A 54,750-nucleotide genomic window follows, 5' to 3' on the forward strand; every position below is an offset into this window, starting at 1 on the left:
TTGAGGCGATGTTTGAGGATCATAATCGTGCTGTCAATGCCCTCGTGGATATTGCAGGCAACCGGGCGATCGCTATCAGCACGCGAGAAGGTCCGCAGACTCACGCTAATGTCTTGAATCCGCTTCACACCTTCTCGCATCGACTCAACTAACCGAGGTAAGTCTTCCCGGATGTAGTCCAGCTCAATGGTTTCGATTTCCTCTTGAATCTCTGGCTCTAGTTGAGGATATTTTTGTTGCACTAGATCGATCAATCCAAACAAATCCTTAATGTAATCTAAGGCAGGGGTAATATTGCCAGTTAGGAAGCCGACGGGGTTATTAATTTCATGAGCAACGCCAGCAACTAAGTTTCCCAATGCTGACATTTTTTCGCTTTGAATCATTTGTAGTTGGGTTTGCTGCAAGTTTTGTAAGGCTTGCTCTAATTCTTGAGATTTTTGAATGATGGCGGCTTCGGCACGTTTGCGATCGCTAATATCTAACACCAATCCATCCCAAATCAAAGTTCCATCCGCCTGTTGTTCGATGCGAGTTTCGATGTGAATCCACTTGAGAATTCCCGATGGTGTCACAATTCGCCCTGACCAATCCAAAGCAGTTAGGGTTTGTATCGAGTCAGTAACGGACTGTTGGTAACTAGCAGCATCCTCTGGATGGACCGATTCTATAAGAAACTGCATATTAGCGATCGCTTGCTCTGGCGTAAATTCAAACAAGTCGTAACACTCGGCACTGACGTAGGTGATATATCTGACCCCATCGGCAGTCGAGCGGGCTTGATAAACAACGCCAGGAACGCGATCTACAAGTTTCTCAAAGCGAGAGTTGCTCGCACTCAAGTTTTCGAGCGAGTGCTCTAGCTGTTGGGAATAGGTTTGTGACTGTTTATAAAGTCGGGCATTTTCCAAAGAAATAGCCGCTTGAGCGCAGAGTAAATTGAGCAGTTCGACGCGATCGCTTGTGAAAGCGCCTTTTGCTAAATTATTTTCTAGATATAAAATGCCCATCAACTTGCCCTGATGCAAAATCGGGCTGCACAAGATACTATACGGCTGCTGACGAATGATATACGGGTCATTGGCTAAAGTCGGATCGGCCGTCGCATCCAGCAGCACAGCGGTTTGCCTGTTGTGCTTGACTTTGTAAATCAGCTTCAGGGGAATATCCTGACTCTCCTCAATGGCAAGGCGCTGCAACACGACTGGCTCCGCACCCTCGATAATTGACCCTTCGATCAACAGGCGATTGTCTCGCAAGAGCATGAAGACGCATTTATCAGCCCCCGCATTTTCGATAACAATATGCAGCAATGCCGAGAGTAGTTTTTCAAATTCGATTTCACCTGAGATAGTTTGGGAAGCTTTGAGAATGGCGGCTAAATCTAAAGCTACAGAGACGCTGCTACTGCTGGAACTGTGAGAACTGGTGGAGCTACTCCCCAATGAGAAGATAGTTTCGTGAGGGGAGAAGGGAGAACGGGTTTGCTGGAGGATGGGGGCGAGAAGTTGCCGATAGCATCGCTCCAAGTCGGCGACTTTGGCTTTAGCGCCCCAACGAGCATAGCCATAGTAGGCGTTCGTCATGTATTCCTGGGCAATGCGTACTTTACCCCAGTCGAGATAAAATTTGGCGGCTAGTTCATTGGCTAGTGCTTCTTCTTGGATGTATTCGTTGGCTTTGGCTCCTGAAATGGCGCGATCGTAATGTTCAATTGCTTCGGCTTTATTACCTAAAACCCGATACTTTTCTGCCTCAACTAAATACCATTTATGCTGATGATTCATGGGAGCATTCTGCGCCCATTGATGCAAAGTGGTTTGATGGGTTTCCACCAAGGCGAGAAATTCGGCTTGCTCAATTTCTGGCTGCGTGGGGAAGAGTGCCAAATGCGTCAGAGCTGTATAGAAATGGAAAAAGGGAATAAAAATCAAGCCTGATATTGCCATTAAATGCTGTTTGACTTGAGCGCTATGGTCTAGGGCAGCCGTGTAATTGCCAAAAAAGTAGGCCAGGAAAAATTTGTAGAAGTAAGCAAGAGCGATCGCTGTTAGATCGTTGTCCTGATGGTGCTTAGGAATCCTCACCCTTTCATCGTAGGCATCACCAATTAAGCAATCCGACAGAATATGAGTTTCCCTCAAGTTCTGTATCGCCTGCTGTTTCATATCCAAATAAGTCTTTGCAGAATATTGCTTTACCTCTGCCAGAACGCCCCTGTAAACTGCAATCTCAGGTTCCCAAGTGTCTAGTTCTACCCCACCAAAAAGTTTGGCATTTAAGTAAATGCCGATGTTATAGCCAGCGTTGAAAAAATCGCCAGTTTCTATACCAGTCGCATAGCCATCTTTACCCGTCAGCATCGTTGCCCTCACAGCTTCCTGACGATGTTGGATAAAAGACCCAAATAGAACTAGAACCTTGCTCTTGAATTCCCGCACATTCAATCGGTCAATCAAATTCAGTGCCAATCGCCCAAAGCGATAGCCTGTTTCCACTTCTCCCAAAAAACCGCACAGTACCAGACCATAAATCACATACCCCACTGTTGATGCAGGCGAATTCCCAAACTGGAGGGATAAACTCACCATCGTCGCGCTCAGTATAGGCAGTAATCCCGGCATTCCCTGGATAATAGGTGCAAATAACATTCCTAACATTTGCATGGCGGCCTGAGTCTGAGGATCGCTCACGATCGGGAGATCGATTAGTTCTTCAATCCGTCTATTGCTTAGTTGGCCTGCAAGGGTCTGTAGCACTTGGCTAATTTTGGCTTCATCAGGTGCAATCGGGAATTCAACTCCTAATTGCCCCAAGGCATCTCTGGCCACTGCAATAGCTTCTAACATCTGACTCTGGGCAGTCAGTGCCATGATTTGAATTTCGTAAATTTTAACTTTGTCTAAAATTGTTTGAGCTTCTTGTAACACCAGTGCTGCCATCTGTTCCATGCTGTCAAGATCGGCATTCAAATAAGCGGCTTCGGTAGCAGCAATATAGAGGTTCAGAGTCAATTCATATTGATCTTGCCAGCAGTTGGCTGTCAGTATGTCAATCCCTGTTTGCAAATAAACTCTTGCCGCATTATATGCTGTAGAATTTCTGGCTTTCTGTCCCGCTTTTAAGTTAAGTTGAGCTAAGACTTCTCGTTGTTGCGGTTGAGTAATTAACTCAATTCCTTGGTTTAAATGTCCAACAATATCAAACAGTTTTTCTTCTTGCTCTAACTTGGATAATTTTTGTTGAAGTAACCTGCCAATTTTGAGATGAGTTGCTGTTTTCTGTTCATCGGGAATCAGGGAATAAGCTGCTTGCTGTACTCGGTCATGTAAAAATCTATATTTGGCTATTTGTTTAGTAGTATTTTCATTTGACACTACCAATCTCTCATTTTCTTCTCCCTGATAAAACTTATAAACATCGCTCAGCGGCAAAATCAACCCTTCTTGTAATGCTTTCCATAAATCCGCCGACGTTTCAATTTCTGATTTTTCTGCAACAATTGCCAAAGTTGCTAAATCAAACTGATTGCCAATACAAGCTGCTAACTGCAATATCTGTTGAGTTGATAGCGGTAGTTTTCGCAATTGAAAACCCATAAATGCCACAACGTCATCTGTAACTGCTTGCTGATTCACTTGTGCAATGTCACATTGCCACCCCCCTGTAGCCCCCCCTTGGTAAGGGGGGGTTGGGGGCGTGAATTGAATCAGTCGATCTTGATGTAATGCTTTGAGAAACTGGGTAGCGAAAAACGGATTTCCTTGAGTTTTTTGAGAGATTAATTGAGAAAGAGGTAATGCCAAAGTTTCTGGACATTTCAGTGTGTCAGCCACTAATTGATTTACTTTGACTTGACTCAATGGCGCTAAAGTAATCGTGTTAATCGTTGCTTGGTTTTTTTGAATCTCACTCAAGGTCAAGATTAATGGATGTGCTGGATTAACTTCGTTATCGCGGTAGGCACCAATTAATAAAAGATAACTTGTATCAGCCATTAATAGCTCCATTAACTTCAGCGATGCTGAATCTGCCCATTGCAAATCATCTAAGAACATCACCAATGGATGTTCAGCACTGGTAAAGACTTGGGTGAATTTTTGAAACAATAAATTAAAGCGATTTTGGGCGGCTGTTCCTGATAATTCTGGTGCGGGTGATTGCTGACCGATAATTGTTTCTAGTTCGGGAATGACTTCAATAATGACTTGTCCATTTTCTCCAACTGCTGATAATATCTTATTTTTCCATTCTTGGATTTGAGCCTCGCTTTCGGTTAACAATTGCCCGATTAAATCTCGGAACGCTTGCACAAAAGCACTGAAGGGAATGTTGCGCTGAAATTGATCGTATTTGCCTTTAATGAAATAACCGCGCTGGCGCACAATTGGTTTATGCACTTCGTTGACAACTGCTGTTTTTCCAATTCCAGAAAACCCAGCTACTAACATCATTTCTGCTGCACCCAGACTGACTCGCTCAAAGGCTTGGAGTAGGGTTTTTACCTCGGTTTCTCGTCCATAGAGTTTGTCGGGGATGAGGAAGCGATCGCATACATCCCTCTGTGCAATCTCAAAGCTCTCAATCGAACCCGTAACTTGTAACTGAGTTAAACAATTTTCTAAATCAAACTTTATACCCAACGCACTCTGATATCTTTCTTCGGCATTTTTTGCCATCATTTTGGTGACTATTTCTGATAGTACAGAGGGAATTTTATCACTAATTTCATGTACTAAAGGCGAGGCTTTCGCAATATGGCAATGCACCAATTCCATTGGATTGTTTGATTGAAAAGGTAACTCTCTTGTGAGTAATTCGTAGAAAGTTACGCCTAGGGAATAGAAGTCTGTTCGATAGTCTATCCCCCGATTCATTCTGCCGGTTTGTTCTGGGGAAATATAAGCTAGTGTTCCTTCTAACACATTGGGATTGATTAGTGTTTGGGTTTCTCGCGGTAACAAGGAAGCAATGCTGAAGTCGATTAATTTGACTTGTTTGGTTTCTGGATTAATTAAGATATTGCTGGGTTTAATGTCTTTGTGAATGATGCGCTCGCGGTACAATATATCTAAGGTATTGCACAGTGCGATCGCGATTGACAAAAACTCTCTCAAAGATAGTGCGTTCTTCCCTTTAATCGCCCATTCGTGAAGCGAAATACCCCCAAAGTCTTCCATCACTAACGCATAGCCATTTCGATAGGGTTCGAGACTATAAGTTTTGATGATTTCAGGTTGACAAAGGTTTTTAGCAATGGTATATTGATTGCGAAACTGTACCAGTTCGCTAAAGGTAGGATAGTCGTTTTTCAGAATTTTGATGACGACAGGTAGTCGATCTTTGGTACGGATAGCCCGATATACCAAGGTGCGACTTCCTGAATAAACTGGTTCGATAATTTGATAGTTGGGAATTTGAACAGTTGGATGATTGTTGTTCTTTGTGTTAGAGCTATTCATGACTGTGGCTGTTTGATAATTGATGAGTCAGTGGTTGTTAAATGAGTCTGAATGCTGGCATAAAATTAACTTTTTTGTTCGGATTTAGTTGGCAAGGTGATGATAAATTCAGTTCCAGTTCCCATTATAGAGTTGACGTTCAGCGAACCGCCATGTTTTTCGACGATAATTTGACGTGCGATCGCCAATCCCAATCCCGTACCTTTACCGACAACTTTCGTAGTAAACAAATGGTCAAATATTTTTTGTTTGACAGATTCATTCATCCCCTGGCCATTATCAGCAATGACAATTTTGACCTGATGATTTTCTCTTGAAGTAGTAATTGTAATGCGGTTTGGATTTGCTTGAATTTCTGCCAAACTTCGCCCAATATTCGATTCATCTAAAGCATCAATCGCATTTGCCAGGATATTCATAAATACCTGATTTAATTGCCCAGGTAAACACTCTACTGAAGGTAAATTACCGTAGTTGGTAACAACTTCAATGGCGGGATATTGTTTGTTAGCTTTGAGGCGGTGTGTCAAAATTAAAATCGTACTATCAATACCGTCGTGAATATTAAATAGCACTTTGTAATCTTTATCAGCACGGGAGAAAGTGCGGAGTGAAGTGCTGATTTTGCAGAGGCGATCGCACGCCATTGTCATAGAATTAATTATCTTAGGCAAATCTTCTAAGCTATAATCCAATTCAATTTCTTCAGCGTGGTCTTTAATTTCATCACTCAGATTTTGCTGACTTGCTTGATATAGTTTTAAGTGGGCAATAACATCTGCTATAGTGGGTTTAACTTGTTGGAGACTAGCCGCAATAAAGCCCAAAGGATTATTCATTTCATGTCCTACCCCGGCAACTAAATTACCTAAAGCAGACATTTTCTCACTTTGAACTAACTGAAGTTGGGTTTGCTGGAGATGCTGAAGTGTTTGTTCAAGTTGGGTTGCCTGTTTTTGAGTTTTAGTTAATAGATCTATCTGCTTGAGTGCAACTCCCATTTGTGCAGCAATTTGCTGGGCAAATTGAATCTCAGACGGTTGCCAGTGACGAGGGCGATCGCATTGGTGAATGCAGAGCAATCCCCAAAGTTCATCATCTTGCATAATTGGCACAATTAACGAGGCTCTCACATGGAATTGCGCTAAAATTGCCCGATGACAATCTAACATTTCCTCTGTTTGTAAATCAGTTATTGTACAAATGCGTCCTTGTTTATAAAGGTTTGCATAGTTTTCACCAAAGCAACGATCTTGAATTTTGAATGCTATAGCAGAAGGAAATGCTGGTAGTACATCTTCGGCTATAAATTCACCATATTCGTAATTCATGTCTCGATCAAACTGATAAATTCCCACCCTATCGGCATTAATAATGCGACGAATATTTTGGGTGACTGTAGAGAAAATAGCATCCAAGTCTAAAGACTTTCGCATCTGGTTGACAACATTAAACAAGGTTTTCTGTTGTTTGAGTGATTGTTGTAGCTGTTGAGCGTTGTCTTGAGATTCTTGATAAAGCCGAGCATTTTCTAGAGATATTGCTGCTTGCGAAGAAAGGAGATTAATAACGCTAAGGCGATCTTTAGTAAAAACTCCTTGAGTCAGTTTATTTTCTAAGTAAATAATACCTATCAAATGTCCTTGATTAATAATCGGGGTACATAATACACTCCGGGGTTTTGTTCGGTACATATATTCCCCAATTACACCCGGAATATCTGTTTTTAAGTTATCTATTGCAACTGTTTGTTTGGTATTTTTGACATAATTGATAATGGTTGTGGGAAGATCTTGACAAGTATCTAGTGGTTGTGAATTAAGAATAGTTTGTATCTCAATATGAGAATTTGAGCCATGATTAATAAAGGTAATTGCCCTAACTTGCCAAATATCTCCTTGGGGAAGAATTAGTGCAGATTTTTTCGCGCCAGAGTTTTCTAGGATAATGCGAGTGAGACTGGTAATGAGTTGATCTATTTCCAGAGAACAGGAGATAGCTTGAGAGGCTTTAAGGATAGAGGTAAAATCTAGAACATCGTAAATATTGGTGCTATTAGTGCTATTCGTATGAGTAGATGAGATAGTCTCACGAAAGGCAATAGTTTCTAGGGGGTTGAGGTGAATTCTTTGCTGTTGCAGGATGGGTTGCAACAGTTTGGGATAGTATTTTGCTAAGCAATCGGTTTTGGCTTTCGCTCCCCAACGAGCGTAGCAGTAATATGCTTCTTGCATATATGCTTGGGCGACTTTTTGTTTACCCCAGTCGAGATAGAATTTGGCTGCGAGTTCGTTGCTCAGTCCTTCTTCTTGGATGTAGCTGTTTTCTTTAGCAAGAGAAATGGCTAGGTCATAATTATTCATTGCTTCTAAATATTCACCAAGAACTCGATGTCGTTCTGCCTCCACTAGATAAAATTTGTGTAGATGATTCGTTGGGTTATGACTTGTCCATTTCTGCAGATTTTTCTGATTGGCTGCTACTTGTTGCAAGATATTTTCTTGCTCAGCTTTAGGATGGTTAGGCAAAATACTTAACCCAGTGAGAGAAGCATAAAAATAGAACACAGGAATATTAAACATTCCTTTTCCGCCAGATAAATAATGTTTTGCGCGTTCGATATATTCAAGCGCTAGCTTAAATTCTTGAAACAAATAACACAGAATTAACTTATTCAAAAAGAAATGCCATAATCCTGTTTTGTCATCTTTCTGCTGATATCGTGCTAAAAGTTCCTGTTCTTTATCTGCTTCACCAATCAACACAAATGGACTTGCCGTTTGACCTAGTAAGTTCAAAATTGACTGTCGATAAAGTTCATTGTAGTTGAGCTGTGTTTGCTGATTAATCTGTGACAATGCCTTGCTATAGGCTGTCATTTCTTGTTCTAGCTCGGATAACTCACAACCCATGAAATAGGCATGGAAGCCGTAAGCATAAGCTGCGTAGCCCAAGGCCATTAAATTTCCACTTTCCCAACCACTGGAGTAAGCATTTTGCAGCAGCTTTAAGGTTTCTCTGACATGAACTTTCCAATGAAGTACAAAAGTAGAGGTAACAAATAACACTCGGGCTTCAATTGTTTTTTCTTTTAATTTAGATAATAAATTCAAACCCAATTGACCAAATTCATAGCCTTGCTCAATATCGCCAGCAACAGCACAAAGAAATAATCCGTAGGTAGAGTAGCTTAATGCAGAAATAGGTGCATTTCCATAAATCATTGATAGATTCATCTGCGTCATGATTATCAATGAATTGAGATTTGGTTTTGTCAAATAAGCAGGGACAGATATTTCATTGAGAATTTGCATCACTGCCAAAATTTGAGGGTTCGTCATCTCTGGCAGATTTAGCAGCTCTCCAGGTTTCTTGCTACCTAGAAGAGCTTGTGTTTCTTGACGCACCCGTGCAACATCTTCTAAATCCGCTGATTCAGGCAGATCGATCTCAAATTTATTTAATATTGTCAATCCAGTGTTGATGGCTGCGAGTAGCTGACCCTGTGAAGTGTACGCACTAATTCTTACAGCATAAACTTTGACTGTCTCTAATGCTGTTTTTGCCTGTTGCAGTACCACTTCTATAAGGGCTTCCATTTCATCTATATCGGTATTGAGATAGGCTGCCTCCGTTGCTTCTACATACAATGCTAGTGTCAGGTTATACTGAATTTGCCAGCGATCGCCTGCTAATAGATCGCGCCCAACTGCAAAGTATTTAACTGCCGCACTATAAGCAGTGGAATGTTTAGCTTTGCGCCCAGCGATTAAATTTAACTTTGCTAATTCCTCTCGTGCTGTTGGCTGTTCAATTAATTCGACAGCGACATTGAGCTGATTAACAATCTCAAAAATTCGTTCTTCTTGTTCACTCTCAGATGTGTTCTTTAGTAACTGTTGACCAATCCGATGAGGAGTTGTTTTCTTTTGCTCATCTGGAATCAGTGAATAAGCAGCTTGTTGGACGCGATCGTGTAAAAATTTGTATGTAACAGTCTGTTGATTTTCTTGAGCAACTGCTTGACTTTCTTGGCCAACATAAAATTTATAAACATTACCAATAGGTAAAATCAACCCTTCTTGTAATGCTTTCCACAAATCAGCAGCCGTCTCAACTTCAGATTTTTCTGAAACAATTGCCAAAGTTGCTAAATCAAACTGGTTGCCAATACAAGCAGCCAACTGCAATATATTTTGAGTTAATGGCGGTAGTTTTCGCAGTTGAAAACCCATAAAAGCTACAACGTCATCTGTAACCGCTTGCTGACTTACCTCTGCAATGTCACATTGCCAACATCCTAACTCCCAATCAAATTTAATGAATTTTTCTTGATGCAATGCTTTGAGAAACTGTGTAGCAAAAAACGGATTTCCTTGAGTTTTTTGATCGACTAATTGAGAAAGAGTCCCTGCCACACTTTCTGTACATTTCAGTGTATCAGCAACTAACTGATTCACTTGGTTTTGACTCAGTGGTGCTAAAGTAATCGTATTAATTGTGAAGAGTGTTTTTTGAATCTCACTCAAAGTCAACATTAATGGATGTGCGGGATTGACTTCGTTATCGCGGTAGGCACCAATTAATAAAAGATGACTTGTATCACCCATTAATAATTGCATTAACTTCAGCGATGCTGAATCTGCCCATTGCAAATCATCTAAGAACATCACCAATGGATGTTCAGCACTGGTAAAGACTTGGGTGAATTTTTGAAACAATAAATTAAAGCGATTTTGGGCGGCTGTTCCTGATAATTCTGGTGCGGATGGTTGTTGACCAATAATTGTTTCTAGTTCGGGGATGACTTCAATAATTACTTGACCATTTTCTCCAACTGCTGATAATATTTGGTTTTTCCATTGGTGGATTTGTGGATCGCTTTCGGTTAACAATTGTCCCATTAAATCTCGGAACGCTTGCACAAAAGCGCTGAAGGGAATATTCCGTTGAAATTGGTCAAATTTGCCTTTGATAAAATAACCGCGCTGGCGAACAATAGGTTTATGCACTTCGTTGACAACTGCTGTTTTTCCAATTCCAGAAAAACCAGCGACTAGCATCATTTCTGTGGCTCCTTGACTGACTCGCTCAAAGGCTTGGAGTAGAGTTGATACCTCGGCTTCTCGTCCATATAGTTTGTCGGGAATAATCAAGCGATCGCATACATCCCTCTGTGCAATTTCAAAGCTCTCAATTGAACCCGTAACTTGTAACTGAGTTAAACAATTTTCTAAATCAAACTTGATTCCCAACGCGCTCTGATATCTGGATTCGGCATTTTTTGCCATCAGTTTGGTGACTATTTGTGATAGTACAAAGGGAATTTGAGAATTAATTTCATGTACTAAAGGCGAGGCTTTGGCAATATGAGAATGTACTAACTCCATTGGGTCATTGGATTCAAAAGGCAATTTGACTGTCAGTAATTCGTAGAAAGTCACGCCTAAAGAATAAAAATCAGTCCGATAGTCAATCCCCCGATTCATCCGACCAGTTTGTTCTGGGGAAATATAAGCTAGAGTGCCTTCTAAGACATTGGGATTGATTAGTGTTTGGGTTTCTCGCGGTAGCAAAGATGCAATACTAAAATCGATTAATTTGACTTGTTTGGTTTCAGGATTAATTAAGATATTGCTGGGTTTAATGTCTTTGTGAATGATGCGCTCGCGGTACAATATATCTAAGGTATTGCACAGTGCGATCGCGATTTCTAAAAATTCCCTCAAAGATAGTGCGTTTTTCCCTTTAATCGCCCATTCCTGAAGAGAAATCCCGCCAAAGTCTTCCATTACCAGCGCATAGCCATTTTCATAGGGTTCCAGGCTGTAGGTTTGGACGATACTAGGTGAATTAAGGTTTTTGGTAATGGTGTATTGATTGCGAAACTGCACGAGTTCGCTAAAGGTGGGATAGTCATTTTTCAGGAGTTTGATGACCACAGGTAATTGGTCTGATGTACGGATAGCCCGATATACCAAGGTGCGACTTCCTGAATAAACTGTGGAGATAATTTGATAGTTGGGAATTTGAACATTTGTAGGAGTGTCGCTATTTTTGTCAAAGTTATTCATGGCTATTGTTGTTTGATAATTGATGAGTTAGTGGTTGTTAAATGAGTCTGAATGCTGGCATAAAATTAACTTGTTTGTTCGGATTTAGTTGGGAAGGTGATGATAAATTCTGTTCCTTTTCCCATTATAGAGTTGACGTTCAGGGAACCGCCATGTTTTTCGACGATAATTTGACGAGCTATCGCCAATCCTAATCCCGTTCCTTTCCCTACCGCTTTCGTCGTAAACAAATGATCGAAGATTTTCTCTTTGACTGATTCACTCATCCCCATACCATTATCAGTAATGGTAACTTTCACCTGGTTATCTTCTAGTGAAGTTGTAATTGTAATGCGGTTGGGATTTGCTTGAATTTCCGAAAAACTTCGACCAGTATTTGATTCATCCAACGCATCGATCGCATTGGCGAAAATGTTCATAAACACCTGGTTAAGCTGTCCGGGGAAGCATTCGATCGCCGGAATATTGCCGTAATTTTTCACTACTTCAATAGCAGGCCGCTCATCGTTGGCTTTCAATCGATATTTGAGAATTAAGGTCGTGCTATCGATGCCCTCGTGGATGTTAAAAGCAACTTTGTAGTCTTTGTCAGCTCTAGAAAACGTGCGGAGTGAAGTGCTGATACCTTTGATGCGATCGCAGCCCAATTGCATCGAATCAATCATTTTGGGCAAGTCTTCGATGATATAATCTAAATCGATATCTTCGGCATGGTCTGCAATCTTTGTTTCTGGTGCGCGCTCGCGATAGAGATTGAGATGCTCCACTAAGTCTTGAACTGTGGATTTGGCTTCACTCAAATTGCCAGTTAGGAAGCCAACGGGGTTATTGATTTCGTGAGCGACACCAGCAACTAAGTTACCCAATGCTGACATTTTTTCACTTTGAATCATTTGCAATTGGGTTTGCTGCAAGTCATATAAGGCTTGCTCTAATTCTTGAGATTTTTGAATGATGACCGCTTCGGCTAGTTGGCGATCGGTAATATCATCTGCCAAGGAAACAACTCCAATTAACTCGCCCTTGGCATTCACAAGCGGATTGTTATACCAAGCACAAATAATAGTTTTGCCATCCTTGATAACATTTTCATTGATACTGTAATTACCGCCCTGCTGCGATATGATATCGATGCTAACTAGCTCCATTTCTGCTTGAATGCTTTGAGGAATAATGAATGTAAATTTACGCCCCAAAGCTTCCTGCTTGGTGTAGCCAAAGATTCTTTCTGCTGCTAGGTTCCAGTCAGTAACCTGAAAATTGGTATCCCACTCTATCACTGCTAGTGGAGTTTGTTGAACCAATAGCTGGAGTCGTTGTTGAGATGCTCGGAGTTGTGCTTCTGCAAGTTTGCGATCGCTAATATTTTTCACAAACGTACAGTTGTACTCTTCGCCGTCGAGTTCAAGGTAGTTAACTGTTACTTCTACCGGATAGCAATGCCCTGATTTGTTGAAATTGTAAGTTTCAAAGACACAGGAACCCTGCTCTTTAACCTCCTGCCAATGCTTTTTCCAAGCTTCTGACGAAAGATCGGGGTTGAAGTCCCAAACGTGTTTTTGCAAAATCTCGATTCGGGAATAGCCGAGATCGCGGCAGGCGGCATCATTAACATAAGAAATCTGTCCACTCGGTTTAACCCACCAGACCGGCACGCTGGAACGATCGATGGCAAACTGAGTGAGTCTGAGAGATTTCTCTGCAAGCGTGCGATCGCTAATATCGATCATCATGCCATCCCAGATAATCGAACCGTCGGCTTGCCGTTCTGGTCGTGATGCCGCCTGCACCCATTTCACAGTGCCAGAGGTCGTAATAATACGCCATTGCTGCTCAAATGGCATGAGAGTCTGGGCAGAATGGACGAACGCCTGGGTCATGGCTGGGCGATCGTCGGGATACTCCAGCATCCGAATGTCTCTGATTCCTGTCAAGAACTCTTCAGGTGGTACTTCATATAGATCGGCGCAGCCTGGACTAACGTAGGGAATTGAAACAGAACCATCGAGATCCAGACGGATCTGGAAAATCATCCCAGGCACATTATCCGCCAGCTTCTGAAAGCGGGCTTTGCTGGCACTCAGTTCTGCCAGCATTTGTTGGGCTTCCTGATAGAGACGAGCATTTTCCAGGGAAATTGCGGCTTGAGTGCATAACAGATTGAGGAGTTCGACGCGATCGCTTGTGAACGCGCCTTTTGCTAAATTGTTTTCTAGGTACAACACCCCCAGCAACTTCCCTTGATGTAAAATCGGGCTGCACAAGATACTTTTGGGCTGCTGACGAATGATATACGGATCGTTAGCGAAAGTCGGATCGGCACTAGCATCAATCAGCACAGCAGTTCGCCGCTCGTGCTTGACTTTGTAAATTAGTCTGTGGGGAATGTCTTGGCACTCTTCAATCGGAAGGTGTTGCAACACAACTGGTTCCAACCCCGCAATAATTGACCCTTCGATCAGCAAGCGTTGGTCTCGCAACAGCATTAACACGCATTTATTGGCTCCCGCATTTTCGATGAGGATCGAAAGTAACGATGAAAGCAGTTTTTCAAATTCGATTTCACCTGAAATAGTTTGAGAAGCTTTGAGAATTGCAGTTAAATCTAAAGCGACAGAGACACTGCTACTGCTACAAGTTGCTCCAATTGTGGAAGTGAGACTCCCCAAGGCGAAGATGGTTTCATTAGTGGAGAGGGGAGAACGGGTTTGCTGTAATATGGGAGCCAGCAGTTGCCGATAGCGCCTTTCCAAGTCGGCAACTTTAGCTTTAGCACCCCAGCGAGCATAGCCGTAGTAGGCTTGGGTGATGTATTCTTGGGCAATGCGCTCTTTGCCCCAGTCGAGGTAGAACTTTGCCGCCAGTTCGTTAGCAAGTGCTTCTTCTTGGATATAACCGTTTTCTTTGGCTCCTGAAATGGCGCGATCGTACAAGTCCATCGCTGAGGCTTTTTCACCTAACACTCGACATTTTTCTGCCTCCACTAAATGCCACTTGTGCAAGTAGTTCATCGGTGCATGGTGCGCTCGCTTGTGCAACTTTGTCTGATTTTCTGCTACCCGTTGCAAGCGATCGGTCAAATCAGAATCCCCACTACAATCTCCAGTTAAAGCAGCAAGAGAATCATAGAAGTAAAAGATTGGCACCGTAACAATACCTGCCCCTGCTGCTAAATACTGTCTGCCCTCAGTCGCAATCTCTGACAGGGATTGCGCCGTTTCACCAAACAGGTAGCCAAGAATCAGTTTATGCAGATAGAAGAAATGAAGCCCCATCAGATCGTTGGCTGCCAACAACTGGGGTAGGAACTGCGCCTCGTCGAACAGATCGCCCACCAAAAGCTGGGAATTGTGAGCATTGCCCAACAGTTTTAAAACCGCCTGTCTGAGTATTTGAAAGCAGTTAAACGTCTGAACCTGCTTGAGATTCTTCGGCATCTGACTGTAGACGTGGATATCTCGCTCCAGCGTTAAGAGTTCCTGACTGCTGAAGTAGGCAATTTTGCAGCTATGAAATGCGCCATAACCCGCAAATTCCAAATCTCCGGTATCTAATCCAATTTGGTAGCTTTCCCGTAGAACTGGCACTGACATTTGCAAATGAGTAGTTCCATGCAGAACAAATGCCCCCAATATGACGCGGATTCTACATTCAACCTCCTTGGCATTGAGTTTTTCGATTACCGCTAACGCTAGCTTGCCAGCCCGCTCTGCCGCTTCCATGTCTTCTAAAATGCCATTCAAGAGCAGGCCATAGCTGACATAAAAGAAGGCAGAGAACGGTGCGTTGCCATGTTGAATCGAGGCATTTACCTGCGAAAAAATCAGTAATGGATATAACAAAGGATTTGTATTATAAATGCCTGGTGCAGCGCTGGCGGCAATTCTCATCGCTGCCAGGGGTTCAGATGCCGTCATGGGGGGCAGGTTTAATAACTCCTCGATCGGTCTACCTGCCAACAGGTTCACCGTATACTGAAATCCCTGCTGGATATCTTCCTGAGTAGGACAATCGGGTAATTGAATACCCAATTGACTTAGCACTTGTTTCGCCAAGGCGAGCGCATCCAAGAATTGATGCTGGAATATATGGTTTTGAATCTCTATCTCGTAGATTTTCACCCGATCGAGTAGTGTTTTCGCTTCTTGCAACACTATCTCGGCCCAATGTTCCATTTGCTCGAGTTCTCCAGCAAGAAAGGCATTTTCAGCCGCCAATTCATGCAACATTAGAGCCAATTCATACTGACTTTGCCAACAATCGGGCTTTAGCAGCGTGATTCCCGTAGTTGCGTAGGTCATAGCAGACTGATATGCGGTTGCAGACCTGGCTCTTTTGGCGGCGAGTCCGTTTAACTGGGCAATTTTCTCTCGTTCTGCGGGCTCAAGGACCAATTTCAATCCCCTGTTCAGGTGATTGACGATATCAAATAGTTTGTTGGTCTGTTCTATATCTGATGTGCGAGCGAGCAGCAGTTGACCTATATTCAGATGGATTGAAGCTTTCTGGCGATCGGGAATTAGGGAATAGGCGGCTTGTTGGACGCGATCGTGTAAAAAGCTATATTTAGCTATTTGTTTAGAGCTATTCTCACTTTCCACTGCCGATTCTTGCTGCTCTTCCCCATGATAAAATTTATAAGAACTACTAATTGGTAAAATCAATCCTTCTTGCAGTGCTCTCCACAAATTAGAAGCCGTTTCTACCTCTGAGTGTTCCGAAACAATTGCCAAAGTTACTAAATCAAACTGATTCCCAATACAAGCTGCTAACTGCAATACCTGTTGAGTTGAGGGAGGCATTTTTCCTAATTGCAATGCCATAAAAGCCACAATATCATCCGTAACTGCTTGCTGCTTAACTTGTGCAATGTCACATTGCCACCCCCCCGTAGCCCCCCCTTGATAAGGGGGGGCTGGGGGGGTGAACTGAATCAGTTGCTCTTGATGTAATACCTTGAGAAACTGTGTAGCAAAAAAGGGATTTCCTTTGGTTTTCTGAAATACCAATTGAGAAAGAGGCAAAGCTAAATTTTTTCTGCATTTCAGGGTATCAGCAACTAATTGAGTCACTGTGACTTGACTCAGTGGTGCTAAAGTAATCGTATTAATTGTGAAGAGTGTTTTTTGAATCTCACTCAAAGTCAACATTAATGGATGTGCGGGATTGACTTCGTTATCGCGGTAGGCACCAATTAATAAAAGATGACTTGTATCACCCATTAATAATTGCATTAACTTCAGCGATGCTGAATCTGCCCATTGCAAATCATCTAAGAACATCACCAATGGATGTTCAGCACTGGTAAAGACTTGGGTGAATTTTTGAAACAATAAATTAAAGCGATTTTGGGCGGCTGTTCCTGATAATTCTGGTGCGGATGGTTGTTGACCAATAATTGTTTCTAGTTCGGGGATGACTTCAATAATTACTTGACCATTTTCTCCAACTGCTGATAATATTTGGTTTTTCCAGTGCTGGATTTGTGGATCGCTTTCGGTTAACAATTGTCCCATTAAATCTCGGAACGCTTGCACAAAAGCACTGAAGGGAATATTCCGTTGAAATTGGTCAAATTTTCCTTTGATAAAATAACCGCGTTGGCGAACAATTGGTTTATGCACTTCGTTGACAACTGCTGTTTTTCCAATCCCCGAAAAACCAGCGACTAGCATCATTTCAGTGGCTCCTTGACTGACTCGCTCAAAGGCTTGGAGTAGAGTTGATACCTCGGCTTCTCGTCCGTATAGTTTGTCGGGAATAATGAAGCGATCGCATACATCTCTCTGTGCAATCTCAAAGCTTTCAATCGAACCCGTAACTTGTAACTGAGTTAAACAATTTTCTAAATCAAACTTGATACCCAACGCACTCTGATATCTTGATTCTGCATTTTTTGCCATCAGTTTTGTGACTATTTCTGATAGTACAGAGGGAATTTCGGAATTAATTTCATGCACTAAGGGCGAGGCTTTGGCAATATGAGAATGTACTAACTCCATTGGATCGTTGGATTCAAAAGGCAATTTTTCTGTCAGTAATTCGTAGAAAGTGACACCTAAAGAATAAAAATCAGTCCGATAGTCAATCCCCCGATTCATTCGGCCTGTTTGTTCTGGGGAAATATAAGCTAGTGTTCCTTCTAAGACATTGGGATTGATTAGTGTTTGGGTTTCTCGCGGTAACAAGGATGCAATGCTGAAGTCGATTAATTTGACTTGTTTTGTTTCAGGATTAATTAAGATATTGCTGGGTTTAATGTCTTTGTGAATGATGCGCTCGCGATACAATATTTCTAAGGTATTGCAGAGGGCGATCGCGATTGACAAAAACTCTCTCAAAGATAGTGCGTTCTTCCCTTTAATCGCCCATTCCTGAAGAGAAATCCCGCCAAAGTCTTCCATTACCAGCGCATAGCCATTTTCATAGGGTTCCAGGCTGTAGGTTTGGACGATACTAGGTGAATTAAGGTTTTTGGTAATGGTGTATTGATTGCGAAACTGCACGAGTTCGCTAAAGGTGGGATAGTCGTTTTTCAGGAGTTTGATGACCACAGGTAATTGGTCACAAGTACGGATAGCCCGATATACCAAGGTGCGACTTCCTGAATAAACTGTGGAGATAATTTGATAGTTGGGAATTTGAACATTTGTAGGATTGTCGCTATTTTTGTCAAAGTTATTCATGGTTATTGTTGTTTGATAATTGATGAGCGAGTGGTTGTTAAATGAGTCTGAATGCTGGCAGAAAATTAACTTTTTTGTTAGGTGTGAGTGGGTAAGGTGACGATAAATTCAGTTTCTGTTCCCATTATAGAGTTGACGTGAAGGGAACCGCTATGTTTTTCGACGACGATTTGACGCGCGATCGCCAATCCCAAACCAGTCCCTTTCCCGACTGCTTTTGTCGTAAATAAATGGTCAAATATTTTGGCTTTAATTTCTTCATTCATCCCCCGACCATTATCAGCAATACTAATTTTTACGCCGTTATCTACTAAGGAGGTTTGAATGGTAATGCGGTTGGGATTAGCCTCGATCTCTGCAAAGCTGCGATTTGTATTTGATTCTTCCAGTGCATCGATCGCATTGGCAAAAATGTTCATAAACACCTGGTTAAGCTGTCCGGGGAAGCATTCGATATCGGGAATATTGCCGTAGTCTTTCACTACAACGATTGCGGGTCGCCGCTCGTTGGCTTTCAATCGATATTTGAGAATTAAGATTGTGCTGTCGAGTCCAGAGTGGATGTTGAAGGGCGCTTTGTAGTCTTTGTCAGCTCTAGAAAACGTGCGGAGTGAAGTGCTGATACCTTTGATGCGATCGCAGCCCAATTGCATCGAGTCAATCATTTTGGGCAAATCTTCGATGATATAGTCTAAATCAATCTCGACCGCATGGTAGGCAATGTTGGCAGGAGATGCTTGGGTGCGATACAAAGCTAGATGTTCTGTTAAGTCTTGAACTGTGCGTTTGGCTTCATTCAAATTGCCAGTTAGGAAGCCGACGGGGTTATTAATTTCATGAGCAACGCCAGCAACTAAGTTTCCCAATGCCGACATTTTTTCGCTTTGAATCATTTGCAATTGGGTTTGCTGCAAGTTTTGTAAGGCTTGTTCTAGCTGTTGGGCATAGGTTTGCGATCGCTCATAAAGTCGGGCATTTTCTATAGAAATTGCCGCTTGAGCGCAGAGTAAATTGAGCAGTTCGATGCGATCGCTCGTGAACGCCCCCGTTACTAAATTATTTTCTAGATATAAAATGCCCCGCAACTTCCCTTGATGCAAAATCGGGCTGCACAAAATACTCTTCGGCTGCTGACGCATGATATACGGGTCATTTATTAAGGTCGGCTCGGCTGTCGCATCCAGCAGCACAACAGTCTGCCTGTTGTGCTTGACTTTGTAAATTAGTCTGTGGGGAATTTCCTGACTCTCTTCAACCAGAAGGCGCTGCAACACGACTGGCTCTGACCCCAGGGTAATTGACCCTTTAATGAGCAGGCGATCGTCTCGCAAGAGCATTAACACGCATTTATCAGCCCCCGCATTTTCGATGACGATCTCAAGCAACGATGAAAGTAGTTTGGACAGTTCGATTTCACCTGAAATAGCATGAGAAGCTTTGAGGATGGCACAGAGGTCGAGGGAATTGGAGACAGTGGAGGAGGAAGTGGTAGAGGTGACGGTTCCTACAGCAAAGACGGTTTCGTTGACCGAGAGGGCAGAGTTAGCTTGCCCGAGGATAGCAGCCAGCAGTTGCCCGTAGCGACGTTCTAGGTCTGCAACTTTGGCTTTGGCTCCCCAGCGAGCATAGCAGTAGTAGGCTTCAATCATGTAGGCTTGAGCTACTTTTTCTTTGCCCCAGTCGAGATAAAATTTGGCGGCTAGTTCATTGGCTAAAGCCTCTTCTTGGATGTAGCCATTGGCTTTAGCTCCAACGATCGCGCGATCGTACATATCGATCGCTTCTGCTCTGTTACCTAAAATGCTGCACCGTAGTGCTTCTACCAGAAAATACTTGTGTTGATAATTGATTGGTGCAGCACTGACATAGATGCCTACTTTTGCTTGGTTAGTTTCAACTTGAGAGAGAAGTTTTACTTGCTGCGAAGCATCGACCGTTGGATAAAGTGTGAGACGAGCTAATGAATCATAGTAATAATAAACTGGTGCAGAAGGCATTCCCATACCAGCTTTAAGATATTTTTCGCCTTCATCTGCATCCTGAATTGCAACAGCAATATCTCTAAACAAGAAGCTCAACATCAACTTACATAGATAAAATAGATGGAGGGCTACTTCATCATTTTCTTTACATAGTCTTGATACGTACTCCGCTTCATCGCTAGCATCACTACCAAGACAGCTTGGAGTTTCGCTAAACTCAGTAAGGTTTTTGATAGAATAACGCAGGATATGTGCCCAACTTAAAAAATGTTGACTTGTTGCAAACTTTGCTTGATAAATAGCAAGTTCTTCTAGTAATGTTTCTAGCCCCTCTGCACCACTTAAATAGGTGTACATTAACCTAAACGAAGTGGAAACAAGTGAGTGAACTGAATCTCCTGTTTCTAATCCAACTTTATAGGACTCCTTCAATAAATTAATCGCTTTTTGAATGCTTTCTCGATTCGATTGATTAAAGGCAGCAACCTTAAACTGAGTCATGCTCTGAACCGATCTGTCAGAAAATTTCTCCATGATTTTAAGTGCTAGCTGTCCAAATTGATACCCTTCTTCTAGCTTATTCAACACACTGCTGACAATAATCCCAAAATCTGCGTATCCCGGTGCAGAAAAAGGTGAATTACCGTATTTAAGCGATAAATTGACCTCTTCACAGGCAATAATTGGAAAAAGGTGAGGAGCCACCTGATGAACGGACGGAACCAGGCTAGTCATAATTCGTAAAGCAGCTAAAGCATTCTCATCTTGCATGACTGGGAAGTTTACTAACTCTTCGATCGCACAACTCGGTAAAGATGCCAGTGTATTTTCGACGTACTGTTGAATTTCTAAAGGGGTGACGGACTCAGGAAAACTTACCCCCAATTTCTGAAGGATTTCTCGACCAACCGTAATCGCCTGAAGCTGTTGATTTTGTACCTTATATGCTTGGAGTTTGACCTCATATACTTTCACCTGTCCGAGTAAGGTAGTAGTTTGTTGTAACACAACCTGAATCAGAGATTCCATCTGCTCAAAATCACAATTGAGCAATGCGACTTCTGCCGCTTCCTCGTACAAGCTTTGCCTCAGATTAGGATTAACATCCCAATCACTTGCCCTTAATAGCTGTATTCCCTGAGCGAGGTAATTCTGTGCTGCGCTATAGGCAGTTGATTCTTTGGCTTTGCGACCTGCCCTCAGATTTAATTGAGCATACTGCTCACACTGAGCGAGTGAGGAAAGAAGTGAAATGCCATAATTTAACTGATTGACAATCTCAAAAATCCGTTCATTTTGTTGCGCTTTGTCAGTATTTTGTAAAAGCAGTTGTCCAATGGCAAGATGAGTCAGTTGTTTCTGTTCCTCTGGAATCAACAAATAGGCAGCTTCTTGAACCCGATCGTGTAAAAACCGATAAGTCGGATTGGCTGAGGCTGGCAAAAATTCTTCACTATCCGATTGTGTAAAAAATTTATAGATTGTGGTAGTGGGAATTAATAAGCCTTCTTGTAATGCTTCCCATAAAATCATAGCTGTTGTTCCTACAGATTTCTCACTAACAATTATTAAAGTATTCAAATCAAACTCTGCTCCAATACAAGCCGCTAGTTTGAGAATATTTTGAGTCTCTGTCTGCAATTTCTGTAATTGCAATGCCATAAACTCTACTACATCATCAGTAATTGCTAAGGCTTTGACTTTGGCAATATCGCACTGCCAATGGCAAATGTCCCAATCAAAACTAATTAACTTATCATCATGTAAGACTTTGAGAAACTGGGTGGCAAAGAAAGGATTTCCTTGGGTTTTTTGATAAACTAATTTAGTCAAAAGCTCGGTCAGGGATAATTGGCAATTCAGCGTATCTGCTACCAAGCAATTCATCTCTGATTCCCTTAACGGTTGCAAGGTCATTGTATTGACTGTTGCTCCAGTTTTTACAATCTCATCTACAGTTAAAATAAATGGATGTACTGGTGAGACTTCATTATCGCGATAAGCTCCTAATACTAATAAATATTTCGTATCTTGTAGGAGTAATTTTAATAAATTCAGGGAGGCAGAATCTGCCCATTGCAAGTCATCCAAAAACATTACTAAGGGATGTTCTTGATGAGTGAAAACTTGCACAAACTTTTGAAATAGGAGGTTAAACCGATTTTGGGCAGCACTGCCTGATAGTTCTGTAGCTGGTGGCTGTTTGCCAATGATGTTTTCTAACTCAGGAATTACGTCAATTAAGACTTGTCTATTTTCTCCCACTGCTAATATAATTTGATTTTTCCAGGTTTGCAATTTGGCATCTGATTCAGATAGTAATTGCCCCATTAAGTCGCGGAAAGCTTGCACAAAGGCACTAAAGGGAATGTTGCGTTTAAATTGGTCATATTTGCCTTTGATAAAATAACCCCGTTGCCGGACAATGGGTTTATGTACTTCGTTAACTACGGCAGTTTTTCCAATTCCAGAAAATCCCGCCACTAGCATGATTTCGGTGTTACCTGTGCTGACTCTTTCAAAGGCAGCTAATAGTTGATTTACTTCGTTTTCTCTGCCATAGAGTTTTTCGGGGATGGTAAAGCGATCGCTTACATCTTTTTGAGCAATTTCAAAGTATTCAATTTGACCAATTTCTTGAAGTTGAGTTGAACATCTTTCTAAATCAAACTTCACTCCTAATGCACTCTGATAGCGGTGTTCGACATTTTTTGCCATTAATTTACTAACTATTTCTGATAGTATAGGCGGGATTTTTTGGTTTATTTCATGTACTAAGGGGGCGATTTTAGCAATATGACAATGCACCAACTCCATCGGCTCTTTTGATTGAAAAGGTAACTCTCCTGTGAGTAATTCGTAAAAAGTAACTCCTAATGAATAAAAATCTGTGCGATAGTCAATTTCCCGATTCATTCTGCCTGTTTGTTCTGGGGATATATAACTAAGCGTCCCTTCTAATACATTAGGATTGATCGGTGTTTGGGTTTCTCTTGGCAGCAAGGAGGCGATACTAAAGTCAATTAATTTAACTTCTTTAGTTGAGGGGTTAATTAAAATATTGCTGGGTTTAATGTCTTTGTGAATGATGCGATGGCGGTACAATATATCTAAGGCATTGCAGAGGGATCTCGCGACTTCTAAAAATTCTCTCAATGAGAATGCGTTTTTCCCTTTGACTGCCCATTCCTGAAGAGAAATCCCGCCAAAGTCTTCCATCACTAACGCACAGCCATTTTCATAGGGTTCCAGGCTGTAGGTTTGTACGATACTAGGTGAATTAAGGTTTTTGGCAATAGTATATTGATTGCGAAACTGCACGAGTTCGCTAAAGGTGGGATAGTCGTTCTTCAGGAGTTTGATGACGACAGGTAATTGGTCACAAGTACGGATAGCCCGATATACCAAGGTGCGACTTCCTGAATAAACTGTGGAGATAATTTGATAGTTGGGAATTTTAACCTTTGTAGGAGTGTCGCTATTTTTGTCAAAGTTATTCATGGCTATTGTTGTTTGATAATTGATGAGCGAGTGCTTGCTTAAATGAATCTGAAGAAGAGAGAGAATTAACTTTTTTGTTCGGTGTGAGTGGGTAAGGTGACGATCAATTCAGTTTCTGTTCCCATTATAGAGTTGACGTTCAGGGAACCCCTATGTTTTTCGACTACGATTTGACGAGCGATAGCCAATCCCAAACCCGTCCCTTTCCCCACTGCTTTTGTCGTAAATAAATGGTCAAATATTTTTTGTTTGACAGATTCATTCATCCCCTGACCATTATCAGCAATACTAATTTTTACCTGGCGATCTACTAAGGAGGTTTGAATGGTAATGCGGTTGGGATTAGCTTTGATTTCGGCAAAGCTGCGCTTTGTATTTGATTCTTCCAGTGCATCGATCGCATTGGCGAGAATGTTCATAAACACCTGGTTAAGCTGTCCGGGGAAGCATTCGATCTCGGGAATATTCCCGTAGTGTTTCACTACAACAATTGCGGGTCGCCGATCGTTAGCTTTCAATCGATACTTGAGAATTAAAATCGTGCTATCTATCCCCTCGTGGATATTAAAAGGAACTTTGTAGTCTTTGTCAGCCCTAGAAAAGGTACGGAGCGTCGTGCTGATATCTTTGATGCGATCGCATCCAACTTTCATGGAGTCAATCATTTTAGGCAAGTCTTCGATGATATAGTCTAAATCGATATCTTCGGCATGGTCTGCAAGCTCTGTTTCTGGGGCGCGAGATCGATAGAGATTGAGATGCTCCACTAAGTCTTGCACCGTTTGCTGGGTTTCATTCAAATTGCCCCAAATAAAGCCGACGGGGTTGTTGATTTCATGAGCAACACCTGCTACCAGATTTCCAAGTGATGCCATTTTTTCGCTTTGCACCATTTGCAGTTGGGTGTTCTGCAAATCTGCCAGAGTCTGTTCGAGTTCCTGTGATTTTTGAATCACCGCTGCTTCTGCTTGCTTGCGATCGGTAATATCAATCAGCATTCCATCCCAAACGATTTCTCCGTCTTCTCTACGTTCTGGCTGAGAAGCGGCTTTCACCCATTTCACATTCCCATTGGGAGTAATAATCCGCCACTCATGTTGAAATGGGGTGAGCGTTTGAGCGGACTCGATAACTGCCCGAAACGTCTGTGCTCGATCGTCGGGATGTTCAAAATCGCGTAGGCTGTATTTTCCTACCATCATATCCTCTGCCGCCACTTCATAGAGTGTTTGACATCCAGAACTGACGTAGGGCATTGAAGCAGAACCATCGCCTTGAATCCGAATCTGATAAATCAAGCCAGGCACGTTGTTGGCAAGTTTCTGAAAGCGGGCTTCACTAATCTTTAACTCTTCCAGAGACTGTTCTAGCTGTTGAGCATAGTTCTGCGATCGCTCATAAAGTCGGGCATTTTCTATAGAAATTGCCGCTTGAGCGCAAAGTAAATTGAGTAGTTCGACGCGATCGCTCGTGAACGCCCCCGTTACTAAATTATTTTCTAGATATAAAATGCCCATCAACTTCCCTTGATGCAAAATCGGGCTGCACAAGATACTCTTCGGCTGCTGACGCATGATATACGGGTCATTGGCTAAGGTTGGATCGACCGTCGCATTAACTAGCACAGTAGTCTGCCTGTAGTGCTTGACTTTGTAAATCAGCTTCAAAGGAATATCCTGACTCTCTTCAACCAGAAGGCGCTGCAACACGACCGGCTCTGACCCCAGGGTAATTGACCCTTTAATTAGCAGGCTATCGTCTCGCAACAGCATGAACACGCATTTATCGGCTCCAGCATTTTCGATGACGATCTCAAGCAACGATGAAAGTAGTTTTTCGAGTTCGATTTCGCTTGAGAGTGTTTGGGAAGCTTTGAGGATGGCACAGAGGTCGAGGGAATTGGAGACAGTGGAGGAGGAACTGGTGGAGGTGACGGTTCCTACAGCAAAGACGGTTTCGTTGACCGAGAGGGCAGAGTTAGCTTGCCCGAGGATAGGAGCCAGCAGTTGCCCGTAGCGGCGTTCTAGGTCTGCAACTTTGGCTTTTGCTCCCCAGCGAGCATAGCCGTAGTAGGCTTCAATCAGGTATTCCTGAGCGATGCGCTGTTTGTTCCATTCCAGATAGAATTTGGCGGCGAGTTCATTGGCTAAGGCTTCGTCTTGGAGGTATGCGTTTTCTTTGGCGAGGGCGATCGCTAGGTCATAGAATTCTGTGGCTGCTGTTTTTTGACTGAGAACGCGATTTTTTTCCGCTTCAACTAAATAAAATTTGTGCAGTTGATTCGCTGGTGCAGCATCAGCCCAGCGTTCGATCTTTTCCTGATTGGCAGTCACTCGTTGCAGAATGCTTTGTTGTTCTACCTGAGAAACTTGGGAATAGTTAGCCAGATGTGTCAGAGAATCATAAGTATGGAAGACAGGAATCAGGGACATCCCTGTAGCTCCACCTAAATAACTTTCAAGGGCGCTAGCAGCAGCGATCGCCTGTTCAATCTGACCAAATAGATAACATAGCACCAACTTGCTGACATAGAAATAGCAGGGAGCCGTTTGATTCCCCGATCGCGCAAACATCGGTAGATCTTCTGCTTCACTAAAACTATCCCCATTAAACTGCCACGCTTCTGTCGAATTCCCTAACAAATTCAAGATGGCTTGTTGAAAAATAGCTCCCTGCTTAGCCATTGTTTCTTGTTTAAGTTGAGCAAATTGAGCACAGAAAGCAGCACCCTCTCGACTCAAATCGCTCAATTCCTTGCCAGCAAACCAAGCGTGCATCAAATACAGGACTGCACAAATTCCACCCCATTCTAAATCCCCAGTTTCTAATCCGCTCTGATAGCCCTCTCGAAACAACGGTAAAGTGTTACCAAGAGGCTCTTTCCAATGGGAAATACAGCAGTTAACTTGTCCGTAGGTTTTGGCTTTTAGTTTTCTGGTATCGAGTTGTTCGAGCAACAAGAGTGCCAGTTGACCGAATTGATAGCCATACTCAATATCTCCCACTACCCCGCATAATATGACCCCAAAACCGCAATAGCCATTAGTAGAAAACGAACTATTGCCATATTGCAGCGATACATTCACTTGTTCGAGCAGAACCAAGGGCAACAGTGTGGGAGCCGCTACATAAGCAGATGCCGTCACACCTGCGAGAATTTCCATAATGGCTAACTGAGTGCGATCGGTCATCTCCGGCAGCGCGATCAAATCCAGTGGCTGTCTGCCACCCACAAGGGAAAAAGTTTCTTGCAGTGCCTTTCCAATATCCTCTCCGTTAGGTTCCTCTGGAAAACTAACTCCCAACTGCTTGAGAATTTGCAAAGCAATTTGTATAGCCTTTGAAGGTTGAGCTTGTGCTTGAGCAGCTTGAATTTCAACTTGATAAACATTAACCCGATCTAATATAGTTCTGGTGTGTTCCAAAACGATCGTTGTCAATTGGTTCATCTGCATAAAATTGCCGTTTAGATAAGCAGCTTCAGTGGCGGTTTCGTAAAGTGCTAAGGTCAGTTCATACTGCGTTGTCCATCGCTTTTCAGCCAACAAGTCGATGCCTGTAATAGCATACTCAAATGCGGCTGTGTATGCTGTTGCATCTCTGGCTTTCTGTCCTGCCTGGAGATTGAGTTGAGCGAGTTGCGTTTGCTCCGATGGCTCAATAATGAGGCTTTTCCCCATATTCAGTTGGTTGACAATTTCAAATAGTTTTTCCTCCTGTTCGGCGACTGAGGTATGACTGAGCAATAGTTGCCCAATTTTGAGGTGAGTTACCTGTTTTTGCTCGTCGGGAATTAAAGAATAGGCGGCTTGCTGGACGCGATCGTGCAAAAATCGATAGGTCGGATTAACTGTATCTTCTGCCTGGGACTGTTGTGCACCCTGAAAAAACTTGTAAATCTGGCTCGTGGGTAAAATCAAGCCTTCCTGCAAGGCTTTCCACAATGCTGTTGCGGCATCGGTTGGTGATCGTTCTGAAACGATCGCCAATGTTTCTAAATCGAATTTTGCTCCCACACAAGCAGCTAACTTCAGTATTTCTTGAGTGGCTTCTGGCAACTTTTGTAATTGCAGCGCCATGAACTCCACCACATCCGAAGTGAGCGAGAGCGATCGCACTGCTACCATATCGCACTGCCAGTGTCCGGCTTGCAAATCGTAGGCAATGTAGCCCTCCTGATGCAGGGCTTTGAGAAACTGCGTGGCAAAGAAAGGGTTGCCTTTGGTTTTTTGATAGATTAACTCTGTCAGCGGTTGCGCTAGAACTGTGGAACAACTGAGGGTATCGGCAACCAAACGATTGATGTGAGATTGACTTAACGCGGTGAGGGTAAGGGTGCTGATGGTTGCTGAGTCTTTCTTCATCTCTTCCAATGTCAGCATTAGTGGATGAGCGGGGAAGACTTCATTATCTCGGTATGCCCCGATCGTCAGCAGATAGCCCACCTCGCTTTGACTCAGCAATACTTGCATCAAGCTCAATGAGGCTGAATCTGCCCACTGCAAGTCATCGAGGAACATCACTAAAGGGTGTTCTGCTTTAGCGAATACGGCAATGAATTTCTGGAATAGCAAGTTGAAGCGGTTCTGGGCGGCACTACCTGAGAGTTCTGTAGCAGCAGGTTGTTTGCCTATAATCTGTTCGAGTTCGGGAATGACTTGAATTAGGACTTGCCCGTTCTCACCCAAAGCTGAGAGGATTTTGTCTTTCCAGTGCGCCACCTGAGTATCGCTTTCACTCAATAGTTGTCCCATCAAGTCCTGTAAGGTTTGCACAAAGGCACTCAACGGGATGTTGCGGTTGAACTGGTCGTATTTACCTTTGATGAAGTAGCCCCGTTGTCTGACAATTGGCTTGTGGACTTCATTCACCACTGCGGTTTTGCCAATTCCAGAAAAACCTGCCACTAGCATCATTTCTGTTGCGCCTATGCTGACTCTTTCAAAGGCTTGGAGCAGGGTTGCTGCGTCGGTTTCTCGTCCGTAGAGTTTGTCCGGGATGAGGAAGTGATCGCACAGATCCCGTCGCCCAATCTCAAAGCCCTCAATCTTACCAGTTTCTTGAAGTTGATGTAAACAATTTTCTAAATCAGCTTTCAGTCCCAAGGCACTTTGATATCTATCTTCCGCATTTTTCGCTATTAACTTTATGACAATATCACAGAAAACTTGCGGAATCTCTTTTCCGTTTTTCTTCCTTAAATCAGGTGGTTTTTTTGCAATATGACAATGTACTAACTCCATCGGGTCTTTTGATTCAAAAGGCAATTTTCCTGTCAGTAATTGGTAGAAAGTCACACCTAAAGAATAAAAATCAGTCCGGTAGTCAATCCCCCGATTCATTCGTCCTGTTTGTTCTGGAGAAATATAAGCAAGAGTTCCTTCTAATACATTGGGATTGATGAGCGCTTGGGTTTCTCGCGGTAACAAGGATGCAATACTAAAGTCAATTAATTTGATTTGTTTAGTTTCGGGATTAATTAAGATATTACTGGGCTTGATGTCTTTATGAATAATGCGATGACCGTATAATATATCTAAGGTATTGCAGAGGGCGATTGCAATTTCCAAAAACTCTCTCAAAGAGAGGAGTTTTTTCCTTTTTACCCCCCATTCGTGAAGAGAAATTCCCCCGAAATCTTCCATGACTAACCCATAGCCATTTTGATAGGGTGACAAGCTATAGGTTTGGACTATTAGCGGTGAGTTGAGATTTTTGGCAATAGTATATTGATTGCGAAACTGTACCAATTCGCTAAAGGTGGGATAGTCATTTTTCAGCAGTTTGATGACCACAGGTAATTTGTCATTGGTACGGATAGCCCGATATACCAAGGTTCGACTTCCTGAATAAACTATTTCGAGAATTTGATAGTTGGGAATTTGAATGCTTGTCGGAGGGTTACTGTTTTGGTCGGAGTGATTCATGTTCATAGTTGTTTGATATTTTATGAGTTAGTAATTGATTAAATGAGTTGAAATGCAGGAAAAATTAACTGTTGTGTTCGGCTTTAGTTGGTAAGGTAATGATAAACTCTGTTCCTTTTCCCAGTATAGAAGTACAGTTCAATTTTCCACCGTGAGTTTCTTCCACAATTTGACGCGCGATCGCTAATCCCAAACCAGTTCCTTGACCCACACTTTTAGTAGTAAATAAATTATCAAAAACTTTCTCCCGCACCGCTTCACTCATGCCAATACCATTGTCTTTAATCCTAATTACTACCTGTTGTCTATCGCTCGATAATTCTGTCTTGACGATAATTTGATTGGGATTGGCTTTTATCTCTGCATAAGTACGTCCAATATTTGATTCATTCACAGCATCGATTGCATTCCCCAAGATATTCATAAATACCTGATTTAATTGTCCGGCATAGCATTCGATTTTTGCAAAATCACCACAGTCATTAATAACTTGAATTTCTGGGCGGGAGTCATTGGCTTTGAGCCGATGCTTGAGGATCATAATTGTACTATCAATGCCCTCGTGAATATTACAGGCCACGGGGCGATCGGTATCAGCACGAGAAAATGTCCGCAAGCTGATGCTAATGTCTTTAATCCGGTTTACTCCTTCTTGCATCGAGCCAACTAACTTAGGTAAGTCTTCACGGATGTAGTCGAGGTCAATCGCTTCAATTTCCTCTTGAATTGCCGCACTGAAATTAGCAGATTCTTGCTGAACTAAATCCAGCAATCCAAACAAATCTTTGATGTAGTCTAAAGCGGGCTGAATATTGCCAGAAATAAAGCCAACTGGGTTATTAATTTCGTGGGCAACACCAGCCACCAAATTGCCCAGAGCTGACAATTTTTCGCGTTGAATGATTTGGAGCTGAGCTGCTTGTAATTCAGCAGTTTTTTGCGCCACTTGCTGTTCTAAATTTTGAGTCAATAGACGTAACTGTAAATGGGTTTTCACCCGGGCTAACACTTCTTGTTCTTGAAAGGGCTTGGTAACGTAGTCTACTGCACCAAGTTTAAGCCCTTTAACTTTGTTGTCTACATCAACCAGAGCGGTCATAAAGATAATCGGAATATCACAAGTTTTGGCATTAGCTTTAAGGCGTTGGCAGGTTTCAAATCCATCAATTCCCGGCATCATCACATCCAGTAAAATCAGATCGGGAGGTCGCCGCTCAACTTGTTGGAGGGCGCGTTCGCCACTGGTAGCGATCGCCACCTTATACCCCGCATTACTCAACGCTTCCGAGATGACATCCAAATTGGTGGGAGTATCATCAACAATTAAAATTAAGCCAGTTAAACCTGTCGTCATAGTTGCCATCCAAATTTTAACTATTATTAGTGAGATGTTGTTGAATTAATTCCTCGATTTTCTCAGTTTGGAATTGCTTAGCTAATTGTATTACTTGCTGAATAAAGGGCTGATAGCGCTCATCCTTTTGCCCAATTTTATCGGCGGTTTCTGCCAGTTCTCTGAGCAAGCCATCCTGTGCCAGTTCTAGTAAAATTTGCAAGTCCGCCGCCGATGGGGGAATTAGTTCTTTCGTGGATACTTCATTATTGCTTGTTGTTAACTCAGTTACATCATATTTCCAGATGAGTTGTAAATGTTTGGCAAGCAAAATCAACAACTCCTCTGCATCAACGGGTTTGACCAGAAAGTCATCTCCACCCATATCTAAGCTTTTCTGCTGGTCTATTTCTGCCACCGATGCCGAAGATACTATCACCCGTAAATGCTTGAGATCCTCCGAATTTCGTAACTTTTTGAGCATTTCAAAGCCCTCCATTACTGGCATCGCTAAGTCAGTTATAACTAAATCTGGCAGTTTTTCTAGAGCTTTTTCTAAGCCTTCTTGACCATTTTGTGCTTCAGTAAAGCTGAATCCTAGTGGTTCTAATAGATTGATTAATACCGATCGATTCTCCCAGCGATCGTCCACAACCAAAATATGTTTCGGCGCGCCTTCATAGCCAATAATAGTCCGTCCTTTACTAACAGAATTTTGTTTTGCCCAATTTTTGGCGATCGGCAGTGCCACCTCAAAGAAGAAGTTACTGCCGACTCCAAGCTGGCTGTCCACCTGAATTTCGCCACCCATTAATTGCACGATTTTTTGGCTGATAGCTAAACCTAAGCCAGTGCCTTCTAATTGCCGTTTCCGATCTCCTACTTGCTCAAATTCCCGGAAGAGTCGGCTTAATTGCCCCTCTGCAATCCCCACTCCTGTATCTTTGATTTGAAATTTGAGGCGGAGAATTTGGGTACTTACCTCTAGCACCTCTACCTTGAGAGTAACACTGCCTCGATCGGTGAACTTAATGGCATTGCCCAACAGGTTAATCAGGACTTGACGGAGGCGTTTCTCATCGGCTTCTATTCCTTCTGGCAGGTCTGAGTCGGATTGATAAATAAAGTCGAGATTTTTCTGATCGGAGCGGACTCGACAAATTTCAACTACTCCTTGCAGGAAGGAGGGCAAATGTATAGCACTGGGGGCAAGGTCAAGTTTCCGGGCTTCGATTTTGGAGATATCTAATATATCGTTGATCAAGGTTAGGAGATGGGAGCCGCACTGATACATAATTTGCACTCCGTGGCGTTCTTTATCTGGCAAAACTTTAGAGCGATTCAAAATTTGGGCATAGCCAATAATTCCATTTAGGGGGGTACGGAGTTCATGGCTCATGTTTGCCAGAAAATTACTTTTTGCCTGGTTAGCACTATCGGCTTGATCTTTGGCAATACTCAGTTCGGCGGTGCGTTCTTCGACACGGACTTCGAGTTCGGTAAAGGAGGTGCGTAGCTGTCCAGCCATTTGGTTAAAGGAGCTAGCTAGTGCTTCCAATTCACTGATACCTTTGACTTCCACAGTTTGATCTAGAGTACCAGAGGCGATCGCTTCACTTGCTTGCTGTAATTTTAGAATCGGTCGAGCAATCCAGCGCGAAGTAAATATACCCAAGATAGTTGCCACAACTAATGCCCCCAAACAAAGCAGGATAGTAGTGCGGGTGTTGGCATCAATTTGTGCCATGAAATCTGATTCTGGTACTACAATTACACTGAGCCAATCAATGCCTCGTTCATCTCGAATAGTGGAAACTTGCACCAATTGCCGCTGCTCCGCCAGCATAAACTCAAGTTGCTGACTCTGCTCAATATCATTGAAATTACCAAAGCGATCGAGGATTGCTTTGGCTGTGGCACTAATTACCGGACTTTCCGACTTGATAGCGGGAATTTGTTCCAACGTATTTTTTTTAGCATCAATAATGTAAGGGCTTTCAATCTTGGAACTGGCAATCAGGTTGCCCGATCGATCGATGATAAAGGTTTGTCCGGTCTGACCTACTTTTAGCGTGCTGAGGAAATGATGAATTTTCTGAATCCGAAGGATGCTATTTTGAACGCCTAAGAACACGCCATTTTTGTCATAGATGGGTTGGGTTAAAGCAATTGAAGCGAGTTTTACAGCGATGCCCAAATAAGGATTTGTCCAGATTGGTCTTCCAGCTTCCTGGGCATTTTTATACCAGGGGCGAGAGCGGGGGTCAAAATTTGCTTGAGTTTCTATCAGCAGAGCCCGTTCACCTTTTTCATCAAGTTGGTAGATTTTGCGCTGAGGTAGATCCGCTTTGTTCCCAACCAAAGCCATAATGCCTTTATTTTGTCTATCCTCTACTTGTATACTCGTACCGTCAGCCAGACTAACTTGCATGACTTCGACCGTATTTTTGCTGACTAACTGCCAAAAAGTCCGTTCCAGTTTGGTGACATCGGTTAAATCAATCTGCTCCTCTTGAGCAGCCGCGATGATAGTTTGTCCAGCAACATAAGGTTTTTCTAAGTAGTTGAGAACTTGGAGGTTAATGCGATTGCTCATCTCTTCACGCAACTGGGTGGAAACCTCATTGACGGCTATCTGTCCATTTCGCAGGGACAGATAGCCAATCAGTCCGACGGCGGCAAAGACTTGCAATACAAACGGAACTACTAGCACAAGTCTTAAAGGTATGGTTTTATGTGGATTCATGTTAGACCTAGATAATGGTTCACTTGGAGATTTACCGAAATAAGGTGAGCAAGCCTGATGTTTTGCAATAATGCTCGTTAATTTGGTAGTGTTTCAAATGTGTTGATCTAATATTCAATTCAATTCTATTCGCTTAGATGACAGGGATAGCGATCGAAAACACAGTCCCCTCGCTAGGGACAGAATCAACTTTAATTTGTCCGTGATGTTTTTCTACTACAATTTGACGCGCGATCGCTAATCCCAATCCTGTTCCTTTCCCTACACTCTTAGTAGTAAATAAATTATCAAAAACTTGGTTCCGCACCGCTTCACTCATGCCAATACCATTGTCTTTAATCCGAATTACTACCTGTTGTCCATCGCCCGATAATTCTGTATTGACGATAATTTGATTGGGATTGGCTTTAATCTCTGCATAACTCCGTCCAATATTTGATTCATTCACAGCATCAATTGCATTTCCCAAAATATTCATAAATACCTGATTTAATTGTCCGGCATAGCACTCGATTTTTGGGAAATCACCATAGTCCTTAATCACTTGGATTTCGGGGCGAGTGTCGTTGGCTTTCAGACGATGTTTAAGGATCATAATTGTGCTATCAATGCCCTCGTGAATATTACAGGCCACGGGGCGATCGCTATCCGCACGCGAGAATGTCCGCAGACTAATACTAATGTCTTGAATTCGCTTCACGCCTTCTTGCATCGATTCAATTAACTTGGGTAAGTCTTCCCGGATGTAGTCAAGCTCAATGGTTTCGATTTCTTCTTCAATCTCTGGCTCTAGTTGGGGATATTTTTGTTGCACTAGATCGATCAATCCAAACAAATCGTTAATGTAATCTAAGGCTGGGGTAATATTCCCAGTCAGGAAGCCGACAGGGTTGTTGATTTCGTGAGCGACACCAGCTACTAAATTACCCAAAGCTGACATTTTTTCACCTTGGATAAGTTGAATTTGAGCTTGTTGGAGTTCTCGTAAAGTCTTTTCTAGAGCTTCAGACTTTTGTTCACGTTCAGTTTCGGCGCGTTTGCGATCGCTAATATCCAGCACATTACCAAGAATCACTGCTTTGCCATCGAGGATGATGCGGTTGAGGGTGACATCGACCTCAAAGACTGTATTAGAATCAATTTTTATGACATTCCACTCAAATTGAATCGTTTCCCCAGCTAATACCCTTCTCCACCAGTCTTCTACCAGATGGAACGGATTATCCGGTGTAGAATAGTCATCCAAGATCGAGCATTGCAGCGCTTGCTCTCGCTCCACACCAAACATTTCTAGCAGTCGGTTATTAACATCGAGCACCTTGCCATGCAGATCGTGAATTATGATGGCACTACTGACGCTGTTGAAGATAGTGCGGAGGTTCTGTTCGGAAATTTGCAGGGCTGTTTCCGCAGCTTTATATTCCGCTTCGCTGCGTTTACGATCGCTCACATCAAAGACAACACCATCCCATACAGTTGAGCCATCGCCTCGTCGTTCTGGTTGAGATATTGCTTGCACCCATTTTATCGTGCCGGACGAGGTGACACTGCGCCATTCATGATTAAATGGGGTCAGGGTTTGGGCAGATTTGGTAATTGCTTGTTCAACATCAGCAAGATCCTCGGCATCAACTGCATCGAAGACATTGATGATTCCTGCCATAACCATTTCTGGCTCAGCTTCATACAGATCGATGCAACCAGAACTTGCGTAGGGCATTGACTTAGCACCATCAGCAGCCAACTGGAATTGAAAGACCATCCCTGGAATATTGTCAGCCATCTTATGGAAGCGGGCTTCGCTGGCACGGAGTTCTGCCAAAGCTTGTTGTGACTGTTGATAGAGGCGGGCATTTTCGAGGGAAATTGCTGCTTGGGAGCAGAGCAGATTGAGCAGTTCGACGCGATCGCTTGTAAAGGCTCCAATTGTCAGATTATTTTCCAAATATAAAATCCCAATCAACTTACCTTGATTGAGAATTGGACTGCAAAGCACACTTTTAGGTTGGTGTTTTTCAATGTAACTATCTCCAGAAAACTCAGTATATAACCTAGCATCTACCAGTACCAGAGGCTTCAAACTCCGCTTAACAGTATTCACCAAAGCGATCGCCACATTTTGACTTGATTCTAGCGGCATGGGTGGTAATAGCTGCGGTTCTTGTCCCTCTTCCACAAAGGCTGCTACCTGTAACTCAATATCTTTTTTTAGGAGTAAGGCACACTTACTTGCCCCAGCATTTGTCATCACTATTTGTAACAAAGTAGTCAAGAGTTGATCGAGTTCAATTTCCCCTGAAATCGCTTGAGATGCCTTGAGCAGAGTTGCCAAATCTAGAACTTCCGAGGCTGTGCTAGAAGAGCGGTTATAAGACATCGTTTCAAGGGTAAGAGTTTCCTTAAAAGAGGTAGACAATCGGGGTGGCTGAAGGAGAGGAGCGAGGAGTTGAGGATAACGTTGTTCTAAATCAGTAACTTTGGCTTGGGCTCCCCATCGGGCATAACAGTAATAAGCCTCAATCATGTAGGCTTGAGCGACTTTTTCTTTACCCCAATTGAGATAGAATTTGGCTGCAAGTTCATTCGCTAGTGCTTCTTCGTTGAGAAATTGATGTTCTTTGGCGAGGGAAATAGCGCGATCGTAGAAGTCTATTGCATCGGCTTTACTACCCAAAATCCGATGTTTTTCTGCTTCAACTAAATACCATTTATGCTTATAATTCATGGGAGCATTTTGCGCCCGCTGTTGCAGAATAATTTGATGAGTTTCCACTAGGGCGAGTATTTCGGATTGCTCCTGCTCTGGCTTGGTGGGGAAGATTGCCAGGTACGTCAAGGCTGCATAGAAATGAAAAATCGGAACATGAATCAATCCCGATATTGCCATCAAATACGGCTTCGCTTGGGCAATGTAGTCTAGGGCAGACGTATTGTTTCCATAACAGTAGGCAAGTAAAAGTTTGTAAACATAGACCTTGGCGATCGCCGTAAGTTCATTATTCTGATGATGCTGAGGAAGCATCACCGTTTCATCGTAGGCAGAGCCGATTAAGCAATCAGACGGAATACAGACTTTCCTCAAGTTATTCACAGTCTGCTGAATAATATCAAAATAAGCCTGAGCCGAATATTGTTTTGCCTGTGCCATCGCAGCACTATAACTTGCTATTTCGGTCTCCCAAGTGTCAAGTTCCACCCCACTAAAAAAGTTGGATTCGAGGTATATGAGTATGCTATAGCCAGATTGTAAAAAATTTCCTGTTTCCATAGCAGCCGTATAGCTACCTTTCAGCGTCGGTATCGTTGCCCTTATAGCTTCTTGGCGATGCTGAATAAAGCTCCCAAAAAAAGCTGGAATTGTGGCTTTGAGTTCGCGGATATTGAACCGATCGAGCAAATTCATCGCCAATTTACCAAAGCTATAGCCTGTTTCCACCTCTTCCAAAAAGGCACACAATACCATTCCGTGAATTGCATACCCCACTGTTGATGCGGGTGCATTCCCAAAGTCGATCGATAAACTCACCATCATGGAACTAAGAATGGGTAGCAATCCCGGCATTCCCAGAAAAACGGGCGGAAATAAAGCTCCCAATAGTTGTATTGCTGCCTGAGTTGTGGCATCACTCATCACTGGTAGGTCAACCAGTTCTTCTATCAGTTTGCCACCTTGTTGGCTGCCAAGAGTTTGTAGTGCTTTGCCAATTTTGGTTTCATCAGTTTCGGTGGGGAGTTTAATACCCAATTGTAAGAGTGCATCTCTCCCTACCGCGATCGCTTCTAACATCTTGCCTTGGGCTGTCTGTGCGACGATTAAAATTTCGTAAATTTTAACTTTGTCTAAAATTGTCTGAGCTGATTGCAACACCAGTGTGGCCATCTGTTCCATTCCATCAAAGTCATGATTCAAATAGACAACTTCGGCAGCAGCAACATAGAGATTGAGAGTCAATTCATACTGATGAACCCAGCAGTTGCTTGTGAGTAAATCAATCCCTATTTGTAAATAAACCCTTGCTGCAGGGTAAGCTGTAGACTTTCTCGCCTTAACTCCAGCTTTCAAATTCAGTTGAGCTAATGCTTCTCGTTCACTCGGTTTGCTGATTAACTCAATTCCTAAATTCAAATGCCCGACAATATCAAACAGTTTTTCCTCGGGATCTATCTCTGAGGAATTTTGTAGCATTAATTGTCCTATTTTGAGATGAGTTGCTTGTTTTAGATCGTCAGGAATCAGGGAATAAGCAGCTTGTTGGACGCGATCGTGCAAAAACCGATAAGTCGGATTAGCCGCTGCACTAGAAACAGACTCATTATCAGATTGAGTAAAGAACTTATAAGCTTCCGTAGTCGGAATAATCAAACCTTCTTGCAAAGATTTCCATAAAGCAGTAGCAGCAACTTCCGCCGACGTTTCACTGACTATTGCCAAAGTAGCTAAATCAAACTGCGACCCAATACAAGCGGCTAATTTAAGCATTTCCTGAGTAGGAAACGGCATTTTCTGCAATTGCAGTGCCATAAACTCTACCACATCATCAGTAATTGCCAAGGCTTTCACTTGAGCAATATCGCACTGCCACCCCCCTTGTACCCCCCTCTGTCCCGCCTTGGTAAGGGGGGATGAAAGGGGGGTGGGGGCCACAGGGGGGTTAAAAGTAATCAGCCCATCGTCATGTAAAGCCTTCAGGAATTGCGTAGCAAAAAAGGGATTGCCTTGAGTTTTTTGATACACCAGTTTTTTCAGAGGTTTGGCAATCTCTAATCCGCAACTAAGAGTATCTGAAATCAATTGATTAATGTCATCTTTTTGCAAAGGAGCCAAAGTAATTGTATTCACCGTTGCCCCAGATTTAATAATCTCATCCACTGTCAAAATAAATGGATGAGTAGGAGACACTTCATTATCCCGATAAGCACCTAACACCAATAAATGTCCCGTATCTTCCATCAACAGTTGCAACAATTTCAATGATGCCGAATCTGCCCACTGCAAATCATCTAAAAACATTACTAAAGGATGTTCGGCTTGCGTAAATACTTGTACAAATTTCTGCATCAGTAGATTGAAGCGATTTTGAGCAGCACTTCCCGATAGTTCTGGTGCTATTTGTTGTTTACCAATGATGCCTTTTAGCTCAGGAATTACATCAATCAAGACTTGTCCGTTGTCGCCAACTGCTGTCAAAATTTTGCTTTTCCATATTTGTAACTGAGCATCTGATTCTGATATTAATTGCTCCATTAAATCCCGGAAGGCTTGCACAAATGCACTGAATGGAATATTGCGCTGGAACTGGTCGTATTTGCCTTTGATGAAATAGCCCCGTTGTCTGACAATTGGCTTGTGAACTTCATTCACCACTGCGGTTTTGCCAATTCCAGAAAAACCTGCTACTAGCATCATTTCTACCCCCCTTAGTCCCCCCTTACCAAGGGGGGATTTAGGGGGGTTAGCTACTCGTTCAAAGGCAGCTAATAGACGATCGACTTCTTTTTCTCTACCGTACAGTTTTTCTGGTATCAGGAACCTGTCTGTAATATCTTCCTGTCCTAAATCAAAAGCCTCAATATTACCAGTTTTTTCTAATTGAGCTAAACATTTTTCTAAATCATGTTTTAATCCTAATGCATTTTGATAGCGATTTTCAGCATTTTTTGCCATCAATTTACTGACAATATGCGATAAAACCATGGGGATTTTTGGATGAATTTGATGTAGCGGTATTGACTGTTTGGCGAGATGACAATGTACCAGTTCCATCGGGTCAGCAGAGATAAATGGTAAATGTCCTGTCAATAATTCATAAAAAGTGACACCGAGGGCATAAAAGTCGCTACGATAGTCAATACCGCGATTCATTCGTCCGGTTTGTTCCGGAGAGAGATAGGCTAATGTCCCTTCAAGGATGTGGGGATTCTGAATTTCTTGAGTTTCTCGTGGTAGCAGAGATGCAATACTGAAATCAATTAGTTTTATTTGTTTAGTGTCGGGATTAATCAGAATATTAGCGGGTTTAATATCTTTGTGAATGACTCGGTTTTGGTAGAGATAGTGGAGAATGTCTGTTAGTTGCAGTGCCAGATTGAGAAATTCTGTTAAAGATAAAGATTTAGCAGGTTGGTTTTTATCAGTTGCGATATGGATATAATTAGATAGGGAAATCCCTCCAAAGTCCTCCATCACTAAGGCATAGCTATTTTGGTATACTTCTAGAGTCAGAGGTTTAACAATACTGGGGAAGTTAAGATTTTTGGCAATGCTGTACTGATTGCGAAACCCGACAAGTTCGTTGAAATTCGGGTATTCGTTTCGTAGTAGTTTGATGATGACAGGAGTGCGATCGCTATCTCGAATACCCCGATAAACGAGGGTGCGAGAGCCTGCATAGATTTGTTCTGTGAGCCGATACCCAGCTAGGGGAATGATGACATTCATTTTTTAGTCCTCAAAAAAATTGATAAACTATAACTCTAGGGTATAGTTTATCAACCAGATCGGGAAACGTCCCCAATTGATACTAATGTTTTTAACTTTATTGGCTAATGGTCTATATTGTTCTAATATCAACCTTTCTCAGCACGATATCTGCGGACGAACCACAGGAGGATGTCATTCATTGCTGCATCACAACTATCTTGATTCTATTGTCTTGACGGGAATTGTAATCAAAAACTCTGCACCTTGACCTAACGCTGAATTTACTTCTAAAATACCCGAGTGTTTCTCAACAACAATCTGACGCGCGATCGCCAATCCCAACCCAGTCCCTTTACCTACTCCTTTGGTAGTAAATAACTCATCAAAAACCTTCTCTCGCACTGCCTCACTCATGCCCAAACCGTTATCTTTAATGCGAATAATCGCTTGGTTTTTGTTTCCATCAATTTCGGTTTTAATAGTAATTTGATTGGCGATTCCTGCATAAGGTCGTCCTTGATTTGATTCATCTAAAGCATCGATCGCATTAGCTAACAAATTCATAAATACTTGATTCAACTGTCCGGCATAACACTCCACTTGTGGTAAGTTACCGTATTCCCTAATCACTTTGATTTCTGGACGAGTTTCGTTAGCCTTGAGGCGATGTTTCAAGATCATAATGGTGCTATCGATGCCATCGTGGATATTGCAAGCTACGGGATAGTTAGTATCGGCACGCGAGAATGTCCGTAGACTCGTACTAATATTCCGAATCCGCTTCACGCCTTCCCGCATCGAACCTACTAATTTCGGTAAATCTTCCCGGATGTAGTCCAGATCGATGTCCTCGATTTCCTCTTGAATCTCTGGATCGAGTTGGGGATATTTTTGTTGATACAAATCGAGCAATCCAAACAAATCTTTGATATGCTCTAAGGCTGGTTGAATATTACCAACCAGAAAACCAACTGGATTATTAATTTCGTGGGCTACACCAGCTATTAAATTCCCCAATGCCGACATTTTTTCGCTTTGAACTATTTTTATTTGAGCTTGTTTGAGCTCTGTAAATGCTTGTTGAGATTCTTGATACAAACGGGCATTTTCTAAGGAAATGGCGGCTTGAGAGCAGAGCAAATTCAGAACCTCAACCCGATCGCTCGTGAATGCCCCAACCGTCACGTTATTTTCCAGATATAAAATTCCAATTAACTTACCTTGGCTAAGAATTGGACTGCAAAGAATACTTTTAGGCTGGTGCTGCTCAATATAGGGATCGCCTGCAAACTGAGGATTTACCCTAGCATCAGCCAGTACCAGAGGTGCCAAACTCCGCTTGACAGTATTCACCAAACTAATTGCTACATCCAAACTTAATTCTAGAGGTATGGATGGTAATAGCTGCGCTTCCTGTTCCTCTTCTACAAGGGCTGTTACCTGTAAATTACTATCTTGTTTGAGTAGCAAGACACACTTACTTGCTCCAGCATTGGCGATCGCTATTTTTAGGAGAGTAGCTAAGAGTTTATCGAGTTCAATCTCCCCAGAAAGGGTTTGAGAAGCTTTGAGTAGACTAGCCAAATCTAGAACTTCAGAAACGCTACTAGAAGAGCGCGTAGAAGCAATAGTTTCCTGGTGGCTGATAGTTCCCTGGAAGGAGGTGGAGGGATGAGATTGCTCAAGGATAGGAGCGATGAGTTGGCTATAACATTTTTCCAGATCTTCTACTTTAGCCTTAGCTCCCCAACGACTGTAGGCATAGTAAGCCTCGATCGCATAAAGTTGGGCAATTTTTTCTTTACCCCATTCTAGGTAAAATTTCGCCGCCAGTTCATTAGCTAGTGCTTCTTCGTTGAGGAATTGATGCTCTTTAGCAAGGGAGATGGCGCGATCGTAGAATTCTAATGCCTCTGATTTCTGCCCTAAAACTCGGTAGCGCTCGGCTTCAACTAAAGAAAATTTGTGCAGGTAATTTTCGGGAGCATGATCGGCCCATTTTTTTATCTTTTCCTGGTTTTTAGCTACCCGTTCAAGAATGTGTTGCTGTTGTGCCTCGGAAACCTGAGAATAGATTGCCAGATGCGCTAAAGAATCATAGGTGTAGCAGATTGGAACTATGAATAAACCTGTAGCGCCACCTATATATTTTTCGGCTGCGATCGCCGCTTCCACCGCCAACTCAAACTTGCCAAACAGATAACACAGACTCAGTTCGCTGGTATAGAAATAGTAAAGCACAGTCCGATCGCCCGATCGCTCGAGGGCTGGCACAATTTCCTCGCGATCGAAGGCATCTCCACTAAGCTGCCAAGGTTCAGCAGCATCGCCAATCAGATTTAAAATTGCTTGCTGAAACACAGTTAGATGGCTAGTCAGTCCTTCTTGCTTGAGGTGGGCGATCTGAGTTCGGAAGGCAGCACTCTCTCGACTGAGATCGCTTAGTTCTCTGCCCATAAACCAACAGTATGAGATGTAAATAAATCCGCAAATGATAGCTGCTTCTAAATCTCCTGTTTCCAGTCCCACTTGGTAGCCTTCCCGGAGAAAAGGTAAGCTGTTCTTGAGCGGTTCTTTCCAATGCCACACGCTACAGTAAATTCCGACATAGACTCTGGCTTTCATTTCTTTGGCATTAAAATGTTCGAGCAATAAAAGTGCTAGTTTTGCACACTGATAGCCAAATTCAATTTCTCCCGCTATCCCACAAAGTATCAGTCCATAGTAAGCATACCCATTTGCAGAGAATGAGGCATTGCCATATTGAACAGACAAATTTACCTGTTCGAGGACAATAAACGGTAAGAGCGCTGGAGTTGCAACAAAAGCAGAAGAAGAGACAGATTTAAGAATCCGTAAAGCTGCTAACTTGTTAGGATCAGTCATCTGAGGCAGAGTTATTAAGTCCAGGGGTTGTCTTCCAGCCAGGATAGATTTAGTCGCCTCGAATGCCTTTGCAATATCTAATTGACTCGGTTGCTCTGGAAGACTGGTTCCTAGACGCTCCACACTCTTTAAGGCAATCTGCACTGCCTCTAGAAATTGATGTTGAGCTTGCGCAGCTTGAATTTGAACTTCATAGACCTTAATCGTATCCAACAGGTTTTTAGAGTGTTCTGTAATGATTGCTGCCAATTGTTTCATCTGAGCGAATTTGCCGCTCAGATAAGCGGTTTCAGTGGCAGCTTCGTATAGGGCTAAGGTTAGCTCGTACTGCGGTTGCCACCGATCCTCACCTAACAAGGCGATGCCCGTAGTACAATACTCAAATGCGGCTGTATAGGCAGTTGCAGCTCTGGCTTTTTGTCCGGCTTTCAGGTTGAGTTTGGCAAGTTCTATTTGCCCAGATTGATAGAGGATCAGGGATTTGCCGATATTAAGTTGGTTAACAATCTCAAACAGTTTTTCTTCTTTTTCAGTAGCAGATGTATGAGTCAGTAACAGTTGCCCTATTTTTAAGTGAGCGATCTGTTTTTGCTCGTCTGGAATCAGGGAATAAGCCGCTTGTTGGACGCGATCGTGTAGGAATTTATAAGTTTGGTTTGCAGCCGACTGGGTGGCAGTTAGGGAATCTGTTTGAATGAAGAATTTATAAATTTCGGTTGTGGGAAGAATGAAACCTTCTTGTAAAGCTCTCCAGAGAAATGCTGCTGTTTCTTCCGACGACTTTTCACCGACAATCGCCAGCGTATTCATATCAAACTGTGTCCCAATACAAGCAGCTAACTTGAGAATTTCCTGAGTTTGTGTCGGTAGCTTCTGCAATTGCACTGCCATAAATTCGACAACATCATCGGTGATAGCTAAAGCTCTAACTTGAGCAATATCGCATTGCCAATGCCGGATATCCCAATCAAAAGTAATCAGCTTCTCGTCATGTAATGCCTTGAGACACTGGGTAGCAAAGAAAGGATTACCTTTGGTTTTTTGAGCCACTAATTTTGTTAAAGGTTCCGCAATAGATAACTCGCAATTAAGTGTATCTGCTACCAACCGATTCAGCTCGGGTTCGCTTAACTGTGGCAAAGTAATTGTATTTACCCTGGCCCCTGTTTTGACAATTTCATTCACTGTGAATATCAATGGATGCACAAGGGAAACTTCATTATCCCGATAAGCACCTAATACCAATAAATATCCCGTATCTTCCATCAATAATTGTAGCAACTTCAGGGATGCGGAGTCTGCCCATTGCAAGTCATCTAAAAACATCACTAAAGGATGTTCTTTACTTGTAAAAACTTGCACAAATTTCTGCATCAGCATATTAAAGCGATTTTGGGCGGCACTTCCTGATAGTTCTGCTGCTGGCGGCTGTTTACCGATGATGTTTTCCAATTCAGGAATTACCTCAATCAAAACTTGTCCGTTATCTCCCACTGCTGCTAAAATCCGGGTTTTCCATGTTTGCAGTTGGGTATCCAATTCGGAGATCAATTGCCCCATTAAGTCGCAGAAGGCTTGCACAAAGGCACTGAAGGGAATATTCCGCTGAAATTGGTCATATTTGCCTTTGATAAAATAACCGCGCTGACGGACAATGGGTTTATGAACTTCATTGACAACGGCGGTTTTACCGATTCCCGAAAAACCTGCCACTAGCATCATTTCCGTTGTTCCCAGGCTGACTCGTTCAAAGGCAGCTAATAATTCAGTAACTTCTTTTTCTCTACCGTAGAGTTTTTCGGGGATAGTAAAGCGATCGCTGATATCTCCGTCTCCCAGTTCAAAAGATTCAATCTGACCAGTTTCTTGAACTTGAGTTAAACATTTCTCTAAATCATATTTCAGTCCTAATGCACTTTGATAGCGGTTTTCGGCATTTTTTGCCATCAACTTACTGACAATTTCAGATAAAACTAGGGGGATTTCTGGATGAAGTTGATGGATGGGTATCGCCTGTTTAGCGAGATGACAATGCACTAATTCCATCGCATCTTCTGAGACAAATGGTAACGAGCCTGTCAACAATTCATAAAAGGTCACACCCAGGGAATAAAAGTCACTGCGATAGTCAATGCCTCGATTCATCCGTCCGGTTTGTTCGGGAGAGAGATAGGCTAATGTTCCTTCTAAGACATTGGGATTTTTTATTTCTTGGGTTTCTCGCGGTAGGAGGGATGCGATACTAAAGTCAATTAGTTTAATTTGTTTGGTTTCGGGATTAATTAAAATATTGGCGGGTTTGATATCTTTGTGAATGACTCGGTTTTGGTAGAGATAGTGGAGAATGTTTGTGAGTTGCAGAGCCAGATTGAGAAATTCTGTTAAAGATAAAGATTTAGCAGGGTTTTGAGCGTTAGCAACCCTGAGATAAGTAGATAGAGATACTCCTCCAAAATCCTCCATGACTAAGGCATAGCTATTTTGGTATACTTCTAGAGTCAAGGGGTGGATAATGCTAGGAAAATTAAGATTTTTAGCAATGGTGTACTGATTGCGAAACCCGACAAGTTCGTTGAAATTCGGGTATTCGTTTCGTAGTAGTTTGATGACGACAGGAGTGCGATCGCTATCTCGAACACCCCGATAAACGAGGGTGCGAGAGCCTGCATAGATTTGTTCTGCGAGCCGATACCCAGCTAGGGGAATGATGACATCCATTTTTCAGTCCTCAAAAAAATTGCTCGACTATAACTCTAGGGTATAGTTTATCAACCAGAGCGGGAAACATCCCCAATTGATACTAATGTTTTTAACTTTATTGGCTAATGGTCTATATTGTTCTAATATCAACCTTTCCCAGCACGAGATCTGCGGACGAACCACAGGAGGATGTCATTTATTGCTGCATCACAACTATCTTGATTCTATTGGCTTGATGGGAATTGTAATTACAAACTCTGCACCTTGACCTAACGCTGAATTTACTTCTAAAATACCCGAGTGTTTCTCAACAACAATCTGCCGTGCGATCGCTAACCCCAACCCCGTCCCTTTACCGACTTCCTTCGTCGTAAATAAATCATCAAAAATCTTGTCTCGCACCCCCTCATTAATGCCAACCCCATTGTCTTCGATCCGAATCACAACTTGTTGCGGCTCGCCCGATAATTTGGTTTCGATAATAATTTTATTAGGAGCCGCTTTAATCTCTGCAAAGCTCCGTCCAGTATTTGATTCATCCAGAGCATCGATCGCATTACTCAACAGATTCATAAAAACTTGATTTAGCTGCCCTGCATAGCACTCTACTTTCGGCAAATCACCGTATTTCTTGATGACTTGAATCTCTGGGCGTGTGTCCGAAGCTTTGAGGCGATGTTTGAGGATCATCAAGGTGCTTTCGAGGCCCTCGTGGATATTGGAGGGGACGGGGCGATCGCTATCGGCACGGGAAAAGATGCGAAGACTGGTGCTAATGCCTTTGATTCGCTTCACGCCTTCGTGCATGGAACCCACTAACTTTGGTAAGTCTTCCCGGATATAATCGAGGTCGATCGCTTCAATTTCATCTTTAATTGCCGCACTGCAATTAGGATATTCTTGCTGATACAAATCGAGCAATCCAAACAAATCATTAATGTAGTCTAAGGCAGGGCTAATGTTGCCAGCAAGGAAGCTAACCGGGTTATTAATTTCGTGGGCGACACCAGCTATTAAATTCCCCAATGCCGACATTTTTTCGCTTTGAACTATTTTTATTTGAGCTTGTTTTAGATCTGTAAAGGCTTGTTGAGATTCTTGATACAAACGGGCATTTTCTAAGGAAATGGCGGCTTGAGAGCAAATAAGATTCAGCACTTGAACCCGATCGCTCGTAAATGCCCCCACTGTCAGGTTATTTTCCAGATATAAAATTCCAATCAACTTGCCTTGATTAAGGATTGGACTACACAGAACGCTTTTAGGCTGGTGCTGTTCAATGTAACTATCTCCAGCAAACTGAGGATTTACTCTCGCATCGGCATGTACCAGCGGTTTCAAACTCCGCTTGACAGTATTGACCAAACTAATCGCTACATCCTGACTTGATTCTAGCGGTATTGATGGTAATAGTTGCGGTTCCTGCCCCTCTACGACAAGGGCTACTACCTGTAACTCAATATCTTGTTTAAGCAATAACACACACCGGCTTGCCCCAGCATTTGTAATCACTATTTTTAGGAGAGTAGTCAGGAGTTTATCTAGTTCAATCTCCCCAGAAATGACTTGAGAGGCTTGGATCAGAGTAGGCAAATCTAGAAATTCAGAGTTGCTGCTAGAAGAGTGAGTAGAAGTAATCGTTCCCCGCGTAATAGTTTCCTTGAAGGAAGCATAGGAGCTAGCTTGTTGAAGAATGGGAAGCAGGAATTGAGGATAACGTTGTTCTAAATCAATAGCTTTAGCTTTGGCTCCCCAACGGCTGTAGGCATAGTAAGCCTCCAGTGCATAAATTTTGGCAAATTTTTCTTGACCCCACTCTAGATAAAATTTTGCTGCCAGTTCATTAGCTAATGCTTCTTCGTTAAGAAATTGATTTTCTTTAGCGAGGGATATAGCCCGGTCATAGTGTTCAATCGCCTCAGCTTTATTACCCAAAACTCGATGCTTTTCTGCTTCAACCAAATACCACTTATGCAGATGATTCATGGGAGCATTTTTCGCCCACTGTTGCAGAGTGGTTTGATGGGTTTCTACAGAGACGAGAATTTCCCCTTGTTCCATTTCTGACTGGGTGGGGAAGAGCGCCAAGTGCGTCAGAGCTACATAGAAATGGAAAACGGGAACAACAATCACTCCCGATACTGCCATAAAATACTGTTCGGCTTGCGCAATGTGGTCTAGGGCCGCCGGATAATTGCCAAACAAGTAGGCAAGGAGCAGTTTGTAGATGTAAGCAAAAGCGCTCAACGAAAGTTCGTTGTCCTGATGATGCTTAGGAAGCATCACGGTTTCATCGTAGGTATCGCCGATTAAACAATTCGGTTGACTTACAGTTTCCCTCAAGTTCCGCACTATCTGCCCCATCATCCCTAAATAAACTCGGGCAGAATTTTGCTTTGCCTGCACCATGACTGCGCTATAAGCTGCTATTTCGGTTTCTAAAGTGTCTAGTTCTACTCCACTGAAAAAGTTGGCGTAAAAGTGATTGATTATGCTGTAGCCAGCGTGGACAAAATCACCAGTTTCCATGCCTGCTAGATAGCCATCTTTCAGCGTCGGTATCGTTGCTCTGAGAGCTTCCTTGTGATGCTGAATATAGAACCCAAACATAGCCAGAATTATGCACTTAAATTCCCTCACATTGAAGCGCTCAATCAATGAGAATGCCAATTTACCCAAAGCGTAGCCTGTTTCAACCTCTCCCAAAAAGGCACACAGCACCATGCCGTGAATCGCATATCCGACAATTGATGCGGGTGTATTTCCACAGGAGAGCGATAAACTTACCATCGTGGAACTCAGTAGGGGCAGTAAACCTGGTCTTCCCTGGATAATGGGTGCAAATAATATTGCTAACAGTTGCATGGCAGCAGTCGCCTTGGCATCGGTCATCACCGGCAATTCGGCTAGTTCTTCAATCGGTTTGCCCTCAAGTTGGGTGGCCAGGGTTTGTAGCGCTTTGCCAATTAATGCTTCGTCAGCTTCGGTGGGCAGTTCAACCCCTAATTGTCCGAGTGCATCTCTGGCTACTGCAATGGCTGCTAACGACTTGCTCTGAGCTATCTGTGCGGCAATCTGAATTTCGTAAATTTTAACTTTGTCTAAAATCGACTGAGCTTTTTGCAATACCAGTCCTGCAATCTCCTCCATTCCGTCAAAGTCACCATTCAAATAGGCAGCTTCGGCGGCTGCAACATAGAGGTTCAGAGTCAATTCATACTGATTTTGCCAACAATTTACCTGTAGTAGCCCCATGCCCGTTTGCAGATAAACTCTTGCCGCACTGTATGCGGTAGAACTTCTTGCCTTGCGTCCGGCTGCTAAGTTTAGTTGAGCTAAGGCAAGGCGATCGCTCGGTTGAGTAATTAACTCAATTCCTCGATTCAAATGCCCAACAATATCAAACAGTTTTTCCTCTTGTTCTATTGCTGAGCAATTTTGCTGAAGTAATTGTCCGACTTTGAGATGCGTTGCTTTTTTCTGTGAATCTGGAATGAGGGAATAGGCGGCTTGCTGGACGCGATCGTGTAAAAATCGATAAGTTGGGTTAGCTGAAGCCTTAAAAACTTCATCACTATCCGATTCCGTAAAGAACTTATAGATTTTTGTCGTGGGAATCACCAAACCTTCCTGCAATGCTTTCCATAAAGCCGTAGCCGTCATTCCAGCAGATTTCTCACTGACAATTACTAACGTATTCAAATCAAACTGGGCTCCTATACAAGCAGCTAATGTGAGAAAAATCTGAGTTTCTCTGGGCAATTTCTGCAATTGCAATGCCATGAATTCAACGACATCATCAGTTATAGCTAAGGTTTTTACTTGGGCAATATCGCACTGCCAATGCCGAATATTCCAATTAAAACTAATGAGCCGATCGTCATGTAATGCCTTGAGGAACTGAGTGGCAAAGAAAGGATTGCCCTGAGTTTTTTGATAGACTAAATTTGTCAAAGGTTGGGCCAGGGATGATTCGCAATTCAGCGTATCCGCCACCAACAAATTCATATCTGGTTCGCTTAACGGTTGCAAAGTAATCGTATTAACTGTTGCCCCAGTTTTAACTATCTCATCCACTGTTAAGATAAATGGATGCACGGGCGAAACTTCATTATCTCGATAGGCCCCCAATACTAATAAATATCCTGTATCCCTCATCAATAATTGTAGTAAATTCAGGGAGGCTGAATCCGCCCATTGCAAGTCATCCAAAAACATCACTAAAGGATGTTCTTTGCTTGTAAAAACTTGCATAAATTTCTGCATGAGCAGATTAAAGCGATTTTGGGCGGCGCTTCCTGACAATTCAGTTGCAGGAAGTTGAGCGCCAATTATGCCTTCTAACTCAGGAATCACGTCAATCAACACTTGTCCGTTGTCTCCCAATGCTGCTAAAATCTGGGTTTTCCATGTTTGCAGTTGGGTATCCGATTCTGATAGCAATTGACCCATTAAGTCGCGGAAGGCTTGCACAAAGGCACTGAAGGGAATGTTGCGTTGAAATTGATCGTATTTGCCTTTAATAAAATAACCGCGCTGACGGATAATCGGTTTATGAACTTCATTGACAACGGCGGTTTTCCCAATTCCCGAAAAACCTGCTACTAGCATCATTTCCGTTGTTCCCAGGCTGACTCGCTCAAAGGCAGCTAATAGTTGAGCAACTTCTTTTTCTCGACCGTAAAGCTTTTCGGGGATAGTAAAGCGATCGCTAATATCTCGCTTTCCGAGTTCAAAATTTTCTATTTTGGCTGTTTTTTGTAACTGAAATAAACAATTTTCTAAATCGTGCTTTAGTCCTAATGCACTTTGATAGCGGTTTTCGGCATTTTTCGCCATCAACTTACTGACAATTTTCGATAAGATTAGGGGAACTTCTGGATTTATTTGATGGATCGGTTTCGACTTTGTGGCGAGATGACAATGTACCAATTTCATCGGATCATCCGAGATAAATGGCAACTTTCCTGTCAACAATTCATAAAAGGTGACACCCAGGGAATAAAAGTCACTGCGATAGTCAATGCCTCGATTCATCCGTCCTGTTTGTTCGGGAGAGAGATAGGATAATGTTCCTTCTAAGATATTGGGATTCTGTATTTCTTGGGTTTCGCGTGGTAGGAGAGATGCAATACTAAAGTCAATTAGTTGAATTTGTTTGGTGTCTGGATTAATGAGAATATTAGCGGGTTTAATATCTTTGTGAATGACTCGCTTTTGGTAGAGATAGTGGATAATATCTGTTAGTTGTATGGCAAGTTGGAGAAATTCAACTAAAGGTAAAGCTTGAGATGGTTGGGTTTCATTTGTTGCTGTTTTGAGATAAGTAGATAGGGAGACTCCGCCAAAGTCCTTCATTACTAGGGCATAGCTATTGCGGTATACTTCCAGCGTCAGGGCTTTGACGATGTGAGGGAAGTCGAGATTTTTTGCAATGATATATTGGTTGCGAAACTGGACGAGCTCGTTGAAGGTGGGGTATTCGTTTCGCAGCAGTTTGATGACGACTGGGTATTGGTCACGGGTACGGATGCCTCGATAGACTAGGGTACGTGTACCTGCATAAAGTTGCTCTGTAATCTCATAACCTGACAAATTTGCGATCGCATCCATAACTTGTTGACTCTATATTATAAAACAGTTCAATTAAGACCTTCTATTCCATTGTATTTTATTATTTGACAAAGATAGCGATCGCAAACTCTGCACCTTCGCTAGGGACAGAATTAACTGTAATTTTTTTCCCATGTTTCTCAACTATTATTTGACAGAAAGCAATTTGATACGGCGCCCCCGGATTCATCCGTGTATCTTTGAAAAAAGCTCGGCATCGTGATGAAAATTCCCGGACTCATCCGTGCGAGCAATCTCAAATCTCAAATTTCCAATTTCAAATCGCATGACGTGCGATCGCTAATCTTAAACGAGTTCCTTTCCCTACTCCGCACTATTTGCGCTATGTATAGTATGGTTGCCTAATGTAGTGATGGTATTATAAAACAATTATTTGTATCTTTTAACCGCAAATATACGCAGATCGAACAGGATATTTAGTTGATACAATCTGCGTATATTTGCTTACATATGCGGTGTGATTATGCTTTATTTCCCGTAGTGACCGCCGACAACCTTACCCCGAAAAACAACATAATTGTAGATGTTGTAAAAAATCATAATCGGGAGCAGAACGCCCATAAACACAATCATAAATACCAGGGCGCTGGGCGAAGCTGCGGCTTGGTAAATTGTGATTTGCGAGGGAATAATGTAGGGAAAAACAATCAATCCCAAGCCGATGAAAGTAAGCAAAAAAATTAGAATCGTCCAGATAAACGGCGTTCGTTCTTCTTTGCTTGCGAGACTTTTCAGCAGCAGTCCTACCAACAGCACTCCCAGCAAAGGAATCGTGGCAAAGACATAAACTAGCGGTTTCTCGAACAACCTGGATCTAGCACTTTCGTAAAAAATCGGAGTGGCGATCGTAATTAAAATCGCTCCGATTAAAGTTGTCACCGCCGCAATTTTAGCCGTGCGATAGTGATTTGTTTGCAGTTCGCCCTCCGTTTTCATAATTAGATAGGTTGAACCGATCAAAACATAGCCTTGAATCAGCGTCAAAGCAACCAAGATCGATCGCCAATCCAGCCAGTCCCAAGTAGTCCCCACAAAGTGACCGGCTTCATCAACCGCAATGCCTTCGAGCACCGCACCCAAGGCAAATCCTTGAGCTAAAGCTGCTAAAAAACTGCCAGCACCAAAGGCATAATTCCAGAATAATTTGCGATTAGAATGCTCGCGAAATTCAAAGGCGACAGCCCGAAATATCAAACCAAACAGCATCATGCAAATCGGTATGTACAGCGCTGTCAAAATCGTGCCGTAAGCGAGGGGAAATGCGCCAAATAAAGCGCCTCCCATTAAAACCAGCCACGTTTCGTTCGCGTCCCAAACGTTGCCCAAACTCGTCATTAAAATGCCCCTGCGTTCCTCGTCATCAGCAGTCAGAGACAAGATTCCGACGCCCAAGTCAAAACCGTCTAGCATGACGTATAGCAATAGGAACAAAGCCAAAATTACAAACCAAACTTGCGGGAGAAAATGCTCCAAAGCTTGCATACAATCTCCTATTGTTGTGCTTCTACGGGACGTTGATCGGGAATGTGTTCTCCGGGTTGACTTTCGATTGCGGGTTCATTGTCTAATCCCGGTACTGGCAGAGTTAAATTAGGCCCTTGGCGGATAATTCTGCTGCCAAAATACAAGGCACAAACAAACAAAAAGCTGTAAACAACGGCAAAGAAACTGAGAGAAGTTAAAACATTGCTGGCGGGGATGTTTGACACCGCGTCAGCAGTGCGAATTTGCCCGTATAAAGCCCAAGGTTGTCTGCCGACACAGCGGACAATCCAACCCGATTCTACAGCAATATATCCCAGGGGAGCAGCTAATACCCAAGCGCGCATCAGCCAAGGTTGACTGCTAATATTTTCAGCAGCAAGTTTGCCCCGCATCCACTGAATTATACTGAACAGCATCAGTCCTAAAAAGAAGAATCCAATCCCGGACATGATGCGAAAACAATAGTAGATTAAACCCACCATTCTGGGTCTATCTTCTGGTTTCCATTCCTTCAATCCGAGTACGGGTTCGGAGAGTTTTTGTTTGAATTCCAGAACGTATCCTAAGCCATTGGGCACGCTAATTTCCCAGTCATTTTTTTGGGCTTTTTCATTAGGCAAAGCTAGCAAAGTCCAATCTGCTGACTCTCCCGCTGGTGAAGTTTCCCACTTAGCTTCGATTGCTGCTAATTTAGTGGGTTGATAGTGATAAACTTGTTCGGCGCTCAAATGTCCGATGTATATCTGCAAAGGTGCAACGGCGATTGCTGTCGCTATGGCAATTTTTAAAGACTTGGAAAAAAAGGCTTGGTTGCGCTTATTAAGAATGTACCAAGCGCTAATTCCCCCAATGACAAACAGCGAAGTTTCTAACGTCGCAAAAAACATATGGAGAATGCTGTTTAATGCGAACGGGTTCATAATTGCTTGAAAGTAATCGCTGACAATAAACTTGCCATTGACCATTTCTCCGCCGGCAGGAGTTTGCAGCCAAGAGTTAGCGACTAAAATCCATACGGTTGATAGGTTAGCGCCGAAGGCTACCATGATTGTAGCGAAATAATGGACGATGGGGTGAACGCGCTCCCAACCAAACAGCATAATTCCTAAAAAGCCGGCTTCCAACATAAATGCCATTGAAGCTTCAAAGCCTAAAATGCTGCCAAAAAAGTCACCAACCGCTTCAGAAAATGGTGCCCAATTTGTGCCGAATTGAAATTCCATTGGAATTCCAGAAGCTACTCCTATTCCGAAGTTAAGGACGTAAAGTTTAGACCAAAAACGAGCGTGATGGTAGTAGTCGGGATTGCGAGTTTTCAGCCACATTCCTTCAACAATTACCAGATAAATCCCCATTCCCGTAGTCAGAACTGGCCACAGCATATGGAATATGGCGGTTAGCGCAAATTGCATCCGCGACAGCGCCACGGTGTTAGATAAGATATCCATTGTTATATCCTTTGTCAGTTCAAGAGAGGTTAGCTTGCAAAAATTCCAGAATTGACATTGATAATGTAACCCAAAAATTTACTTAGTGCAGAATTAACGCAATTATCTTTATTAAAAATTAAGATTTGCTATTTGAAGTAAGGAGGAAGAGGAAAGAATTCCGAGAGAAAGGGCAATTAAATGGAGGGTTTCAGCTATTAAGCACGTCATAACCGTCGTGGCGCTGGCTATAATAGTAATTATACGAAAATATCGACTTTGTGCCAAAATCAACTTAAAATAAAAAACTTGCTCTCAATCTTCCTCTTCTTTCGTGTCCTTTGTAGTCTCTGCAATTAATTAACAGAAAATCTATCGCTCAGTCATTAAAATCTAAAATATAAAATGGTATAGCAATCCTAAATGATTTTCTCTATCTAGCTCAATCCTAAATGATTTTTTCTGTGTAAGTATATTGACGTATTT

The 54,750-nt window shown here is 42.6% G+C and carries 12 protein-coding genes; all 12 read right to left on the bottom strand.

Features of this window, described 5'->3' with window-relative positions; genetic code table 11:
- The coding region (locus QUA20_RS23710; RefSeq protein ID WP_333191656.1) for an AAA family ATPase at positions 1-5,462 on the bottom strand (5,462 nt) is incomplete at its 3' end.
- A gap of 65 nt (positions 5,463-5,527) precedes the next feature.
- On the bottom strand, positions 5,528-11,536 hold the full coding sequence (locus QUA20_RS23715) for an AAA family ATPase (RefSeq protein WP_333191658.1): 6,009 nt from the start codon (positions 11,534-11,536) through the stop codon (positions 5,528-5,530).
- Between the two features lie 65 nt (positions 11,537-11,601).
- Entirely contained in the window at positions 11,602-18,222 is a 6,621-nt protein-coding gene (locus QUA20_RS23720) for an AAA family ATPase (RefSeq protein ID WP_333191660.1), read from the bottom strand.
- 77 nt (positions 18,223-18,299) lie between these two features.
- On the bottom strand, positions 18,300-23,705 hold the full coding sequence (locus tag QUA20_RS23725; protein WP_333191662.1) for an AAA family ATPase: 5,406 nt from the start codon (positions 23,703-23,705) through the stop codon (positions 18,300-18,302).
- Positions 23,706-23,770: 65 nt separating this feature from the next.
- Entirely contained in the window at positions 23,771-29,638 is a 5,868-nt protein-coding gene (locus tag QUA20_RS23730; protein WP_333191664.1) for an AAA family ATPase, read from the bottom strand.
- Positions 29,639-29,696: 58 nt separating this feature from the next.
- Positions 29,697-30,995, bottom strand: a complete 1,299-nt coding sequence (locus QUA20_RS23735; protein WP_445304704.1) for a sensor histidine kinase — start codon at positions 30,993-30,995, stop codon at positions 29,697-29,699.
- A gap of 7 nt (positions 30,996-31,002) precedes the next feature.
- Positions 31,003-33,711 (bottom strand): ATP-binding protein, encoded by a 2,709-nt coding sequence (locus QUA20_RS23740; protein WP_333191668.1) that lies wholly within the window; start codon positions 33,709-33,711, stop codon positions 31,003-31,005.
- Positions 33,712-33,844: 133 nt separating this feature from the next.
- Positions 33,845-40,150, bottom strand: coding sequence for an AAA family ATPase (locus QUA20_RS23745; RefSeq protein ID WP_333191669.1), 6,306 nt, complete (start codon positions 40,148-40,150; stop codon positions 33,845-33,847).
- Between the two features lie 195 nt (positions 40,151-40,345).
- Positions 40,346-45,736: an AAA family ATPase gene (locus QUA20_RS23750; protein ID WP_333191671.1), complete on the bottom strand. Its 5,391-nt coding sequence runs from the start codon at positions 45,734-45,736 to the stop codon at positions 40,346-40,348.
- Between the two features lie 195 nt (positions 45,737-45,931).
- Positions 45,932-51,331 carry an AAA family ATPase gene (locus QUA20_RS23755; RefSeq protein ID WP_333191672.1) on the bottom strand — a complete coding sequence of 1,800 codons (5,400 nt, stop codon included), beginning with the start codon at positions 51,329-51,331 and terminating at the stop codon, positions 45,932-45,934.
- A gap of 489 nt (positions 51,332-51,820) precedes the next feature.
- Positions 51,821-52,834 carry a cytochrome d ubiquinol oxidase subunit II gene (gene cydB, locus QUA20_RS23760; RefSeq protein WP_333191673.1) on the bottom strand — a complete coding sequence of 338 codons (1,014 nt, stop codon included), beginning with the start codon at positions 52,832-52,834 and terminating at the stop codon, positions 51,821-51,823.
- 8 nt (positions 52,835-52,842) lie between these two features.
- A complete protein-coding gene (locus tag QUA20_RS23765) occupies positions 52,843-54,285 on the bottom strand; it encodes a cytochrome ubiquinol oxidase subunit I (RefSeq protein WP_333191675.1) in 1,443 nt (480 codons plus the stop codon).
- Between the last annotated feature and the right edge of the window lie 465 nt (positions 54,286-54,750).

Source organism: Microcoleus sp. Pol7_A1 (assembly GCF_036701085.1).
GTDB classification, from domain to species: Bacteria; Cyanobacteriota; Cyanobacteriia; order Cyanobacteriales; family Microcoleaceae; genus Microcoleus; species Microcoleus asticus.

Bases quoted from the DNA above. Each gene is read 5' to 3' on its own strand.
- QUA20_RS23715 (WP_333191658.1), bottom strand. From the start codon at position 11,536: ATGAATAACTTTGACAAAAATAGCGACACTCCTACAAATGTTCAAATT.
- QUA20_RS23720 (WP_333191660.1), bottom strand. From the start codon at position 18,222: ATGAATAACTTTGACAAAAATAGCGACAATCCTACAAATGTTCAAATT.
- QUA20_RS23725 (WP_333191662.1), bottom strand. From the start codon at position 23,705: ATGAATAACTTTGACAAAAATAGCGACACTCCTACAAAGGTTAAAATT.
- QUA20_RS23730 (WP_333191664.1), bottom strand. From the start codon at position 29,638: ATGAACATGAATCACTCCGACCAAAACAGTAACCCTCCGACAAGCATT.
- QUA20_RS23735 (WP_445304704.1), bottom strand. From the start codon at position 30,995: ATGGCAACTATGACGACAGGTTTAACTGGCTTAATTTTAATTGTTGAT.
- QUA20_RS23740 (WP_333191668.1), bottom strand. From the start codon at position 33,711: ATGAATCCACATAAAACCATACCTTTAAGACTTGTGCTAGTAGTTCCG.
- QUA20_RS23745 (WP_333191669.1), bottom strand. From the start codon at position 40,150: ATGAATGTCATCATTCCCCTAGCTGGGTATCGGCTCACAGAACAAATC.
- QUA20_RS23750 (WP_333191671.1), bottom strand. From the start codon at position 45,736: ATGGATGTCATCATTCCCCTAGCTGGGTATCGGCTCGCAGAACAAATC.
- QUA20_RS23755 (WP_333191672.1), bottom strand. From the start codon at position 51,331: ATGGATGCGATCGCAAATTTGTCAGGTTATGAGATTACAGAGCAACTT.
- cydB (WP_333191673.1), bottom strand. From the start codon at position 52,834: ATGCAAGCTTTGGAGCATTTTCTCCCGCAAGTTTGGTTTGTAATTTTG.
- QUA20_RS23765 (WP_333191675.1), bottom strand. From the start codon at position 54,285: ATGGATATCTTATCTAACACCGTGGCGCTGTCGCGGATGCAATTTGCG.